Source organism: Bacillus cereus group sp. N31, assembly GCF_016483245.1.
Classification (GTDB): Bacteria; Bacillota; Bacilli; order Bacillales; family Bacillaceae_G; genus Bacillus_A; species Bacillus_A toyonensis.
Genome location: NZ_JAEHCH010000009.1, coordinates 1 through 57,671 on the forward strand (window position 1 = coordinate 1; position 57,671 = coordinate 57,671).

Below are 57,671 nucleotides of genomic sequence, written 5' to 3' on the forward strand. Positions count from 1 at the left end.
GCCCGGTGCAATACCGGACTCATTTGGATCAAGCTGCCTAATGAAATAACCGTGTCTAACTTTTAGGGGTCACTTCACTTCATTCGCTCGTTTTTTTCATCCCATTATTCCGCACTTAATTGGCCTTTTAATTGCTGCACAATCATTGGATTCGCAGGTGCTGCCGGTTTGTAATAACTCTTTTGCTTTGCGTACTCATACATATTACGTTGGCGCATTTCATCTTGATTACGAATTTGAATTAATGTTTGGTGTAACTGTTCATTATCAGACTGAGCAATATAATTTGCATAACTTGTTAAACTTGCATTTAATCCTGCTAAATAATCATTTACCATATCTTTTTCATTCATTTCTCGCTTCCTCCTATCCTAAAAAAGTCATTAATTGTTGCTTCGTATTTCGTGCATCTTGCGCATCCTTTTGTAGCATTTGTTTCAACTCTGGATCTGTACACGTCTGTGCATACTGCTCCAACTTGTTAATAATTGTTGCGTGTCCACCGATTAAATGACGTAAGTTTTCTACTTCAAGCTCTGTTAAATTTTGCATGGAATACTCCTGCCTTTCTTTGTTCATTCGTCATTAGTATTTGGTTCTTTTTGGATTATATACATGCATGAATTAACTTCTCCTACCTATAAACAAAATAAAAGATGCATAGCTAGGCCATCCATCTTTTATGCTAAATATTCGTTCAATTTTATAGAGATACAATCATACTTATACTCACAAGTAAATTCCATACAATGTGTAAAATAATACTAGGTATAATAGATTGCGTCTTTTTGTATAACATCGCAAACACAATCCCCATAATCGTCGCCGTAATTAGAAGACCTCCATGAAGAATTCCAAAAATGAAGGAAGAAATAATGATACCAACTAAAAAATTATATTTCTTTTCTAAAAATCGATATAAAATACCTCGAAATAGAATTTCTTCTTTAACCGGTGTAATTATAGCAACACTTAACACATATATAATACTTTGTAGACTATTTTGAAGTCCTAAGCTCCCTAATTGTTTCTGTTGTTCTGCTGCACTTTCAAAACTAAACACATGTAACATTAAATATTGTGATAACGCAATAACCATAAAACCAATTAATAGATATAAATATGTCTTCCCATTCTTCAAAACGGATAAATCCCAAATATATTTAATAAAATGAAGAACTGGTTTATAAGCTAATAAAACGATAGCAACAACAGCTGCATCTAATAAAAGGAAATAGTACCCTTCTAAATTATCACGCAACGCTTCCTCACCATAAATCCCAAAAGCTAAACCAAGGAATAACCCTCCTAGAAGTAAGAATCCTAAAATGATTGCTATCATTACAAATAGATTTTTATATGTTATATTATCTATTTTCCTTTCCACACTATACGCTTCTAACACCGTTTTACTCATACTATTCCTCCATTTGTTTTCATTACCTTAACAAAAATCCTTTAATATAAATATAAGGATAATATAACAAAAATTTCAAAAAGAATAATATGCAATTTTACATATTATGAACGCTTTGTATTCTATAGTTTTAGGAATTATATTGTTATATAATAATTATAAAATAAAAATTTCTTACTTCCACATCATGATCCCCACTTCATACTAAACCTTATGAATAAAAGGAGAGGTAAACATGAAAACACATGATTTTCTTACTAAGGTGCAAGATAGCTATGACCCTAACCCAAGCCAAGACCCTTTTATATTTATGTTTTTCGGTTTCCTATTAGCGATATACACATACTTAAAACCCACAAAATAATATCATTTAGCAAAAAAGAGCCTCTAAACAATTAAAGGCTCTTTCTAGTTAAATTCCTTTCCGCTTCTTCAATCGCCCGTTGCATTTGCACTAACGGATTTTTAATCATCTTCCCATGCCCTGTCGCTAATATAGACGGCTTATACTCTAGCAATTTCTGAGCGCTTTTTAATGAAACTTCTGCATCCCACGTACCAAACATAGGAAACGGAAAAAGCCACATCAACTGTCCTGCTACCGCCACTCCTCCTCTCGTTTGAAATGCATCTCCAACAATGAGCGCATCATTTCTCGTGTCTAAAAACGCCATTGATCCTGGTGTATGGCCTGGGGCTGCAATTGCTACAAGTGAACCAATTTGATCTCCCTCTTGAAGAAGGATATCTGGAATCGTCTTTATCCTTTTTGACACACTCACTTTTACTTGCGTGCCTGGTTCTCCGAGTTGCAGTGACAAATCCCCTTCAAGTAAACGAGCATCTCTTTCAGAAATATAGACCGAAACATTCGGCAGTTCTTGTTTTATAGCATCAAGCGCTCCTACATGGTCATCATGTGCATGTGTTATAACGATATTCGTAATCGGTTTTCCTAGTTTTCGAGCCGCTTCTAAAATCTTCTTTGCACAAAATGGCAAAGCTGCATCAATTAACGTTAATCCTGTTTCTTCTTCGACAAAGTAACAGTTAATCGGAAATAGACGCGGTAAAAATGCGATTTGATGAACTGTTCCTACTTTTATTAACTTCATCTCCTATCCCTCCATGAAAAAGAGCTGTTTACAAATACATATGTAAAACAACCCTTTTCAAGAATCCATCAATAAAAAAACCAGCAGCCAAACGGCCACTGGTTCCTTTTCATCTATTAAACTGTATAACGCTCATCTTCTAAAATTTTCGCAGCGATTTCACGTTTCTTCGGAATTACGTTAAGTGGCGTGTGGCGAGTTAATTTACGTAATGATGATAACATCATGCGCAGCATGTCGCCGTTTTCAACTGCGATAAGTGTTTCTTTCGCATCTGCTTCGATTTCGTTGAATGCTTCTTGGCAGAATACTTCAGTGTATAACACTTTTTGTTTATTCTTTTCAAGACCAGTTGTTTTAATTGCTTTTTCTGTACGAAGAACAGCTGATTCCATTGCATAAAGGTTGCTTACGATGTCAGCGATATTCACAAGAATTTCTTGCTCTTTATCTAATGCTTTACCGTATTTTTGAGCCGCTAATCCAGCTACCATTAAGCCGATTTTCTTCGCGTTAGTTACTAAATATTTTTGAAGTGCTAATGGCTCATCGCCTACTTCTTCTGGCATCATCATCATTAACTCTTCTTGTAATTTTTGTGCTTTTTGAAGAAGTGGTAATTCACCTTTCATCGCTTTACGTAAGAACGTACCTGGTACGATTAGGCGGTTAATTTCGTTCGTTCCTTCGAAAATACGGTTAATACGAGAATCGCGGTACATTCTTTCAATCTCGTATTCTGCCATAAATCCGTAACCACCGTGAATTTGAACACCTTCATCTACTGTATAGTCTAATACTTCAGAACCGAATACTTTATTTAAAGAGCACTCGATTGCATATTCAGCGATAGAAGCTGCTACTGCTTTACCGTCTTTCACTTCTTCTTCAGATAATGTGCTCATGCGGCTTTCGAATAAACCTACTGTACGATATACAGAGCTTTCAGCTGCATATGTTTTCGCTGCCATATTCGCAAGTTTCTCTTGAATTAATGGGAAGCGAGCGATTGGTTGTTTGAACTGTTGACGTTGGTTTGCATATTGTGCTGAAATTTCTACTGCACGTTTCGCAGATCCAACTGTACCAACACCTAATTTATAACGACCGATATTTAAAATGTTGAACGCGATAATATGACCTTTACCGATTTCACCAAGTAAGTTCTCTTTTGGTACTAATGCATCTTCTAAAATTAACGTACGAGTTGAAGAACATTTAATACCCATTTTCTTTTCTTCTGGGCTTGTAGATACGCCAGCATATTCTTTCTCTACGATAAATGCTGAGAAGTGCTCTCCATCGATTTTTGCATATACGATAAATACGTCAGCGAATGCAGAATTTGTAATCCACTGTTTTTCACCATTTAATACGTAATGTGTACCTTCTGCATTTAAACGTGCAGTTGTTTTTGCACCTAATGCGTCAGATCCTGAACCTGGCTCTGTTAATGCGTATGCAGCTAATTTTTCACCAGTTGCAAGTAATGGTAAATACTTTTTCTTTTGCTCTTCGTTACCGAATAATACGATCGGTAACGATCCAATACCTACGTGAGCACCGTGAGTAATTGCAAAACCACCAGCGCGAGAGAATTTCTCTGCGATTAACGCTGAGCTTACTTTATCAAGACCAATTCCACCGTACTCTTCTGGTACGTCAGCACCTAATAAACCAAGTTCCCCAGCTTCTTTTAAAAGACGAACAGAACGATCAAACTCATGTTGCTCTAAATATTCAAGCTCTGGAAGAACTTCATTTACGATAAAGTCCTCTGTCGTTTTTGCAATCATTTTATGCTCAGATGAAAAATCTTCTGGCGTAAACACTTGATCAATCGTAATCTCATCAACTAAAAAGCTACCGCCTTTAACCGCATTTCCTACTGTTTTTTCCATGAAAATTTCCTCCTTCATATTTTCATGAGCCGCTTCTCTCTTTTTGAAAGAAACTGGCTCTCCCGTTTATTTTTTATAAACCTTTGTTGCTTCCATTCTTTTTTTCATAATCCAGTTCCAGTGGCTAAAACAGTCGGTCGTTTCACCCCTTCCTGTGAGGCAAAAAGCGCCTCTTCGTCAGGGCTTCCAACGCCCTCCTGTTCTGAACAAGTCACTTCCACTTTTTTACAATCCAGTTCCAGTGGCTAAAACAGTCGGTCGTTTCACCCCTTCCTGTGAGGCAAAAAACGCCTCTTCGTCAGGGCTTCCAACGCCCTCCTGTTCTGAGCGAGCCACTTCCACTTTTTTTATAATCCAGTTCCAGCGGCTAGAATATTCGGTGGCTTCGCTTCTTCCTGCGAGGCAAAAAGCGCCTCTACGTCTGAAGCTCCATCCCCCTCACATTCTGAACGAGCCACTTCCACTTTTTATAGTAATTCAAACACTCCCGCTGCTCCCATTCCGCCGCCGATACACATTGTTACGATACCGAATTGTTCGTTGCGGCGTTTCATTTCGTGAATAAGAGATAGTGTTAGTTTTGCTCCTGTACAGCCAAGTGGATGTCCAAGTGCGATTGCACCACCGTTTACGTTTACTTTTTCTTCATCTAAACCAAGTTCACGAATAACTTGGATTGATTGAGAAGCGAATGCTTCATTTAGTTCGAATAGGCCGATATCAGATAGCTCTAAACCAGCTAATTTTAACGCTTTTGGAATTGCAGCGATTGGGCCAATTCCCATTACTTCTGGTGGTACGCCAGCTACTGCAAATGAACGGAATTTCGCAAGTGGCTTCATACCATCGCTCACTGCTTTTTCACGATCCATTAATAGTACAGATGCTGCACCGTCACTCATTTGTGAAGAGTTACCAGCCGTTACAGAACCGCGAACGTTAAATGCTGGACGTAATTTACCTAAAATGTCTAGCGTCGTCTCTGCTCTTACACCTTCGTCTTGTGCGAAAATGATTGTTTCTTCTTGCAGTTTATTGTTTGAGCCAACCGAGCGTAACGTCACATCTACAGATACTGTTTCATCAGCAAAGTTACCAGCAGCTAATGCTTTTGCAGCACGTTGATGACTTCTTACTGCAAATGCATCTTGCTCTTCACGAGAAATTCCATATTTCACAGCAACTTGCTCTGCTGTATGTCCCATGCCCATATAATATTCTGGAGCCGCTTCTACAAGGCGACTATTCGGACGAACGACGTGTCCCATCATCGGAACTAAGCTCATTGATTCCGCTCCGCCTGATAATACAGCTTCAGAGTGTCCAAGCATAATGCGCTCTGCTCCATAAGCAATACTTTGTAAACCTGAAGAACAGTAACGGTTGATTGTAATAGCTGGAACATCGTAAGAAAGCCCTGCTAATCCGCCGATATTACGAGCCATATTTAAACCTTGCTCTGCTTCTGGCATCGCACAACCGAAAATTAAATCATCGATTGGTCCTTCATAATTCGCACGCTTTAACGTTTCCTTTACTACTAACGCCCCTAGATCGTCAGGACGAACTGTTTTTAATGAACCCCTCTTTGCTTTTCCAATTGGTGTTCTTGCTCCCGCAACAATGACAGCTTCTCTCATGAACGATATCTCCCCTCGTTATTAGTTACGTAATGGCTTTCCTTTTACAAGCATGTGCTGCATTCTTGCTTGTGATTTCATCTCACTTACTAAGCTAATAAATGCTTCACGTTCTACATCTAATAAATACTGCTCATCAACTTCTGTTCCGTACGGCACTTTTCCGCCCGCAATGACATATGCAAGTTTCTTCGCAATGTGAAGATCATGTTCAGAAATGTAACCAGATAAATGCATTGCTTCTGCACCAAGTACAAGAGTTGCATATCCTGTTTCGCCAACAACTGGTATCTTTTTACGAATCGGTGCTTTATAGCCAGCTTCATATAAAGCAAGTGCTTTCTGTTTCGCATCATATAGTAAGTGATCACCATTCACACTAATACCGTCTTTATCGCCTAAGAAGTTGTTCGATACAGCTTCTTGTGCTGATGTAGAAACTTTCGCCATCGCTACAGATTCGAACACTTTATTCGCAACTTTTTGCAGATCAAACTCTACACCGTTTGGCATTTTATTTAAGTGTTTAATGTATAGCTCTTTATTACCGCCTCCGCCAGGGATTAAGCCAACACCAACTTCTACTAAGCCCATATACGTTTCACTAGAAGCTTGAATGCTAGCAGCCGGTAAGCAAACTTCTGTACCACCACCAAGTGTCATACCGTATGGAGCTGCTACAACTGGCTTAGAAGAGTACTTAATTTTCGTCATTGCATCTTGGAAGTTTTTCACAACCAACTCAATTTCAAAGTAATTGTCGTCTTGTGCTTCCATTAAAATCATTGCAAGGTTAGCACCAACACAGAAGTTCTTCGATTGGTTCCCGATAACAAGACCTTTATAATTCTTTTCTACTTCATCAACAGCGTAGTTAATCATTTGTGTAATATCCATACCGATTGCATTGCTCTTCGAATGGAATTCTAAGCAAAGGATGCCGTCACCTAAATCAATTAAGCTCGCGCCGCTATTTTTCTTTAATACGCCATTTTTCTCTTTTAATTGTTTAAGAGAAATTGCTTTTTTATTACGCTCGATTAGCTTATATTCACCATTATCGTAATAGTAGCTATCGCCGTTATCATGTTTATAGAAAGTAGTAAAACCTTTCTCTACCATTTCTTTTACCCAAGCTGGTACATTTACGCCGTTTTCTTCCATCTTTTGAATCGATTTTTCAACGCCGATTGCATCCCAAATTTCAAATGGTCCTTGCTCCCAACCGAAGCCCCATTTCATCGCTTGATCAATTGCCACGATATCGTCAGCAATTTCTTTATGAAGCTTTGCAGAGTATAAAAGAGTTGGTGTGATGATATTCCATAACAACTCACCTGCGCGGTCTTTCGCGTATACAAGCGCTTTCAATTTATTCGCTAATCCTTTTTCTTGCTTACTTAACTCTACGGATGCAGCTTTTAATTTTTTGCGCGCTTCGTATTCCATCGTTTCAGGATTTAATTCTAAAATTTCTTTTCCTTGTTTTAAGAAGAAGCCTTGACCAGTTTTACTTCCAAGCCATTTTTTATCAAGCATGTCATGCATGAAAGTTGGTACTTTAAATACATCACGCTCTTCTTCTTGTACGTTTTCATATACGTTATTTGCAACGTGTACGAATGTATCTAAACCAACAACATCTAATGTGCGGAACGTTGCGCTCTTCGGACGGCCAATAAGTGGGCCTGTTACAGAATCAACTTCTCCAATGCTATAGCCACGCTTAATCATTTCTTGAAGCGTTACAAGCAAGCCGTACGTACCAATGCGGTTTCCAATAAAGTTTGGTGTGTCTTTTGCGATAACAACGCCTTTTCCAAGAACATCTTCGCCAAATAGTTTCATGAAGCTTAATACTTGTGGATCTGTTTCTTTCGTCGGTATTACCTCTAGAAGTTTTAAATATCGTGGTGGGTTAAAAAAGTGTGTGCCTAAGAAGTGCTTCTGGAAGTCGTCTGAACGACCTTCTGCCATTTTTTCTACTGAAATGCCTGACGTATTCGAGCTTACAATAGAACCCGGTTTACGAACAGCATCTACTTTTTCAAATAGTTTCTTTTTAATATCTAAGTTTTCAACTACTACTTCAATAATCCAATCTACATCAGCTAGACGCTCAAGATCATCTTCTAAGTTACCTGCTTCAATCAGTGCTAAATTTCCTTTCACTGTCAGAGGAGCTGGTTTTTGCTTTAATAGTTTTTGCACAGCCGTATTACTAAAACGATTTCTCACACTTTTATGTTCTAATGTAAGTCCCTTCGCTTCCTCTTCTTTTGTTAGCGCAGGTGGTACAATATCAAGCAATAATGTCGGAATACCAATATTAGCTAAGTGTGCCGCAATCCCTGAACCCATTACGCCTGAACCTAGAACAGCAGCCTTTTTAATTTGGAACATCCAATTCTCCCCCTATCCTTGAATGAATGCTCATTCAATTTTTCGACATAAGTCGCAATCAATGAGTGAGCCTCTACTAATAAATATATGATACTGTTTAAATTTTCGCAATATATTTATTGATAAAATTTTCTGAAATAAATATTTTTCTTTTATTTGCCCATGCTATATATGTGTATTTTCTTCACTAAAATGCACTTTTCCTTTTTACAATCTGACGAAACTGGAGGAATATATATGGCAAAACTTAAGAAGAACCCCTCAAAAGCTGGAATTAGTGCAGCGAGTGTAACTGGAAATGCAGGTCCACATAATCACGGTGTGGAAAAGGGCCGTCAAGGTAATAACCAACAATATAAGAAGCATAATATGGGCGAAAAATAACGGTATATTTTTGGGCAGAAAACGTGGCATAATGATTAATGGCTGCTTTTTCTGCCCAATTTATTTGTACATATGGAAAACAAAAGAGGGAACGATGATGAAACGAACAATAGTTATGATTGTAATGATTGCTACACTATTTACAGGGATGATTTTCTTCTCTTATGCACAAAGACAACAAACTGTAAGAGTTGATCAGCCTAGTATTACGGGGCAATACGGAATTACAATCGATGCAGACACAGGTGAAATTTTGTATGGCAAACGCGAAGATGAACGCTCTTATCCGGCTAGTATAGCCAAAATGATGACAACCCTTCTCTTACTAGAGAATGTAAAAGAAGATGAAGAAATTACAGTTACAGAAAACGCAATAAAAACAGAAAGTCAAAGTAAAAAAATTAAGCTGCGTGCTGGGGAAAAATTAAAACGGGATGAGGCATTAAAACTTATGCTTATCATTAGTGCAGACCCAATCTCTGAGTCAATTGCAGAACATATCGCGGGATCAAAAAATGAGTTTGTGAAAATGATGAATGCTAGAGCGAAGGAACTTGGTACAAAGCATGCAACTTTCAAAAACGCAAGTGGTGCTGATGCACTTGGAAATAAAGTATCACCATATGACATTGCCATTATTACGAAAGAAGCATTAAAATACCCAATCGTTTTACAATACATGAATTCAGTAAATACAACTCTACATACTTCTGAACGCTCTCCAAAAATCGCAAACTATGGACGAGAGGAACTATATGACGATCCATATGCGATTGGAAGTAAAAGCGGTTTATCTGCACTCGGAAAATATACGGTCGTAACTGTTGATGAGAAAGACGGTAAACGCGTTATTAACGTCGTATTATCTTCTACTCGCGCGCAACTATATCCTGATACGAAGAAAATGGCACATTACGCATTTAAGCAATTAAAATAACCAAGGAGTATGTTCTCCTTGGTTATTTTTTAACCATACCTTTTAATACGAACGCAACGTTCGCTGGACGCTCTGCTAGACGGCGCATGAAATAGCCATACCAGTCGTTTCCATAAGGTACATAAACACGCATCTTGTAGCCTTCTTTTACAAGCTCAAGTTGACGCTCATTACGAATACCATATAACATTTGGAATTCAAATTGGTCTCTTGGAATATTGTGTTCTTCGGCAAGTTTTTTCGTATATTCAATAATTGCTTCGTCATGTGAAGCAATTGCAGTATAATTTCCATTTAATAAGTGCATTTTAATAATTTTTTTATAGTTATCATCTACATCTTTCTTATCCGGGAACGCTACATCTTCAGGTTCTTTATAAGCTCCTTTTACAAGACGTAAATTAGGACTATAAGCATTTAATTCTTCCATATCTTTTTCTGTACGATATAAGTAAGCTTGAATAACTGTACCAATATTATCGTATTCAGATTTTAATTGTTTAAAGATCTCAATTGTTTTCCCGCAGCGCGTATAGTCTTCCATATCAATTGTAATAAACACACCATTTTCTTTTCCAGCTTCTAAAATACGGCGCATATTGTTCATTACGATTTCATCAGAGATATCTAATCCCATAGAAGTCATCTTTAAAGAAAGCTGCGAATTAAGACCTTCTCTTCCAATTGCACGAATCGCTTCAATCGATTCGCTAGCCATTTCATTTGCTTCCGCTTCGTTATCAACAAATTCACCTAAATAATCGATCGTTACACAAAGGCCTTGCTTGTTCAATTGTTTAATAGCTGCTGTCGCTAATTCGATTGTCTCCCCTGCGACAAAACGACCTGCTCCAAAGCGTAAACCGTACTTTTTAGCTAACTTTGTTAGCGCTTTATTTTTTGACAAGAAAAGAAACGAATTTCGCATTAATTGTTCCATGTAATTCACCCCTATGACTGTAATTTATCTGTTTTTTACCCCTCTTCGAAATTATATCATTCTTTAAAATTATTTGATACAAATAATTATTTAGACAATTTATAAAATACTATAAAAACATTTAAAACCTTATATTCTTGCTTACAAATATAAAGGGAATATTTTTCGACATTTAGAAAAAACGGGTTTACTGGGCCTCAAATAGACATGTCGAAAATATTCGACATGTCTATAAAACCCTTTATATTCCATATAAATTATATAAAGATATTAATAAAGTGAAAATTCAATTAGAATAAGGCGGGCCCTCCCCCTCTAATTATTAACCCTCACCAATCGGGCTTTTACGAGATAAAAAAAGCTTAAGGTGACATTCACCTCAAGCTCTCTTATTTTTCATTTCGCTTCTCTTCATTTATCTTTTTTATATCCGAAATTAACTGTACCATTTCTTCTTTCGCATCGGGATACGTCTCATTCCAATGCTTAACTAAAGCCGGCATCGTCTTAGCTATGTAAGAATACAGTGCCCACTTCTGCACCTGTTCTTTTCTTTCTTCATTGCTCTCTCCAAGTAATAGTTCCGTGTATTTCTCTAACAACCCATCAAATTGTTCGTTAAACTTTTCACTCATCTTATCTACCTCCTATATGAAAAAAAGCAGCGAAGATCGCTGCTTTTTCTTATAATTTTGATCGAACAGAGTTTAATTTCTTCTCCATTGTGCTTACTTTATCACGACGATCATCGATACGAATTGTTGTTGCAACGCGTTGTGCACCTTTCGTATAGGGAACTTCATGCATTTGTTGAATTACTTCTAGAATGACAGGAAGATCTCCTTCAATAACTGTATTCATCGGTGTTAATTGATACTTCACGCGATCTGCATTTTTCTCTAGCACCTTTTGTACTTCTGCTACATATTCACTAACACTTGGATTACCTGTTCCTACTGGAATAATCGAAACGTCAACAATTGCCATAGTAGTCTTCCTCCTATACTTGCTTCTTATATATCCATTGTCTATTTTACCGAAATCCTCATCATTTTACTAATTTGTTATTCCTCTATTTTAAATTGCTCAACTAATCTTTCTAAGTCTCTCATGTGCTCCGTCAAGCTTTCCATCGTATGAGCTACCTTTTCTAGATGATTCACTTGAGATTCAGTTGCAGCATTTACCTCTTCAGATACAGCTGCACTTTCTTGACTCGTACTAGCAATTGTATGCATTACCTCTGTAATTTCACCTTGCTCGTGACCTATATTGTTTACTTCTTCTACAATTTTTTCAACTGAGATACTAATCGTATTTACAACCGACATAATTGTACGGAATTCCGCCTCTGCCTCTGTCGTCACTTTATTTTGTATATCAGCAATATCTTTCAATTTACTTACGACCTCTACAACTCGTTTTACTTCTAATTGGACATCGCCAATCATTGTTGCGATTTCTCCTGTTGCCTCTTTTGATTGTTCCGCTAACTTTCGAACTTCTTCAGCCACAACTGCAAATCCCTTACCTTGCTCACCTGCACGTGCTGCTTCAATCGAAGCGTTTAAAGCAAGTAAGTTCGTTTGATCCGAAATACCTTTTATAAGCTCTACAACATTTTGAATCGATCCGACTTTTTGCTCTAACTTACCAGATGCTTCCTCTGTATGAACAACAATCGAAGATGACTCTCCTCTTGTACGAACTAAATTCTGCATCGTATTTAACCCTTGCTTAGATGCCTTTTCCGCTTTACCAGCCACTCCTTCTATTTCACCAACGGAGCTATTCATTTCTTCCACTGACTGCGCCATGTTCTCAAGCTGAGCTGAAACTTCATCTACACTATTGGCAAGAGTAGAAGCTCCCCCGCTCACATCATCCATTGCACCTGACACTTCTCTACTAGCGGCCACCGTTTCATTCGTTAAATAATGGAGATTATTCGTTGATTGCTGCACTGTTGATACACTATTTTTAATTTTACTTACCATTTCATTCATTTGCCCAACCATATGATTAAAATGGTTCGTCAGCTCTCCAACCTCATCTTTACTTGTCACTTTCATTTGCAGTGTTAAATCTCCTTCTGCTACTTTTTGAACGTGATTCGTTAATAATTGCAGTGGTCTTGCTAATCTTCTTGAGAATAAATAAGAAGCTACTATTCCAACTAATAAACTAATACATCCCATTATAATGACTGTATTTCTCATACTACTTAACAATCCATCAATCGTTTGTTTCGGATAAAAAATTCCTATCTTCCATTTCATCGCATCAAATAACTGACTATAGACAACTACATCTTCACCTTTTAATGTAGTTTCAGCATATTTTGTGACATCTTTATTTAAACTCTTCAGCAATGGCTCTTTAGAAATATCTTTCCCTATCTTTTCTGGGTAAACAAGAGCTATATTTTTATCATTTATAATAAACATTTCTCCGTCATTATTGTATTGAATATTATGAAGTAACTTCTGAATTGTTCCGAGCGATACATCCATCGCAACAACGCCTAATACAGATCCATCTTGAGACGTAATAGCTTTAGAAACCCCTACACTTAACTTTCCTGTCGCGATTTCATATGAAGGTTGTCCCCAATGAACCTTTTTCACATCAGCCTCTGAATCTTTATACCACGGTCTTGTCGTTGGATCATATCCTTCCGGCACCTTTCCACCTTCAGCAAGATTGGCACTTAATGTTTTTTTATCTTTCGTACCAATATATAAATCTAAAATACCAGGATGGTTCTTTTTATACTCCAAAAACTCTTTCGTCAAAAACGCTTCCTCTTCTGGAGTAACTCCATCTTGAATCATATTACGAATCATCTCACTGTTCGCATAATACCCCATATCTTCATCAGTTCTTTGAACAAATGTCGTAAGTTGCTCTGTCACAAGATCCATCGTATTTTGAGAATACTGGTCTAAGGAACTTACTTCTTTCTCTTTCTGTAATTGATACATAGCTGTACCCAATACTACGAACATCATAGAAATAAGTACTGAAAATACTACCGCAATTTTTAAACGTAAACTTCTCAACATCTTCCCCCTAGCATCCCCTTATCGTTGTATTATAATCATATTAATCACTATATTAAGTATAATGGATAAAATTAAAAAATTGAAATTAATTCTCACCCCATTCACATAGGAATACTCCTAACACTTGTGTAAAAACAAATAGTTCATTATCCTTAAACTATATAATCTCATTCGTTCGGAGGGAACTATGTTACAAAAATTCGGTTTCTCACAATATGAAAGCCAAGCTTATGAAGTTGTCGTATCAAGCAATGAACCGTTAGATGCTACAACAATTGTGAAGCACTCTGGTGTTCCAAAAGCAAAAATATATGAAGTGCTAGCACGCCTGATAGATAAAGGAATGGTAATGGATTCTGTTTCAGAAAAGAAAAAGTTGTATACAGCATTGCCACTAAAACTAGCAATTGAAAAATTAACGACAGAATTCCAATCAAATATTAAAGACTTAGAAACGAATATATCAAAAAAATCATTTACTGATGACCGTGTGTGGAGCTTAAAGATGCAATCTTCTATTCGAGTTCAAAGTAAAGAGCTCATTGAAAGTGCAAAAGAATCGATTCGTATTTCAGCTTGGAATGATACTCTTTCAGAATACCTTCCTTTACTAGAACAAAAAGCAAAACAAGGCGTCCAAATTGAGTCCCTTATAGTTGGAAAAGTAGAAACAAAGTTAGAAAACATGCATTTTCTAATCCCCGCTGAAGAACCTAACGCATTAGAGCGCTACTTGCTACTCATCGTTGACGACCGCGAAATTTTATTTGCTGGTGTAGAGCAAGAATCATGGCAAGCGATGAAAACAATGTCACAACCTTTCGTGAAGTTCTTTACAGAATTCTTCTATCATGACGTTGCACTTGCGAAAATTACCCAGAAGCACCATGACCTCTTTATGCAAGATGAGGAAATTAAAAGTTTGCTTATGAAGTTAAGGTACTAGTTGAATAATGAAAAGGAGTCTAGTTTTTTACTTAGACTCCTTTTCGTTTTGTTCCTTTATATCCATCAACAGCTCAATGATTTTCTCATTTTGCTCCACCTGTTTCTCTGAATTTTGATAAATGAAACGAACCCATCTAAGAACAAACACGACTACAACTATCGGTAGTAGTGCCAATATAGCTCCAACTAAATCATATGCCATTTTCCATCACCTCGCTATATACATCCTTCTCCGTTCACCTATTAAAACCTTCCATTTTTTACAAATAAAAAAAGAACCTATCAAACGATAGATTCTTCTTTCACAAACTGAGTAGAACGCCCTCTCGTAATCGAGAATATTGCACAAAGCAGTGCTAATATAATAAAGCCACCGCCTACCCAAGCGTTATATATAACAGATGATTTTTCAATAACAACTCCGCCTACTGTTGAACCGAGCGCAATTCCTAAGTGAAGGGCAGAGTTATTTAAACTTTGCTGAATACCAGCTGATTCTGGTGCAATTTCAATTAAGTAATTTTGTTGTGCTGGTGAAATAGCCCAGCTCAGCATACTCCAAAGTCCCATCATAATAATGAAGAGCGGGAATGAAAATGTCATCATTGGCAACATAAAGATTGCACATGCAAATACGATAATGATGGAAATAATACTTTTCTTCGATCCCCATTTATCAGCAAGCAAGCCCCCAAGGCCGCCTCCAAGTACCGCTGCGATTCCGAAAATGAAGTAAAACACACTAATCCAGTTCGCTTCCACATGCATCACATCTTTTAAAAATGGTGTTAAATATGCATACAGTGTTAAATGACCTGTTAAAAATAAAAATGATGTTAACTGTGCACTCACAATTTTTTTATCTTTCAACGTAGCAATTTGATCTCTTATTGATAACACCGATGTCGGCGGTACTTTCGTTAAGAATAATGAAATACAAGCGATTGCCATAACTGTTAATATCGAAATGAATACAAATGGTGCACGCCATCCATATGCATTGCCGAGCACAAGACCAAGTGGTACCCCAAGTACGAGAGAGCCACTAATCCCCATGAAAATGATTCCAATTGCACGCGCACGAAAATGCGGTTCTACAACACTAGAAGCAAGTGTTACAGATAGCGCAATAATTAATGAACCACTCGCCGCACAAATGACCCTTGAGAACATTAACATTTCGTAATTTACACTAAATGCTGAAATAATATTTCCGATTAAGAAAATCAATAATGCCCCAATGTATAATGTTTTTCTTTCAAACTTTCCTGTTACCGCTAATAAAACTGGACCTGATAAAGCAAATACTACTGAAAATATTGTTATAAGCTGACCAGCTGCGCTAATAGATACTCCTAAATCATTGGCAACTAAATCAAGCGTTCCTCCTATAATTAGCTCAACCGTTCCGACTACGAAAGCCGCAATAGCTAAAATATATACACGAAAATTCAAGTCTTTCCCCACGCTTTCTATTTTGGTTACTACGATTATAGTAACCAAAATAGAAACTGTAAGCAAGTACAATTTTTTTACAATAAAAAAGGTAGGCGCATTATACACCTACCCCTCCATCATTCAGTTTCTTTCTTCTTATTTAAATACCAATACACCGGAAGTCCCGTAAAGACAATTCCAATTGATAAGAAACAACTTACCGGATCATTGATAATTGCACTACCAATTACAAAGAACGAACCTAAAATCGCTACGATTGGTACGATTGGGAATAAAGGTACACTATATGCACGCTCTTTATTCTTATTACGTTTTCTTAAAATGAAGACACCAATAAACGTCATTACATAGAAAATATAAATAATGAATACGGAAATCTCAGATAGCTTATTTGGATCACTAATAATCATTAAAATAATTCCTAAAATGATTTCAACAGTAATCGCATTTGCTGGTGTTTTAAATCTTGGACTTTCCTTTGCAATAAACTTAGCAAATGGAAGTTGTCCACGTTCTGCCATCGACATCGGGATACGTGGGAACGTTAAAATCTTTCCATTTAAACAACCGAAAATAGAAACGATAATACCGATACTAATAATTTTTCCGCCATATTCTCCAAGTAGCATGCCTGCAGCTGTCGCTGTTGCATTTTCTCCAAGGTCTACAATTTGTGTTGCTGGTAATACATTCAGTAACGCCAAGTTAATTAATACGTAAGCAGCAGTTACAATTAAAATACCAACTGTCATTGCCTTCGGTAATAACTTTGTTGGATTCTTCATTTCCCCGCCGATGGAAGCGAGTAAAATCCAACCGTCATAAGCAAATAAAGTTGCTAAAATTGCCATACCTATACTTTGATTTTCTGATATCGGCACTACTACGTTAAAAATATCACTATTTCCTTTCCAAAAGCCTAATACAACAATTAAAATGATCGGAATCATCTTCCCTATTGTCGTAACCGTTTGGACGATACCTCCATATTTTGTCCCCATACTATTTACAACGCCTAGGAACACAACGGTACCAATTGCGATTGGTAAATTCCATACTTTATCTAAATAGAAAAAATTGATCATTAAAGAACTAAAATACAACCCTAACGTTCCAATAATAGCTGGGCCATACACAATCGTTTGCATCCAGCCTGATAAATACCCCCAAAAACTTCCGTAAATCTCCTCTAAATACGTATACAACCCACCATTTTTCGGGATTTGCGCTCCAATTTCAGCTACTGTTAAACCACTTGCTAGTGTCAACAGACCACCAATTACCCAAGCAAGAATAGCCATATTAGAACTCCCTGAGTAATCTAATACGCTCCCTGGTTTCATAAACACACCAGATCCAATGATAGTCCCTACTACGATAGAAAGCGCTACTGTTAAACCAATTTTGTTTTTCTCATCATGATGCATGCTGCGTATCCTCCTTCCAATCCTAGTGTGATGCAAAAATGAAATAAAAAAACACTCCTCCCTAAAAAAGGGACGAGTGTTTTAATCGTGGTTCCACCCTTGTTTCAATTCGCAAAGTGACATACTTCACCAATTTCTCAAGTCTAAATAACGGTTTTTGCCGGCAAGCAATTACTAGGTATCCGTTCACTGCTGCAGTTCATAGGTGGTAATCTATTTTCCCGTACTAGGAAGCTCACAGCCAAAGGCTTCCCTCTCTGAGAATCGTAAAAAATTGATCATGTCCTCATCATCACTTCTTGATGTCGAATTTTGTAGTTATTGTTCATTATATTGAATTGTTAGAAAAAATCAATATATTTTTTATATAACATAAGAAATATTTCTCTTCTTATATTATAACAGAAGGTACGACACTTCTCCATTTCCCTAAAAATGGTACAATCCATTTAGGAGGTGCACCAATAATGATTGCTGTCTTTTGTATCATCGCTACGTTTCTCTCTGTTCTATTCGCTATCATGCATCGGCAAAAGTATCCTGGTTATAGCATTTTAGCGGTAGCTATTATGCCAGCTGTTTCCTTCTACGTATTGGGTAAATATCAATATACGGAAGTGTTTATCGGTTTTGCAATCTTCTACTGCATCCTTGGATACATACTAACAATGAAAAGAATTTTATTGAATCATTAAAAGAGACCGATTTCTATAAGTAGAAATCGGTCCTCGCATGTACCTTCCGGTTGCCCACACGAAAGATACATAACTCAATTATTTATCTTCTTTTTTCATAAAAAATTTATGATGCGGAAGATCCACATTTAATTCCTCTAATTGTTTCTTTTCATTTTCTAGAACTGCTTTTGCTTTTGCCTTTGTTGCTTCATCTAATCCCGCGAAGATGTCTTCATGCTTCTCTTTCTCTGGAAGTTTCACGCCTAACTTTGTTAATTCTTCTTTTGCTTGTTCACGTGTTAATTTTCCGGATTTCTCTTGCTCTAAAATTGATTTCGCTTTTTCTTTCGCCTGATCATCTAATCCTGCAAACATATCCTTATGTTTACCCTTCTCTGGCAATTTCACGCCTAGCTTTGTTAATTCTTCTTTTGCTTGTTCACGTGTTAATTTTCCGGATTTCTCTTGCTCTAAAATTGACTTTGCTTTTGCTTTCGCCTGATCATCTAATCCTGCAAACATATCCTTATGTTTACCCTTCTCCGGCAATTTCACACCTAGCTTTGTTAATTCTTCTTTTGCTTGTTCACGTGTTAACTTCCCAGATTTCTCTTGCTCTAAAATTGATTTCACTTTTGCTTTCGCCTGATCATCTAATCCTGCAAACATATCTTTTCGTTTCTCTTTCTCAGGTAGCTTTACACCTAGCTCCTCTAATTGTTTCTTTGTATCGTCCATAATTGTTTTCACTTTTTGTTTTGTAGCGTCATCTAAATCTTTCTTCACCGTTTTTGTAGGCTGATCCGCTGCTGGAGTATTCGTTGCCGCAAATGCTGGTACACCCACTCCTCCTATAATTCCAAATGATAAAGCACCTGCAATTGCTAAATACCCAACTGTTTTCTTCTTCATAGGAAATTTCCTCCTTCATATTTCTAAAGCATGTACACTTTCGTATACAATGCCTATAGTAATATTGGTTTCTTAAAATTCCCTTAACGACTTAACAAAAAAACACCGCTCATCACGAGCGGCGTTGTTCTAAGCTTTTTGTAATTGTAATTCTTCACGTTCCATTATTTTTCTTAATACAATTGTTTGTGTCATTGTAAATAGGTTACCTGTAATCCAATACAGTACAAGACCTGATGGCGCCGCAAATCCCATAAATAGAATCATTGCTGGCATCATAATTTGCTGCATTTTTAGCATTTGTACTTGTTCTCCAGGTGTGATATTAGATTGGAAAACTTTCATCTGAATAAATGTCGTTAACGCTGCAATAATCGGTAATATATGATATGGATCTGCATGTCCTAAGTTCACCCATAAAAATGAAGATGTGCGAATCTCTTCTGTTCGGCTAATCGCATAATACAAAGCAGAGAAAATCGGCATTTGTATAAAAATTGGCCAACAACCAGCAAGTGGATTCCAACCGCCTGATTTCATTAGTTCTGACATTTCTTTTTGATACTGCTTTTGTTTTTCAAGATCTTTGCTTACATCACCGTATTTTTTCTTTAGCTTCTGCAATTCAGGTTGCATTTTTTTCATTTTCGCTTGGCTACGGTATTGTGAAACAGCTAATGGAATCATTGCTGAACGAATAACGAGCGTCATGATAATGATCGCAATCCCGAAGCTAGCTCCAGGTATATGATGAGCAACAAATTGAATCATAAACGAGATTGGATATACAAAGTAATGATCCCAAATCCCAGTACTATGTGCATCAATTGGGGCCGCATTACTGCAACCAGATAAAACAAAAACAAGTAATAATGATAAACTAACGAGCACAGCTCGATATGATTTTAACATGTTCATTCCTCCAATGTTTCGTAATTATTTAGCGAAACATTGGTGTATACGGACCGACCTCGTCATTCTCTTCACTTGATTCTTGTCTGCGAACAGAACGAATCATTCCATATTTATAAAAAATAGAAAATAGCGTTACATTTCCTGCACTATCTTCACATGTATCAACTAACGCAAAAGCTCTTTGTTTACCGCTCGATGCTTGCTGACGCACAAAGCGAGAAACATTGGCAAGGAAGAAAACTTCTAATAAACAAAGCGCCGTTGTTACAAACGATATATATAGAATTGCATCCTGCAATAAAAATTCCATCGCTTCACATCCTTAATAAGCTCATTTTAGCACATCGGGCAAATATTCTCTATTTCCTTTTATTTTCAAAAAAAGTATTTTGCATATTTTCTCAAGAAAACAATAATTAAGAAACATTGTATTCGCTTTCTTTAGTATATTCACGCACATCAATGAATAGGCTTGATTTATTAGAAATTTATAAAATTTTTGCATTATAATAAAACTATTGCCAGTTTTTGAAAAAACCTTTATTCTCTTCTTGTAATCAAAAATGAATATGGAGATGAAACATACTATGGGTCAACTAGGAGACGCCGATTACGTTCCCGACACCGCCTTTTTATCTTTCCCAGCAGCTAAAACATTTCACTTAGAATTTATGATACAGTTGGTTGTTATTTTCATAGCTTCTATTTTGTATGCAATTTCGATGAACATGTTTTTTATCCCGCATAATATGATTAGCGGTGGATTTGCTGGTGTAGGGATGATTATCGGTTATTTAATGCATTACAATATCGGTGCACTTATCTTTTTACTAAACATTCCTCTTCTTATTTTAAGTCACTTTTACTTAGGCAAGAAGACAACCTTTTTAACAGCGTATTTTGTAGCTGTATCATCTTTAGCGATGAACATTATCCCAGTACATCAAGTTTCAGACGATATTTTACTTTCTTCTGTATTCGGTGGTGTAATTTGCGGAGCAGCTTCAGGAATCATATTCCGATTTGCTTCTTCAACAGGTGGTTTTGATGTCGTTGGATTGATTGTAGCAAAACATCGAGATATTTCGATTGGAGCAATCATCTTTGGATTCAACTTGATCTTACTTGTTGCAGCAGGATTTATTTTCGGATGGGATATTACGCTTTATACGTTAATTAGCCGGTTTGTAGTCAGCAAAGTAATTGATGCCGTGCATACAAAACATATTAAATTAACGATAATGACAGTTACAGAAAAAGGTGAGGAAATAAAAAGCGCACTATTACATCACGGCATACGCGGGGTGACAATGGTAGATGCTGTCGGCGGCTATACAAACCATAAGAAAAAAATGATTTACACTGTCGTGACTCGATATGAGTTAGGCGAAATGAAACGTATTATCCGTCAAGTGGATAACAAAGCATTCATGAACATTACTGAAACAGTTGAAATTGTCGGCCGTTTCAAACGCATATAAAAAAGCGCAAGGAACTAACATTCCTTGCGCTTTTTATTTTTTACACTTATTACAAAATCAGATAATTCTATTATTGTGTCCCTAAATGTGTTATAATGAAAACAGACTCACAAAAAAAGAGTATATAGACTTGGAAGTTTCTCATATTTTACAAACAAAAAGAAACGAGAAGTCGGGTATATTTCAGTCACCATACACGTAACGGTTTAAAAACCGATCATCTTAGTTATTCTTCACTAATCTTTTTATAAAAAGATACGTACAACTAAAATTCACTTCAATATACTATACCTACCTTTTTGACTTCCAAATCATCTTATTACATAAGGAGATGAACATATGAATCAATATATACGATATACAATAGCTGTCCTGTTTGCCATTATCGGCGGTGTGATTTGCTTCTGGACAAACACTCAGCTTGGAGAGAATATCATTTTTAATGGAATCGAAACACTTGTAAGCGCTTCAATTTTAGGCGGATACATTTACTTCCTCTTCAATCCAGAAGAAAATGCTCAAAAAACAATGTTATTAACAATGATCGGAATCGTTGGTGGATGTATTTCCTACTCAATGACAAACTATACATTACCACTTCAATTAAGCTCTGCTTTCTTCCACGGTCTATGGACTTGGTTTATCGCATTCTGCCTAGCAGATGTATTCAATCTTTTACAAGACACTGAAGAAGAAAATGGTCGTCAAATTGAAAGTAACTCGTAAGCTGGAAGAATATCTTCCAGCTTTTTTGTTTGCTATTCTTTCCTGTTCATACTCCATCACCAAAATAAAAAGAAGTTACCTCCACGGCAACTTCTTTTCCATATACCCCACTTAGTATTCACTTAAATATATCAACGATTTTTCAAATATATCGATCGTTTCTCCACTTATATCAACGATTTTTTCATTATATCGACGATTCGACACAAGATATCGATTTAACGACAACCTTCGACACTTGAAACACACAACATACCCTATCCCCCAAGCAACTTACTGCCGAACTCTACGATTAAAAAGATAATTAATAGGATCGCGAGTATCTTTAATGCTATATATGCTACTTTAAAAACAACATAAATGAGCAAGACTATCAAAACAATTGATAAAATTTCCATATTTACTTCCTCCAAGCTTTGCTCTTCTTATCTTATTTTACTCGTCCTAGGCTGTTTATGGAACGTTATAAGATGACATATAAAAAAGAGGATACCTCACCCATCGTAAGATACCCTCGCCTGTAGCTGCTCAAACCATTCTCTCTCTACTTGTAAATATCCCATTCCACTCTTCTCAGCGCTCTCCAATTCTTTATCAGCTTTCTTCATATAAATGCGAGAAGCTTCCATATCGTCCTCTAAATATTTAATAATTCCTTGTGTACGGTAATATCCGTTTAAATCCATTTTGGTAATGGCCTTTGCATGTTCCTTTGCCTCTTGCAGAGAAAGGCTATTTATCTGATAAAGAGCTTTATATAAAAGATACCAACTATGAAAACTACTAACGAAAAATTTATTTTCCTTCGTTACAGATAGTTGAACAATTTGTTCTATATACGGTATTGCTCTTTCCATTCCCCTTTGATCAGCTCGGGCATAAAAGACGAGCATAAGTCCGCTCATTATCTCTCTTATACTTTTATCCTCTTTTAATTTTTCCTCACTAAGTTCTACTAATCTCTCATCCCAATCTTTCGGTCTTTTATAACTAAATAACTCACTCGATATTTGAATCGTATATAAATGCTGCTTAGCTTTTTCATCATCTTTAATTAAAATGAGAAATTGCATACCATCACTCAGAAGCGTTCCTTTTATCGGCACGATTGTAACTGCAAAAATCACAAAGTGGAAAACGGAAAAATATAAAAGATATTGATAATAACTCACCATATATATGTAACCTGAAGTAATACCGAATAGTAAACTCATAATTGGCCCACCTAAAGTCATCCACGCCCATTTCTTTGAAAGATTCGGTGTCTCTATAGAAGACGGCGCTAACATCACCACGCCACCAAAGTACGCCCATAATTTATTTTCTCGAATGCGTAATTTCCCTTTTTCCTTTTGAACAGTGATAGGTCCTACTGTCATAAATTTAAAATTCAAACCACCTATCAATCCAAATAGTACGTGCCCTAGCTCATGAATGGCTAACACTAATAATACAATTCCAAATACTGCCCATATATTCAACATTACTTCTAATTTCCCAGTTCGGATTACTCCATATAAAATGGACAAAACTAGCGCCACCGTCATTGAACTAGCTGGCCTTCTTAAAATATCCACTCTTTTCTCTCCTTAATAAATCATTTTCCTCTGCATTTCGTACATGAATTTTCCGAGATGCAATATCCAAATAAATGAGATTAAGCCAATTAATACAAAATCAATATTACTAGCCGCTGTATATATAACGGCAGCCCACCATACATATGCCAATATTGTATTCGTAAATTCATACGCTTTATATCCAGCCTCATGCACAATGTGTTTTAATCCTTCATCTGCGTTTTTCGTCCACATTTCCATAGATTCCATATATGTTACACCTTGTTCAGGATATAGCTTATTATAACGATTTTTTGTTATGAGCCCGATAATCACTACAGTAGTTAAACAGACAATAGAAGCTACTAAATTCCACACCGCAAATGAAACATTTGTATCCTGCACCAGTGCACGTCTACATGTAATAACTGCATATACAAACCATGCCTGCGTAACTATATCACCTACACGTAAATATATACTTATAATACCTAATTTTCTGCCTTGTACGCTCTCTTCTTCATCGCGTGCTTCCGCTAACATACGTGTATTCTTCCAAGTGTAGTACATCATTAAAATTCCAAAAATAGTACATACACCTATAAATAGATTAGATGATAATTTTCTCGGTTCATCCGAGAGTAAATCTAAAGCTATATAAGATGTTAAAAAACCACCCATCATACTTAATGCTATTTTTCCCACAAAATCAAATTGTTTTTTTCGTTTACTCTTCATCGTCCTCTTCCCCCTCCACTAACGTGAATATTTCCTCCACCGGTACATTGAAAATTTTTGCGATTTTTAACGACAATACAATAGATGGTGCATAATCCCCACGCTCAATTAAACTAATCGTTTGCCGTGATGAGCCAATCGCTTTCCCTAAATCCCCTTGTGATAAACGATGCTTTGCTCGCAATTCCCTCACTCGATTTTGAAGCTTCATATCTTCCCTCTTTTTCATTTATTTAATTAAAATTGTAAATAATATCCTTATTTTTGTCAATTATAATTGTCATTACGACTATAATAATTGACAAAAATAAGGATATATTATGATGAAAATAACCTATATAATGAATGTGAAATATTAAACAAAGGAAGTGACATATGAATAAAATATCTACTTTTTCCTATATTCTTACTAAGCTTACAGTGACTTTCTTATTATTATTGCTTATTAGCACGCTTCTCTTAACAACTAGTCAACAAACATTATATAGTTTCTTAGCTGGATTACGAGAACTGCTATATGTTCCCTTCGTTCCTATTCTTGCTGCATATGCATTTTTTTGTTCTATTTGCATCGATAAATTGAAATTAAAAACACATACAAGACTGAAGACATTATTACTTTATATTTTTTGCGGCTATTTATTTTTTCTTCCCTTCCTAACATTTAAAGAAGCTAGTCTAATACAGTTCTTGTTCCTCGGATCAATTGGTGCAGTATGTTCTCTTTCTTTCTATTTATGTACAGTTATAGCAACAAAATTTAAGTGGCTACAATATTTCGTACCAAGCATTATGTTTATTATATTTATCACAATTAACTTAGTAGATTTAGAAAGGTTTGGAACATCAAAAGAACAATGGGTCGAAACAAAAACAGATAACTCTTTCGAAGCATCTTTTCAACATTTTAGTGGTGAACATAAAGTCCCAATTGAACTAAAACGAGGGGACATATTAGAATTCACCATTGAATCACGAGCTGAAAATTCGAATGGCTACATGGGGGACATAAAAATGGCTAGTGAATTTCAAGAGGAAGAAAATTATTTAGCTCCAGCTGGACCTAATACATACCAGTTCGCGGCAATTAAGACAGGAACTTATTACATTATAGTTAGCGGAAATCAGCTAAAAGGAAAGTTAAAAATAGATTGGAACATAAAATGAAACTTTAATCAGTGGGGTTTTGTTCATCCCCCACTGATTATCAGCCCTGACCAATCGGACTTTTACGGGCAGCCCGACAAATAGCGGGATAAAATAAAAAAGGCAGTGCTTTTGCACTGCCTTCCTAAATTTTGACATAGAATGGATTCCATATTAACTTGCGTTTTGTAACAATACTCGTTTTAACTGTTTACGGAAACGAATGCCTAGCGTAATTGCTACGATTACGATAACTCCAAAAATGATTTTACCAATATGACCTTCTAGCACTCCAAAAATATCATGTAAGTTTCCACCTAACCAGTAACCACCGATTAAGAAGAATGATACCCAAAACAGAGCACCTGAATAAATTGTAATCGCAAAACGACGAAATGGTAGATTAATAATTCCTGCAAAGTATCCTGTAAAATGGCGTACACCAGGAATAAAGAAACCGATAAAGATTAGGAAGTACCCATACTTATCGAACCACATTCTTGTTAAGTCGATTTTTCTTTGTGTTAAAAATACGTATTTCCCATATTTTTGAACGAAAGGCATACCTAATTTATTTCCTAAAAAGTATTGAATCGTCATTCCTACACTTGTCCCAATAAAGGATAAGATAATTAAAATTGGTAAACTTAAATCACCCTTCTGTGCTAAAAATCCCGCATATGCTAATGTTGGCTCTCCTGGAAACGGAAGCGCAATATATTCTAACAGCAAGCCGACAAGTACAACATAATACCCGTATTGCTGAAATAATTCATGAACCCATTCCATGTCATCTCTCCTTTCAGTCACGTACAACTTCTTACTATTATTGTATAAAAAAAATGTCGAAATAACTATCACAATAGCTTACATTTTTATTACATTTTTGTAAGGCTCACACTAAAATTTTTTGTTCTCTATTTACTTATATCTATTAGCATTTAAAAATAAGCTAACAACTATATATCACGCGAATGAAATCCATTAATATACATTTTCCATCCAATTTTTAACACTAAAAAACTATCTTATTTTGTTCTCTATAAAAAACCACCACAAACTCATACGAACTTCATATTAGCTTCATATACGTATTGTAAGATTATATCGGAATTTGTTGAAAAATTTAGCTAATATATGACTAAACATTAAATTGAATAAATATAAGTCGCTTTTCGAAATTGAAAAAAGGGTGAATAAGAAATGGAAGCTTATAAAATGCACGATTTTATTAATACGAATGTTGAATCTCATCAAAATGAAACCGTTTTTAATTTACAAATATGTGAAACAAATGAATTTGACGTAAGTTTAACAAAATCTACTACGCTGTCTTTTATCGTTTCAAAAAAGAACATTAAGATTGTCACTAGAAAATGGGTGAATTCAAATCAAGAAAGCATGATTGGCAAAAGCTACATCATTCCAACGAAAGCTTTTCACTATTTCTTACCGATTATTTCTGAAACTGAAGATGAACTAAATATTCAAGTTCAAAGTTTTGGACTACATGGTGAGCTTTTATTAAATGAAAGATTACTTATTGATAAAAACAACAAATGCAATCCAAAGATTACTACCTTCTTTGAAACATTAGATGAAAATGTCAATCAAGCATTACGAGGATTACAAATTCATTGTATGTAAGACTACTACAAGAAGTAAAAGGAGAATATAATGAAAAAACTATTATTAAGTGCGCTATTATCATTAGGATTTTTAACTCTTCCATTCACTACTACAGAAGCAGCTACAACGAAAGATCAACTTATCGTAAACACACAACTAAATAAAATGGATTATTATCAAGATGGAAAATTCATAAAAAGTTTCACTGTCGCTACTGGAAAAGCAGCAACACCAACACCTAAAGGTACTTTTCAAATCGTAAATAAAATTAAAAACCGTCCTTACTATACAGGAAAAATTAAAGGCGGCGATCCACGTAATCCACTTGGGGACCGCTGGCTCGGATTAAATATGGCAGGAACTTACGGAACAACGTATGCGATTCATGGAACTAACAATAATCAAGCAATCGGGAAAGCAACAACACTTGGTTGTATTCGTATGTTTAACAATGATATTCACTGGTTATTTGAGCGCATTCAGCAGCAAGCTACTGTCACTGTAAATTAACCTAAGAACAAGATTTACGTGTAGCCAAGAATTTTATGTCTTGGCTTATTTTATTTATTCATTTACAGTAGCAAAACAACTGTATTTACATATATAATAAAAATAGATTGCGTTCAACATCATCGTAACATTGATAAACATGGATATTAAAATTATACAGTTATAATATTTTATAAATTTTACAATACATACTATAATAGAACTACTGTAATTCTGAAATATTCAGTGACACTAAACAATCCCCCTTGCTACTTTCATTAATATTTTATAGCGGGGGCTTATTATATGTATAAACAATCTGAGTCATCCGAAAAATGATGAATTCGAATATTGCAGTAAAAAGCGTTATTTAGGAGGTGTTACTATGACGCATATACTGGTGATTGAAGACAACCCAGATATACAAGAACTTATTCGTGAATTTCTAATGGCACAAAACTTTACTGTTGATGTAGTTGGTGCTGGTACAGAAGGCATCCTTCTTTTCCAAAAAAATTCATACGATCTTGTCCTCCTCGATGTAATGTTACCAGATATAGATGGCTATAGTATTTGTAAAATTATGCGAGGACAATCTGATGTACCAATCATTATGTTAACAGGCTTACATAATGAAGAAAGTGAAATTAAAGGATTTGAGTTAGGTATTGATGACTATATTACAAAACCGTTCCATTACACCGTATTTATAAAACGTGTAGAAGCTGTATTAAGAAGAGCAGCAACGAAGGAAGCAGAAGCTGCAACTATACTACAATTCCATGAATTGATGTTAAATTCTACAGCATATGCCGCTTATGTTCATGGTAATCAAATTGAATTGACTACAAAAGAATTTGAAATTATATATACTTTACTGCAAAATCGGGGAAAAGTACTATCAAGAAGTGATTTGTTGAATAAGGTATGGGGCTATGAACATTATGGTGATGTGAGAGTAATAGATACACATATTAAAAACTTACGAAAAAAATTAGAAATTCCTTATATTAAAACGGTGAAAGGCATTGGCTACAAAATCGAATCGTAGCAAAGACAACATCACCAAAAATATATTCATCAAAACCTTATTATTTTGTATTTTGTTATCACTTTGTCTTTATCAAATTATTTATTTTCTAGCCTCAAATTACGATAAAGATCGTTTGAAAGCGTCTGAAACGCAAACTGCGGAACAAGCGGAATCAGACAAACAAAACGACCAAAGTAAAACAAAGCAAAATAAAGCTGTGTCAGAGAGTAGCATCTCTAATTTTCAATCTTCTCAAATAGACATGAATACACTCTCTACAGCCATCAATCATCTTTTGCAGCCTAGCCAAACTGCAAAAGCAAAAGAACATGCACAAAATATTCCGGGGAAAAGTAACACAACGTCTTCACTTACAGAAGCGGAAAAGCAAGTTACTAACAATGATGCCTTACATACACAAAATGCAGCAAGTAAAACAAATGATACACATGATAATCCATCGTTAACAGATGTGTTACAGCAATTAGCTCCACATATTGGGGCGACAATGCTTGCATTATCTCTGCTTGGATCTTTAATCTACGCAAAAATAATCGCCAAACCTTTCCAATATATGAGCGATGCTTTAAAAGATATTATGAATCTTGATTTCTCAGATAAAAAGCTACTTAACAAAAATACAGATCAAACAGATTTTAATTTGCAAGTAGCTGCCTCACAAGTACCTACTATTGTGAAAAATTTACATGAAAGCAATCAAGATTTAAGAAATGAAATCAAGAAGGAACAACAATTAGAACAATCTCGTAAAGAATTTATGTCTATGATATCCCATGAATTAAAAACACCAATCGCAGCCGTTATGGGACAACTCGATGGCATGATTCACGGAATTGGCGCTTATAAAGATAGAGATAAATATTTAAAACGTTCATATGAGATGATGCAAGATATTAACATATTAACGGAAAAGGTGTCAGAATTATCCAAAATACAAAACCCTCAATTTAAACCCAATTTAAAAGTTATCTCATTGACTAATATTATTGAGGACGTTATAAAGAAAGTAGATTATTTTGTATCTGTAAAACAATTAAATGTTCAATCTAACATTAAACAAGATGTACAAATTTTAGCTGATCCTAAATTTATGCAAACTGCTATTTTTAACATTATTTCAAACGCAATTCATTATACAATTGACCATCAGCATGTATATATAAAGCTTTATGAAAAGCCAAACGGTTACGCATTAGAAGTATTAAATACAGGTTCTCAAATTGATGAAGATAAACTTGCCCATTTATTTGAGCCATTCTATCGCGCAAATCCTGACAAACATGGCTTAGTACAAGGTAGTGGTCTTGGGTTATATATTGTAAAACAAATATTAGATAAACATCAGTTTCCTTATGGAATACAAAACACACCTCAAGGTGTAAAATGCTCCATTGTATTCCCAAAGGCAATGTAAAACCTATTGTAATTTCATACCCCAAATTCATACTTTGTATGAATGGCGGAATTTTGTAGAGTATGTTACTCTGTTTCGTTCGCCCGTTGTCCTTATTTGGATAGCGGGCGTTTTTTATTTTAAAAGGAGGATTTTTATGGAGAAGTTTAAGTATTCACTACTCGTTTTACTCGGTGCTTGTAGCTACGGCGTGCTTTCAACTATTTTCAAACTCGGATTTATTAACGGATTTTCAGCACATCAACTATTAGGGGGACAATATGTCTTCGGATGGATTGGACTACTTCTGCTCGTTCTTTTCTTTTCACGCCATAAAGTAACAAAAAAGCAATTCTTGTCATTATTAACAGTCGGCACAACAATGAGTATGACTGGTATTTTCTATGCTATTTCTGTAGAAGAACTGCCAGCATCTATCGCTGTCGTTCTACTCTTCCAGTTCACATGGATCGGAGTAGTCATCGAGGCTATTGCAAATCGAACGTTTCCAAGCCGTGAAAAAGTTATATCTATCATCATTTTATTCACTGGTACGTTGTTTGCTGGCGGTGTCTTTGAAGGGCTAGGAGAAGGTTTTTCTACGAAAGGTATTATCTTTGGACTATTAGCTGCTGTCTCTTTTTCATTCTATGTTTTTGCAAGTGGACGCGTTGCTACAGATGTTCCACCTTATACGAAAAGCTTTCTCATGACAACAAGTGCTACCCTTATCGTCTGCCTATTCTTCCCGCCAACCTTTTTAACAGATGGTGCCCTGCAAGCCGGTCTATGGAAATATGCTTTCTTCCTCGGATTATTCGGCGTTGTCGTACCTGTCATTTGTTTTTCAATTGGCGTACCGAAAGTCGGAATAGGACTTGGTACAATATTAGGTGCAGCTGAATTACCAACGGCCATTATCGCTTCTATAACACTTGTACATGAAGTTGTAACGCTTATGCAGTGGATTGGAATTATATTTATATTGTTTGGTATTTTCACTCCTCAGCTCCTTACGTATAGAAAAGAAAACAAACATAATCGTGTGCATAGTGCATAAGAAAAGACCTTTCATTTACTTGAAAGGTCTTTTCTCTCTCGTTCACTTTACCGCTCCATACAGTTTCTCTATCTCATGCTCAATTTTTTTTACATCAATTCGCTCAAATAATGGCTGTACGCTATCAATTTTATTCGGCAACATATTTTGAGGTTCCCAATTTCGTTTAACAATCGACAATGTGTTTCGAACTCTTTCACTTGAAAATGGTAAAAATGGTTCAAGGAGATTTGCAAAATTAGCGATAAGATAAACACAATTATAAATCGTTTCTTCACATGAAACTGGATCATCTTCTCTTTGTTTCCAAGGCTGCTTTTCGTCAAAGTATTTATTTGCAAAACGTACTGCATCAAATATTGTTTCTAGAGCCACTTTAAATTTAGTTTGCTCAATTGATTCTCCTACATTTATATATAATCCTTCTATCTTCTCTTTCAGCTCTACATGAATAGTTCCCTTCGGTACAACGCCATCATAGTACTTTTCAATAAACTTTAATGTCCGATTCACAAAGTTCCCATATGCACCTAACAATTCACTATTATGACTGTAAATAAACTCACGCCACGAAAAATCAGTATCACGATTTTCTGGTGCATTTACTGTTAAAAAGTAACGGATCGAATCTGGATCATAGCTTTCTAATATATCAGGTACCCATACTGCCCAGTTTTTACTTGTCGATAATTTTCTTTTTTCTACCGTTAAATACTCATTTGAAACGATATGACGAGGAATTGCTTCTTCTCCTATTCCAAGTAATACCGCTGGCCAGATGATAGAGTGAAATGGAATATTATCCTTTCCGTGTACATAATACGTTTTCGTTTCTTTATCCCAAAACTCTTGGTCATCTTTCCCTGTTTTTTCAGCCCAATGTTTACTTGCAGAATAATATCCTGTCACTGCTTCAATCCATACGTAAATTTTCTTATCTTCGTATCCTGCCACTGGAATTGGAACCCCGACTGGTAAATCACGCGATACTGCCCTATCTTGCAACCCTTCTTTTACATATCTTTCTGTTAGCTGAATTGCATTGTCACGCCATGTTCCTTTTTGTTTTGCGATTTCTACAGCCTCTTTAATTCGTTGCTGAAATGTATGCAGTGCGAAATAGAAATGCTCTGTTTCCTGTACAGATGGCGTACTACCACATAACTTACATTTCTTTTCTAACAAATCGAGTGGATCTAAAATGGCCGAACAAGCATCACATTGATCTCCTCTTGCTGCTTCATGGCAATGAGGACAAATTCCTTCTACGTAACGATCTGGTAAAAACTGTGTACACGTTTCGCAATATGCTTGTTCCACTGTTTTTTTATAAATATAACCTTCCTCTAATAAACGTAAAAAAACTTTTTGAACTGTTTCATGATGATGCTCGCTATCTGTACGTGTATAGCAATCATAAGTAAAACCAAGGCTACGAAAACATCGCTCAAACTCTTCGTGATACTTATCAGCAATTTCTACCACCGTCACACCTTCTTGTTTTGCTCTAATTGTAATGGGTGTTCCATTACAATCACTTCCTGAAACATACAACACATTCTCACCTTTTGCCCTGTAATAACGTGCTAAAATATCTCCCGGTAACAAACTAGCAATATGCCCAAGATGTAACGAACCATTTGCATACGGCCAAGCGCCTCCAATAAAAATACTCATCCTATATTCCTCCTTTAAAATATAAAAAGCCCCGCCCTTATCTTAAAAAAGATAAGGGCGGGGCTGTATAAACAGTCGCGGTACCACCTTATTTCGCCAATCACTCACATAATTAGCCTTAACAAGTACGGAGCTATATGCTCTTATACTGTGGTTTTGATAACGAGTACCAACTCTCGTCGCCGCCTACTATTATCATTTGATAAGTTCAGGACGAAGCTCAAAGGCCATTGTTCAAATGAATATTCTTGCTTCTTCTCACCTACCGAAGCTCTCTGGAAAGAATGGTTTCATCCTACTTTTCCTTTTCAACGCTTTTACGTATAACACGTATTTTACGATTTAATTATAGAAAAATCAAACTTTATTTAAAAAGAAAAGGAAATCTCCTTCCCCTGCAGAATAACTATACGTTCACAAAAGGAGTGATAACATTGAATCAAAAGCAACTAAGCATGATGAATGAAAAAAGTTGGAATGCAGCTGCTTATGAAGCTTGGACGAATCGCCACGGGGCGCCAGTTGATTATGCGAAAAAAATTATGGAAGAGCCCACACGCGAAGTAGCACATTATTTACCTTACATACAATCTCCAAAAGGAAAACGTATTATTAATTTACTCGGGTCAAAAGGAAACAAAGCCGTCGCTCTTTCCCTATTAGGATCTGACGTAACAGTTGTTGATATTTCAGCGAGTAATGCCAAATATGCAAATGAACTTGCAGAAGCCGCTAGTGTCTCTATCCAATACATCGTCTCTGATGTACTTGATGTAAATCTTTCCGAATCATTTGATGTCGTATTGCTGGAACTTGGTGTACTTCATTACTTTTTAGATTTAAAACCACTCTTTCAAAAGATTGCTAACTTACTTAAACAAGATGGAATGCTTATCCTTCGTGACTATCATCCTGTTTACACTAAATTATTAGGTATAGATCATCCATCATTTCGGGCCAATGGAAATTATTTCGATAAGGAATTGATTGAAGATGATGTTGCTTATAGCATTCTTCTTACAGAATCGCAGAAAGAGGCTTTACCGAAAACAAACATACGCCGCTGGACGTTAGGAGAAATTGTTACAACACTTGCGGAAGAACGTTTTAAAATTGAAAAGCTAGTTGAAGAACACGGATCTCATCAAAGGTGGGTTTTCCCTTCTACTTCACCTGAAGGAATTGAAGAACGTATACCAGGTCTATATACATTAATTGCGACGACATGCAAAAAAGGATCCCTTCACGGATAGGATCCTTTTTGCATGCTTACGCATATAAGTTGAGGTTGGAGATTACCATAATTCTGTAGAATAGGACACAAGATATTTCAACATTTTGTCTCTGACTTACGTCGTCAAAAAGGGGTATGACCAACATAACGAAGAGTAATGTTTTAGTTGATACTGATAATCGTTATCAACTAATTAGAAGTATACATGATGTTATTTCAAATTACAATACCATTTCTAATTTTTATTTATGAATTTTTTGATATACAAATGTATACATTTTAAGAACATTTACTCACATTAATCTGCCATATTCCATTATCTGCTATAATTTTCATGGAACAGATTAATAAATTCTTAATCATGTTTTTATTAATTCCGCTCTAAATATTTATAAATTATAATAAATAGTTTTAAAAGGTAGGGGTAACGATGAAATATGTTAGCATTCGAAAAAAACTACTGTTCACACTCTTAAGCATTTCTTCCTTATTTAGCATTGCTCTTATTGCTATTCTTTCATTTGCGATGCATCAAGCAAGTGAAATCGAAACGTTAAAGAATGATGTATCGAAAAGAGCAACGATTTTAAAAGAACGTGGCGATTGGTTCCAAGCACAGGTCGCTGGTTTACAAGAATATTTACTATCACATGACCAAAAAGGATTGGATAAATTCAACCGAGAAGGAAAAAAACTAGCTGATACTAGGGAGAAAGTAACAAATGATAAAAAACTCCCAGAAGGAATGAAAGAGGCCATTTTAATGGGAGCAAAATGGCGCAGCATCGTAGATAATGAAGTCCTCCCTCTTGCGCGGGAAGGAAAATGGGATGAAGCATCCAAAATTGCTCTTGCTCAAACAGATTATGTAAATGATCTTTTAAGTCGTTTTACTAAATATGCAAATGAAGAAAATGACAAAAGGGACGTATTAATTGCTGACGTAGAGTCTTCTTCATCCCTTATTCAATATATTATTTTCTTCTCACTCATTACATGTACATTAACATCTATTCTATTGGCATGGTGGTTCTCTGGTAAACTCGTTAAACCGATTCGACAAATTGATGCGAAGTTAAAAGAATTAGCTTCTCAAGATGGCGATTTAACCGCTAGATTACACGTAACGAGTAAAGATGAAATTGGTGACATTGCAAATTCCTTTAATCAAATGCTTGCTAACTTACAGCGTATAATAAAGCAAGTTCAACAAACATCAACAAGTGTAAAAGAAGCTTCTGAAAATGTATTTATCGAAACAACTGCTTCTATGGAAAATACCGCAAAAACGAAAGAGACTATGAATGCTCTTGAGCACAATATTCGTTCCCAAGTTTCTAGCATCGAAGAAAGTTCAACCGCGATGGATGATATGGCAACGAGTGTTCAGCGTATTGCAGAAACTGCCTCTTCTGTCGCTAGCCTAGCTGTTACAACTTCTGAAAAAGCAGATGATGGAAATAAAGTCATTGAGAAATCTATTACACAAATGCATACAATTAATGAAGCTGTTAACGCTACATCACAAGTGGTAGAGCGACTCATTACACATACGAATCATATTGATACTGCACTTCAATCTATTTCTAATATTGCCGAGCAGACGAATTTACTCGCTTTAAATGCTTCTATTGAAGCGGCCCGTGCTGGTGAACATGGAAAAGGATTCGCTGTTGTTGCTGATGAAGTACGAAAACTTGCTGAACAATCTCAGCTAGCAGCAACTGATATTAACCATTTACTTCATCAAATTCAAACGGACACAAAAATAGCAAATGACATGATGACACAAGGTCAGTCAGAAGCTTCTGAAGGAATTACAGTCATTCGTACCGCTGGATCTTCATTCTCAGAAATTGTTAATCACATTAACAAAGTATCTACACAAATACAAGAAATGTCTGCAACTGCTGAAGAAATGGCCGCAAGTTCTGAAGAAATGAATGCAGCTTTAAATAATATCGCTTCTATTTCAAATGAAGTTGCTGCCGAAACATCACAAACAGCAACTTCAGCTGGTGACCAAGTAAACAAAATGAGTATCGTTGCTAAAAAATCATCAGAAATGAAAACAATTGTACAAGAACTTGAAGTGCTCGTTTCTCATTTCAAAACAAATGGTTAAAATGAAAATTCCATTTATACTTCTACGAACTCTAAATTGTTAGAAAGAGCGATTTAGAGTCTCTCTTTTTTCACGCTAAAATATCTCTTTCTATCTCCCATTCTGTCTGCTATAATTCCTAAAGGAAAGAGGAAAGCTTTATTCCTACTGGAATAAAGCTTTCTTTCAATTTTTTACATTAATTAATTCTAATACTAAGATTTCACAAAGGAGGCTTTTTATCATATGAATTTTATAGGTATCAGAAAAAAACTAATGTTCATGATGGGAACGATTTGTGCTTTATTCGGCATTGCCTTAGCTTTTATTTTATTCTTTACCATGGATCAGTCTCATAAAGCTGAAACATTACAAAAAGAAATTTCTCCTCTTGCAACAGAATTGAAAGAGCGCGGAGACGCTTATCAAGTACAACTTTCTGCTTTAAGAGGTTATTTACTACAACATGATCAAGTCGAATTAGACAAGTTTAATGAGATGAGTAAACGTCTTGAAGATACAAAAGGGCAACTTCTTTCTAACCCTAACACTTCTCAGTCCGTGAAAAGCACAATGGAATTAGGATCCACTTGGAGAAAGTTCATTGAAGAGAAAGTATTCACTCTTGCAAAAGAACAAAAATGGGAAGAAGCTTTACAAGTAGCTTCTACAGAAAATGGTACTGTTTATAAAGTAATTGGTGATTTCACAAATTACAGTAATGAACAAGCTAAATTACGCGAACAATCTATTGAAAAAATCGATCAATCTTCACTACGAATTGAATATGTTGTCTTCTTATCACTTGTTATTTGTATTGTAACTGCAATTATTCTTGCATGGTGGTTCTCTGGTAAGCTTGTAAAACCAATTCAACAAATTGATATTAAGCTAAAAGAATTAGCCTCTCAAGAAGGCGACTTAACAGCCCGTCTACAAGTAAATAGCAATGATGAAATCGGTGCAATTGCATCATCGTTTAATAAAATGTTAGAAAACCTGCAACATATCATTAATCGTGTTCAAAAAACATCTGTAGAAGTACAAACAGCTTCTGAAAATATGCTAGAAAAGACTAATACATCACGCGAGGCAACAATACGAGTTCAAAGCTCGATGTCCAACTTAAATTCAAGTATTCAATCGCAAACTTCTAGTATGGAAGAAAGCTCAACTGCGATGGATGATATGGCAATAAGCGTTCAACGCATCGCTGAATCTGCTTCATCTGTAGCCGAACTTGCTGTAGCTACATCTGAACATGCTAACGATGGAAGTACTGTTATCCAAAAATCTGTTTCACAAATGACAACGATACATGAAGCTGTAAATGCTACATCAGAAGTAGTCGAACGTCTAATCACCCATACGAAATATATTGATACGGCTGTACAATCTATTTCTAATATCGCTGAGCAAACAAACTTACTTGCTTTAAACGCTTCTATTGAAGCAGCTCGTGCTGGTGAGCAAGGAAAAGGATTTGCTGTCGTAGCTGATGAAGTCCGTAAACTTGCGGAACAATCTAAAACTGCTGCAACAGATATTAACCAATTACTAAATCAAATTCAAAATGATACAGAAACAGCTAGTTCTATGATGTCTAAAGGTCGTTCTGAAGCATTTGAAGGCATTACTGTCGTTCGTGAGGCTGGTACTTCTTTCACAACAATTGTTGAACAAGTAAATAAAGTATCAACTCAAATGCAAGACATATCAGCAACTGCTGAAGAAATGGCTGCAAGCGCTGAAGAAATGAACGCTTCACTTAATAACATCGCTTCTATTTCAAATGAAGTATCTAGTGAAACAGCCGCAACGGCACAATCTGCTGAGCAGAAAGTTATTGTTATGAATGAAATGACAGTAACTGCAAAACAAATGAAACAAACGGTTGAAGAATTAGATCAACTCGTATCTCATTTTAAAACTGAATAGCTCAAAAAAATATTCCTCTTTCAAGAGGAATATTTTTTTGAGCTCATTCCCTGCACATTATACATATATCCGTTATAATGAGAATCGATATCATTAATCTGTAGGGGGTGCTACACATGTCACAACAAGCATTTGAAGAAAAATTATATGCAAACTTAGAAGCTGTTATTGATCCTGAACTAGGTGTTGATATTATCAATCTTGGATTAGTTTATGACGTTACAGCGGATGAAAATAATAATGCTATCATTACAATGACGATGACTTCTATCGGCTGCCCAATGGCTGGTCAAATCGTATCAGACGTTAAAAAAGTACTATCAACGAACGTACCTGAAGTAAACGAAATAGAAGTAAATGTCGTTTGGAATCCACCATGGTCGAAAGAACGTATGTCACGTATGGCGAAAATCGCATTAGGTATTCGCGACTAAATAAAGTGAAACTTTAATCAGCCTACACCAATCCAGCGCTTGCTGGATAAAGAAAGACCTGACATCATAGTCAGGTCTTTTTCTCTTATTATTTAACGCCTACTGCATCATAAGCTTTCGTTACAGCTTGTAACTCTTTAGAGTTTTTACCATATAAATCTTCTGCTGACTGAAGTGCTGCTTGACGCATCATTTTAAAGTCAGAGTTTGCAGTTAAATATTTAGTAAGAGCACGGTAGTAAATTTTTTCTGTCGCTTCACGGCCCACTCCAGTTACTTTCACGCCGTAATGCGTGCCACCGTCAGATACTAAGTACGCAGCTTTATTGTTAATACTACTGTTAATATGAACGCCGCCATTATCAGCTGTTCCAGTATAGCGTTTATTGTAATGATCTGGGTAACCTTCACCTGGTTTTAATGGGTTTGGAATAGATGCTGGATCTTTCAAAGAACGAAGCGCATCACCAGGTTTACCAGGTGTATAAATATCAGCACCTAAATCCCAGCTCTTCTTCTCAACCATGACACCCATAATATCAGATAACGATTCATTTAACGCACCTGATTCATTTTTATAAACAAGATTTGCTGTATGCTCAGTTACAGCATGTGTTAATTCGTGCCCGATAACATCTAGGCCAGCAGATAATGGAATAAATGTCTTGCCATCTCCATCACCATACATCATTTGGATACCGTTCCAAGCTGCGTTATTCCAGCTTTCTCCTACGTGAACAGAGGAAATCAGCTTCGCACCTTTATCATCGAAAGAGTTACGGTTAAATGTCTTTTTGTAGTAATCGTATACTTTCCCTGCATTTACATGCGCATCAACCGCTGCTTTGTCATCAAAGAACTTATTTTTACTTTCTACTTCGACACCTGTATATCCAAACCATTGTGAGAATATGTTAAACCAGTTTTCATCCATATTCTCTGCATCAAACGTATGAACACCTTGTCCACGCTTACCATCAAATAAATGGAATGCTCCTGTCTTCTCATTTTGAGCAATTTCAAATGATTGTCTAGCACCTAATACTCCGTAACCAAATCCTGTAATGTTATCTACAGCATTATATTTCTCAATCACATTTCCATTTGTTGCATCAACAAAGTAATGCCAATAGCCTGGAGCTGGTTTTGAAATCGATGCCTTAACTAAGTATGCAAGATAGTAGTTTCCATCTTTTTCATACACAAATAAATCTTTTTTCACACCATCATAATTCTTTACTTTACCAACTTCTTTTTCAATATCTGCCTTTGCAATTGTTTCTGCTTGTTCTGCACTAATACTTGCAAAGGTAGGAATATTTTTATCCTCTAAATTCGGAATAACTTGTCCGAAGAATGCTTTTACATTATTCTCTTTATCTAGTGTAACAGTTTGGTCTGAACCATACACAGGAATGTTATTATGTTTCTCAACTAACTTCACATGTGTCGTACCAGATTCAGCATCTTTTTCTTCCCCAACGACATTGAAATGTTTATCAATGTTTCCTGCTAATTTAAACATATCTTTCTTACTTTCTAAATATTGAAAGACCGTCTCTTTTTTATCTAGTCCTTCCGGTGCTTTCCATTCTTCACCTATGTATGCAGGTGTTTTAAATTCTTGATGATATTGAATTTTTTGTTCTTCCGCTTTCGTTGTCGTTGCTCCAAACGTTCCAAATCCCCCGGCGATAACAGTTAACGCTAGTGCTGATGAAATGACTTGCTTTTTCACTATAACATTCCCCATTCCCATAAAGATTTTTGACACTTTTATAAAATTCTGAATCTTCACTCTGATACCTCTTTCAAAAATTTGAGAAACATTTTTCAGATAATTCCACGCAAAAAGAGGACACCCTATCAGGTGTCCTCTTTTTTATAAACATTTTGTTATTTTTTTAGCTCAATTGCTAAATAGTGTGATTGCTCTTTCGCTTGAATATGAATATCTTCTTCTACTGCTTCTGCCGCATCGCGCATAACAAGTATCTCACCATTTATCACACTACTTCCTTCAATTTGTACAAGGTACAATTGACGACCTTCTTTCACAGGAAAATGAATTTCTTTTCCAGCCTCTAACGATAAAGAATATAAATTCGCATCTTGGTGAATTTGAATTGGCGCATCACTTTCCACTGGGGAAACCATATGGAACCACTCATTTTCACGTTTACTCCAATCAAATTTAAACTCACCGTAGTTTGGTTTATGATCAGCACGGTCTGGTAAAATCCAAATTTGTAATAAACGCAATGTTTCATTCCCTAAATTATGTTCACTATGAAATACACCAGTACCAGCACTCATATATTGAACATGTCCACGCTCAATTGTTCCTCTATTCCCCATGCTATCTTCATGTGTTAAGGCACCATCTACAACGTAAGAAATGATTTCCATATCGCGGTGCGGATGCATATCAAACCCAGTTTGTGCCGCTACTAAATCATCGTTAATAACACGTAACGCTCCAAAACTCATATTATTTGGATTGTAATAATTAGCAAAGGAAAAATGAAAATGTGTATTTAACCAACCGTGATTTGCTCTACCCATATTTTTATGATCAACTTTTCTAAACATATCCTTCACCTCATATTATCTCGAATTCAAGATTTACTTTAAAATTGTTTCTTACTGTAATTTTTTTAGTAATTTTAATAATTGATTTTGTTCTTCTATATTTAATTTATGAAACTGCTCCGCTTGGAACGTTTCCTGGGGCGGGACGATCTCCTCATATAAAGCTCTTCCCGTTTCTGTTAAAGAAATATATTTCGTAGTACCTTCTTGTTCACGCCCAATCCAGTCCAGCTGCTCCATTTTATTTAAAAGCTGCGTGACATTTCCTTTCGTAACAAATAGCTTCTTCCCAAGCTCTTGCTGCGTTAAACGATTATGTCCTCCAACTTGAGCTAGTACATCAAACTGAGCGGCAGATACATTCCATTTTTTCAAATGCTGATTCGTCTCACGAATACTCTTGTTATAAAAACGTGATAAACGAAACCATAATAGTAGTCCTAATCTATCTTCTGTTTTCATTTCATCACCTCGCTCGTTTCATACTATTAGTTTAGAACTAAACTTTATAGAAGTCAATTACTTATTTTTAGTAAGTAACAAAGAAAGCATAGCGCTATTTCTCCACTATGCTTACATCAATTTTCTATTTTTATATTCATCTAATTTCCTCTCCGCGAACTTCCTCGCATCTTTCTCAATCCATCTCTCTTCATACGATTCACTTCCAACATACAATACTTCTCTCTTATGCTGCATCGCATGGCGAAATTCATGCAGTAGTGTTTTAAGTACTTGCTCATACTCATCCCACATACAAACGAAAATTAATTGTTTTTCTTTATGATAAAAACCACCTACGGGGAATAAAAACTCCTCTTCCTCTTCCCCTAATGATAGAAGTACATGATTTGCATCACACGTATCACAAAAAATAACTGGCGTTTTACATACTTCAATAAGAGAAAATAAATCCTCTCTAATCCTTTTGACATCCCAAGGAAGCTCCGAATCCAACACATACCAATTCTCCACCTGTTGATATACATTTTGAAACTGGAGTTCCATTTCTTTTTATTCCCCTTTCCAAGCTCTCTTTTTCTATATGTATGCCACAATATGGTAAATATTAAACATACTCTTTCCCCCTTTGAAAAATGACAATAAAAAGAACCTATATTAGTATAGGTTCTTTTCCATAATTACTTTTTTTTCATAATTTTTTTTAGTACAAAATAACCAATTGCGCAAACAATAGCAGCAAGTGCAAAATATTTCACATATGGCCCAGCTACTTTATTAATACTTTCCCACTCTGTTCCTAATTTAAAACCTAAATATACAAACACAATTGACCACGGAATAACAGCTAATGTAGTTAGCGTAATAAACTTAGCATGTGACATTTTCGCAATACCCGCTGGTATCGAAATCGCATGACGCACAACAGGAATAAAACGTGCCGTAAAGATAACGCCAGTTCCGTAACGATTAAACCAATCTTCTGCATAATCAATATGCTTCTTCTGAATTAAAATATATTTTCCATATCGCTCAAGAACAGGTCTTCCTCCGTATCGACCAATCCAATAAATAAATAGTTGTGCGATTACACCGCCAATTGTCCCGAACGCAACAGCTCCCCAAAATGTAATGCTTCCTGTTGATACTAAATAGCCTGCATAAGACAATACGATTTCACTCGGAATAACTTCTAACATCAATCCAAGCATAATTCCCCAATAACCAAGTCCTTCTAGAAAAACTAAAACTGAATGAATCAACTCTCCTAACATCATTTACCTCTCTTTACTGTTTTCGTTACCAAAAATAAAAGTACAAGCAGTAAGTATCTTGTACTTTTACTATTTAAAATTTAGTTAGTCTTCGTGTCCCACTTAAAGATTTTATTTAAAAATTTATATACATTCTTTGACTCTTTTGTCAGAAGTGGACCTAAGATGGATAGTATAAGCACGTATAGTGCTGAGAATGGTTTTAACACTGACATTAAACCACCAGCGATACCGATATTAGCCATAATGATGGAGAATTCTCCTCTTGAAACGATTGTTAATCCAATATTTGTAGAAGCTTTATGAGATAATCCAGCTTGTCTTCCTGCAATCATCCCTGCTACAAAGTTACCGATTATCGTAAGAAGTACCGCACCTAGCGTTAACCATATTGCTCCGCCTAACGAGAACGGATCGATACTTAACCCGAAGCTGAAAAAGAAAATTGCTCCGAAAAAGTCTCTAAATGGAACAACAAGATGTTCAATTCGATCACTATGCTCTGTCTCAGAGAAAACTAATCCTAAAAGAAGTGCTCCGATTGCTTCTGCAACGTGAATTGTTTCTGAAAAACCAGCGATGAAGAATAACGAAGCAAATACTACAATAATAAAGATTTCATCTGAACTAATATTGAGCAATTTATTTAATAACGGCGTTGCTTTTCTAGCCACAATAAAGAATAGAAGCATATATCCTAAAGCAATTCCAATTGAAGTAAGAGCACCTAAGAAGGAAGCATGATCCCCAAGTACTAAACCAGAAACGACTGATAAATATACAGCAAGGAATATATCTTCAAACATAATAATTCCTAAAATTAGTTCGGTTTCATTATTACCAGTTCTTCTTAAATCCACTAAGACTTTCGCAACGATGGCACTAGAAGAAATCGTAATAATACCCGCAATAATTAAGATTTCTAGTAATGGGAATCCCATGATAAACCCGTATAATAATCCAAGTGAAAAGTTAATTAGAATATAGATTGTTCCGCCAATCGCAATAGAACGTCCGGATTTAATTAGTTTCTTCATCGAAAATTCTAGCCCTAAATAGAAGAGAAGGAACAGAACACCGATTCTTCCAAGGAAGGATATTACACTTGCACTTTCAATAAATTTGAGATCGATAACACCTATTGTCGGTGCGTGCGGCCCTACTAACATGCCAAGAACAATTAGAAAAGGAATTACTGAGAACTTAAACTTTCCAGCGATTACTGCCGCAATTGCCACTAGAACTAAAGCTGTACCAACTTCAAAAATTAAAGTATCCATCTAGTCAGTCCCCCTATTCGAAAGTAACTCATTAATAATTTTTTTAATTTCTTCTCTCTCACCTGAAACTACAAGCATATCGCCTTCTTCAATTACTGTTTCTGGTCCTGGATTAAATAGCTTTTTCATATTCTTTTTCATAACTGCAATTATCGTTACACTATACGTTTTTCTTATTTCAAGATCACCAATTGTTTTTCCGATTGCTGGAGCTGCATTCTCCACTTTAAACCACTCAATCGCTAAACCTTCAAAGACCATCTCAACATTTTCTAATGCCCTAGGCTTATATACCATCCCACCTAATATTGCTGCAACTTGTCTTGCTTCTGAGTCACGTAATGAAATACTAGAAATACTTTCTTCATGGTCTGAATCAAAATGATACATTTCTCTACGTCCGTCATCATGAATCACAATCACCATTTTTTCGTTACCTTTCGTAACGATTTGAAATTTATACCCAATACCTGGAAGTTCACTTTCTCTAATATTCATATTTAGCTCCTCCTCAACAATTTTATTTTAATATTCTGTTTTTCAGTCTTTTGTTCATCCAACCAATTTTAGAAATTCTAACCACTCCGGATACTTATGATTTGGAAATCTTTTATTGTAATAATAAGTGGCCCCTAGAAAAATACTTGAAGATGTAACGATAAAAAATACATTGCTTCTCATTTTTAAACTCTCAAGGCTTACTTTCAATAAAGTTTCTTCTTTCAAATTATCCCCACTTTCTCGCTTTACATTTAGTTTTTTAAAATGTAAATAATTCTAAAAATATTACGATGTAACATAATCATAACATAAAATACATTTAAGTAACATCATTTTTTAGAAAAATTGATTCTAGTATATTTTTTGCATATAATTTTCTTATTACGGAAAAAAGGAAGTGTATTATATGGTTGATATCTTTAGCAGGTTCCTTGAGGTAACGAATAATATTTTATGGTCATATATTCTTATTGCAATGCTAATCGGCTTCGGTCTTTATTTCTCTTTCAAATTAAAATTTGTCCAAATTACTCATTTCAGTGAGATGGTCAGTTTAATTAGTAAAGGGTTTAATCGAAAAGAAAAAAAGAAAGATAGCATCTCTCCATTCCAAGCATTTTGCTTAAGTGCAGCCGCTCGCATTGGTATCGGGAACTTAGCTGGTGTAGCATTAGCAATTTCAATGGGAGGACCTGGTGCAATATTTTGGATGTGGTTTATCGCGATTCTCGGAGCAGCTACTAGTTTTGTAGAATGTACGCTCGCGCAAATTTATAAAGTAAAAGATGGAAGCAGGTTCCGTGGTGGCCCAGCATATTACATGGAAAAAGGGTTAAACAAACGCTGGATGGGTGTCTGGTTTTCACTTCTTATTACAGTTGCGTACGGATTAATTTTCAATTCAGTACAAGCAAATACAGTAACAATAGCGTTTGAAAATGCTTTCGGATTAGAGCGAACGATCGTAGGAGCCCTACTAGCTTTATTAGTTGCAGTTATTATTTTTGGCGGTATTAAGAGCATTTCACGCATTACAGAAATGATTGTTCCCCCAATGGCAATTGTTTATATTGGTGTGGCTATTTTTGTCGTGATTAACAACTTCAATATGTTACCAAGCATTTTCATGGAAATCTTTAACGGTGCATTCGGTTTAGACCAAGCCATCGCTGGTGGTATTGGAGCAGCTATCAAGTTCGGAATCCAACGCGGTTTATTCGCGACAGAAGCAGGTATGGGGAGCTCTCCTAATGCAGCAGCAACATCTGATGTATCTCATCCTGTAAAACAAGGACTTGTTCAAGCATTAGGTGTTTTCGTAGATACATTCTTAGTATGTACATCAACAGCGTTTATCGTATTATGTTCTGGACTTTACAAAGGATCAAATTTAGAAGGTATTGAATTAACACAGCAAGCATTAAGTTCACAAATTGGACCGTGGGCAAGCACTTTCTTAGCGATTATTATTTTCCTATTCGCTTTCAGTTCTTTACTAGGAAACTACTATTATGGCGAAACAAACATCGCATTCATTAAAGAAAGCAAAACATGGTTACTGATTTATCGTGTTGCAGTTGTCGGAATGGTGTTCTTCGGATCTATCGCTGCCCTTCAAACTGTTTGGAGTTTAGCTGATTTCTTTATGGGACTAATGGTATTCACAAACTTAATTGCCATCTCATTCCTTAGCAAATTTGCCTATGCAGCATTAGTAGACTACATTAAGCAAAAGAAACAAGGTAAAGATCCTGTCTTCCTTGCAAGTTCTATCCCTGGCTTAAAGAATACAGAGTGTTGGGATGGGCAGGATGTAGAAGAAAACCAAAAGGCTGTTTAACAAACAAAGGCCCTATTACTTCACCGTAATAGGGCCTTTTATTTACAACCGTTCATAATTTGTTCAAATTAATTCCAGCAAAAGGGTTGATTTATACAAATTACTAGATTATAATAATTATAAATTAGTAATTTATATAACATAACAACTCAAAAGGAGATTGATCATAATGAACAAACAAGTAATCGAAGTATTAAACAAACAAGTAGCAGACTGGAGCGTTTTATTTACAAAATTACACAACTTCCATTGGTACGTAAAAGGACCTCAATTCTTCACATTACACGAGAAATTCGAAGAACTTTACACAGAATCAGCTACTCACATCGATGAAATTGCAGAACGCATTTTAGCAATTGGCGGCAAACCAGTAGCAACAATGAAAGAATACTTAGAACTATCTTCTATTCAAGAAGCAGCTTACGGAGAAACTGCAGAAGGGATGGTCGAGGCAATCATGAAAGACTACGAAATGATGCTAGTCGAACTGAAAAAAGGCATGGAAATCGCTCAAGACTCTGACGATGAAATGACATCTGACTTACTACTAGGCATCTACACAGAACTAGAAAAACACGCTTGGATGCTACGCGCATTCTTGAATCAATAATAGATTTTAAAGCGGAGGTAGCTTGCTCAGAATGTGAGGGGGATGGAGCTTTTGACGTAGAGGCGCTCTTTGCCTCGCAGGAAAAAGCGAAGCCACCGAACATTCTAGCTACCGGAGCTGGATATTATGTAAAAGCGGAAGCGGCTCGTTCAGAGTCGCTTTTTTCTATTTAATGGCCGCCCATGGCAGTACATGAAATTATATCAGCGATTTTTCAATTATATCGGCGATTCCATCAAATATATCGGCGGTTTTTTCATTATATCGACCGTTTCATCAAATATATCAGCGATTTTTCAATTATATCGACTTACCGACAAAATACGACAATATTAACACACCTCTCCCCCACTGATTAAAGTTTCACTTTATGTTAAAATATAGGAAACACCTTTTAGTAAAATAGATCCAAAAAGCTTTTCCAAATTCATCATTTACTACTTAAATGGCGGGAGTGGTTCAGTTGAAAGACTACTTAATTAGAGCATTTTTTGCGTTAATAACAGTTGGAATCGTCTTACTTATAGCCAATATTTTCAATATACGTGTCGAGGTGAAAGACTATGCTTTCCTCGTTGTTGTAGCAATTGGTGGCGGCTGGGGTGGCTGGTACCTGTATAAAAAACAAAGTAATCAAAATGATAAAGGCATTCCAAAGTAATATGGAATGCCTTCTTTTATTTCCGTCTATAATAAATAACAAAATTCAAACCACTGATACAACCAATCGCAATAAACATACAAAACGATTGTCCATCTCCACCTAGACTATACTCATCAACGATAAATCCAGACATGAACAATGTTATCGCTGAAACACCAACACACAATATCGAAATAAACCAAAGCGAAAACTCATTAATCAGCTCTTTCTTCTGTCTTAAAACAATTAGCATAACAAGAATAGACGCTGCTAAAATACTTTTAAAAACAGGACGTAAATACACAAACTTCTCCATCTATTTCTCCTTTCCGAAAAACTATATATTCTAACATTAAAATATTTAACTAAATTAAAAACACATGTCTTTTTAAGATAAAAAAGACATGTGTTTCTATAAATCGCTATAAAAACGTACTATGATAATTGCTTCCACTTCGTCCCCAAGACAGGACGCTCGTAATTTTGGATTTCATGAATTAGTTTATCTGCCGTCTCAGCGGAAACAATTAACTCTTTATTCGATGGATTCATAAAGCCTTCTTCTGCTGCCCGTTCAACCATTTGCAAAATTGGTCCGTAAAAGTCTTTTATGTTCAATAAACCAACCGGCTTATTATGTATACCAATTTGTGACCAACATACTACTTCAAAGAGCTCTTCAAACGTTCCATATCCGCCTGGTAATGCAATGAAAGCATCCGCAAGCTCTGCCATTTTCGCCTTGCGCTCATGCATCGTTTCTACTTCAATTAATTCTGTTAATCCTGTATGTACGATTTCTCCTCGAAATAGACCACGCGGCATAACACCTGTTACACGTCCGCCTAAACGAAGAACTTCGTTTGCTACTTCTCCCATTAATCCAACGCATGAACCACCGTATACGAGCTCATAGTCGTTCTCAACAAACATTTTCCCTAACTGGATTGCCTGCTCTTTAAACTCTGGTCTCTCCCCTAAATTGGAACCTGCAAACACACAAATCTTTCTCATTCCTACACCCCGAAACTATATATTGTTATGATACAATTGACATTGTACAACATATTGAGGAGATGAGAAAGAAATGGATATCGTTGCATTTCAAAGATGGGTTGAGGAATTTTACGAAAAACGAAGCTGGTCACAGTATAATGCCTTTATTCGCTTAAATTTCTTAACTGAAGAAGTTGGAGAAGTTTCACGAGTTGTTCGCGCTATTGAAATCGGCCGCGATCGTCCTGATGAAGATGCGAAAACAGAAGAAGAGCTAAAACAAGAACTAAAAGAAGAACTTGGTGATGTACTATCTAACCTTATTATTCTTTCGCAAAAATATGATTTGGATTTACAAGACATTATGGACGCACACGTCACAAAGCTTTCGAAAAGGTTCGAAGCACTCAAATGAGAATATTATCAATTATGGTATAATATTCTTGTCACAATACTAAGGGGGATTTTATGTTATCTAAAAAATTGCATGACGCATTAAATGAACAAATGAACTTTGAATTTTACTCTGCCCACGCCTATATGGCAATGGCTGCTTACTGTACAGCTGAGAGCTATGATGGATTCGCTAACTTTTTCCTTGTACAAGCTGAAGAAGAGCGTTTCCACGCAATGAAGCTTTACAACTATATTAACGACCGCGGTGAGCGCGCTATTATTACTGGATTCGATAATCCAAATAACGAATACGAATCTGTATTGAACGCTTTTGAAGTCGCACTTGAGCACGAGCGTGAAGTAACGAAACGTATTTATCACTTATCTGATATTGCTTGGGATGAGCGTGAGCATGCAACAATTACATTCTTAAAATGGTTCGTTGATGAGCAAGTAGAAGAAGAAGCTTCATTCGATAGCATCATTCAAAAATTAAAGCGTATTACAAGCGATTCAAACGCACTATTTATGCTAGATGCTGAATTAGAGAAACGTACATTTATGCCTCCAGCTGAGTAGTATTTTAATCACCTTAATGCATGTATTAAGGTGATTTTTTTATTTGCTTTCTATCTTAAAATCACCTTAAATTTCCTAGCATTTGACATAGAACCAGTTAAGGAATGGTATTATCTTCAATATAAAGTTCAACTAATCGGGCCTTTACGGGCAGTTGATCTCCCACCTAACCTCTTTGCCCCGCCAAATTTTGAGGTGGGAGTCTTACTGCTGGTTAATGCGGGATAAAACAATATGTGAGGAGAGAAAAAATGAATCAACGTGTAGAAGCTGTTGATGCAATTCGTGGTTTCGCTTTATTTGGCATTTTACTTGTTAATATAACATTAATTCAATTCGGGTTATTCGCTAATGAAAAACCCACTTATATTTTTGGAAAACTCGATGAAAGTGCTAATTGGTTTATTCAATTTTTCGGCACACAAAATTTCATTTCCCTATTCTCTTTTTTATTTGGGCTTAGCATTATTTTGTTACAAAAAAGTATTATCGCAAAAGGAAAAAAGTTTTTCCCCACATATATAAGACGTATTAGCATTCTTTTACTACTAGGTTTCATTCACGGTACCTTTATTTGGTCCGGAGATATTTTATTTGCATACGGACTTATCGGGATTTTCTTAATGATGTTTATAAATAGAAAACCAAAAACATTATTGATTTGGGCAACTATTCTACTCGCACTCATTACACTTATGTCTTATCAAACTGATCCAAATACAAATATTAATGATTTTGCTCCTTATATTGAAAAAGAGCATAAAGTTCATGAAACTGGAAGCTATATGGATCATGTCAACTTTAGGTTAACTGAAAGTCCTTTCGATTATATTGGGATTAACGGTTTCTTCGGACTAGTTTTCATATCAATTTTCACAATAATTTTTATGTCCCCACTTTTCTTACTCGGAATGTATGTAGGAAAAAAAGGCTGGCTATTTGAGATTGATAAACACATACCTTCTATCAAAAAGATTTGGCTTATCACTGGTATTTTCTCTTTTACAATTAAAATCTTAGCCATGTTCGTAAAGCATCCAATTTTAATTATGTTACAAGATGGCCTTACATCAGTAACCATGACATTCTTTTACGGAAGCACCATTATTTTATTATTCCATTACAAAAAAGCATTGCGCTTACTAACATATATGGCGAATATGGGGAAAATGTCGGTTAGTAATTACTTAGCTCAATCCATTATCACAACAACAATTTTTTACGCATACGGCTTTGGCTTATTCGGTAAAATCGGATATTTCTTCGGTATTCTTTTGACCATTGGAATTTATACAATTCAATTATTCGTTAGCACCTATTGGCTACAAAAATACCGAATGGGCCCTATAGAATATGTATGGAGAATGGGAACTTATTTAGAGAGACCACGATTTAAAAAAGACTTGGATAAAGCAAGTTAAACAAAAAAAGCAATGAGCCTACGCTCATTGCTTTTCTTAATTTATTAAAGCATAACCCCAACGATAATCGCTGATAATATACTTACTAACGTTGCACCGTATACAAGTTTTAGTCCGAATGATGATACAACATTTGCTTGTTTGCCATCGATACTCTTTGTTGCACCTGCGATAATTCCGATAGATGAGAAGTTCGCAAATGATACAAGGAAGATAGATAAAATACCTACTGTACGAGTTGATAAATCACCAGCTACTTTTCCAAGGTCAAGCATTGCAACGAATTCGTTCGTTACTAATTTTGTTGCCATAATTTGTCCCGCTGCTAGCATCTCTGATGTTGGAATACCCATTACGAATGCTAATGGTGAGAAGATATATCCTAAAATACTTTGGAATGTGATTCCGAAAATTGAATCGAATACACCGTTAATTGCTGTAATTAATGCTACGAAACCGATTAACATCGCCGCTACTGTTACAGCGATAGAGAAACCAAGCATAATATATTCGCCTAACATTTCAAAGAATGTTTGTTTCTTATCTTCTTGTAATTCTAAAATATCGTCTTCTTCTTTCACTTCATATGGATTGATAATATGAACGATAATGAATCCACTAAATAAGTTTAATACAAGTGCTGTTACTACATATTTTGGATCAATCATTTTCATATAAGAACCGACGATTGACATTGATACTGTTGACATTGAAGATGCACAAAGTGTGTATAAACGATTTTTCGGTAATTTGCTTAATTGATCTTTTACTGTAATAAATACTTCACCTTGACCAACAATTGCAGCTGCTACCGCATTATATGATTCTAGTTTTCCTAAACCGTTAATTTTACTTAGTACGAAACCGACTGCACGAATGATAATCGGTAAAACTTTAATATGTTGCAAGATCCCGATTAATACCGCTAAGAAAATAATCGGTAATAATACTGTTAAGAAGAATGGTGCTTGTCCATCGTTCGCTAAACCACCAAATACGAAATTAACCCCAGCTTCCGCAAATTTTAAAATAGCCCCAAATCCATCTGCAATACCTTTTACTAATACAAATCCGACCTTTGTATTTAATAAGAAATACGCAAGTACCAATTGAATGACAAGCATAAGTGCAATTGGCTTATATTTAATTTTCTTACGATCTGAACTTATAAGGAAACCTAGTACAAACACGACAAGTAAACCAACTAGAAACATTACTATTTTCATATGTGAATCCTCCACTTCTCCCACGAGTTATTGGTCGTATAACGTATAACGAATGACGTCTGACCATTGATGTTAAAAAAATTTAAAACCCCTAAATACTATTCAACTGTTATCTAAAATCAGTAAGCGTTTACATAAATTGCAATTTATAAAAGGTAGCCTCTTCTCTCCTACCGTATTAAAAGTCTGAAATTGATACCACCTACAAATCAAATTGTAAGCGTTATCTAGAAGAAATGCAATATAAATTTTAAAAGATTTTCATATGTTAATATATTCCTAATTAATTGGTTTTTTTATGTAAATTAACCATAAAAAACGGCCCTAGCTATGAGCTAGAACCATCCTTTTTTATAGCATAACACCAACGATAATCGCTGATAATATACTTACTAATGTCGCACCATACACAAGACGTAAACCGAATGATGATACAACATTTGATTGGTTTTCATCGATACCTTTCGTTGCACCTGCGATAATTCCAATTGATGAGAAGTTCGCAAATGATACAAGGAATACAGAAAGAATACCTACTGTACGAGCTGATAAATCACCAGCTACTTTGCCAAGATCAAGCATCGCAACAAACTCGTTTGATACTAATTTTGTTGCCATAATTTGTCCCGCTGTTACCATCTCTGCTTGCGGGATACCCATTACGAATGCTAATGGTGAGAAAATATATCCTAAAATAGCTTGGAATGTAATACCGAACACTGAATCAAACAAGCTATTGATTGCTGTAATTAATGCTACGAAACCAAGTAACATTGCCGCTACCGTAATTGCAATCGTGAAACCAAGCATAATATATTCGCTTAACATTTCAAAGAATGATTGCTTTTTCTTATTTTCTAACTTCAGTGTATCTTCTTCTTCCGTAATATCGTACGGGTTAATAATATGAATAATAATGAAACCACTAAATAAATTTAATACAAGTGCTGTTACTACATATTTTGGCTCGATCATTTTCATATAAGAACCAACGATTGACATCGATACTGTTGACATTGAAGATGCACATAATGTATATAAACGATGTTTTGGGATTTTACTTAATTGATCTTTTACTGTAATAAATACTTCCGCTTGTCCAACAATTGCAGCTGCTACTGCATTATATGATTCTAATTTCCCTAAACCATTTACTTTACTTAACAAAGTACCAATAGCACGAATAAATATCGGTAAAATCTTAAAGTGTTGTAGAATTCCGATTAATACTGCGAAGAATACGATTGGTAATAATGCAGTTAAGAAGAATGAAACTTCTCCTTTATTAACAAGGCCACCAAATACGAAAACGATTCCAGCTTCCGCATACCCAAGAAGTGCGCCAAATCCATCTGAAATTCCTTTTACTAAAATATAACCCACTTGCGTATTTAATAAGAAATACGATAATGCTAACTGAATTACAAGCATGAGTGCGATTGGTTTATACTTAATCTTCTTTCGATCGGCACTTATAAGAAAACCTAGTACGAATACAACGAGTAATCCTACAAGAAACATAACAAACTTCATTAATAAAATCCTCCATTTAACTCTTCATTAACGTTGAACGTCTGACCATTCAAAACAAGAAATAATCCGAACTTTCCATTTCTCCACCAAAACACTTTACTGGATATAAAAAATCATAAAACCTCTTGTCTCAAAGGCATTTTCCATTCTATCATAAATCCCAACTCATATCCGCACTTTTCTAAAAAAAATTACATTTTATTATAAAACCCTCATTAATGTTCGTCTTTTGCCCCTTTTTCCTATTTTATAACTACACAAAAAACGAGCATCAAATTTCACTGATGCTCGTTCCATCTTTTATCCGCTATTTGCCGGGCAGTAAAACTCCCACTGATTAAAGTTTCACTTTATTATACAGCTTTTTCTTTCTCTGCTACTTCCGGCTTATCCCAACACTCTGTATTGTTCAACCCTGGAATAGACTCCGCATAAAAGACTGGATCTTTTCCTTGTTTCTTTTGCTTTACGTAATCTGATAACGCTGCGAAAGCGTACTTTGAAAGGAATACAATTGCCACTAAGTTAATAACAGCCATAATCCCCATAAATAAATCTGCTAAGTCCCAAACGATTTGAATTGTTGCTACAGACCCTAACATAACCATACCAAGTACAGCAATGCGGTATGCCGTTAATAACACTTTACTTCCATTTAAGAACTCAATATTTGTTTCACCATAGTAGTAGTTACCTACTAATGAGCTGAATGCAAACAAGAAGATTGCAACCGCTACAAATACAGATGCCCACGGTCCGATATGTTGGCTTAACGCTTGTTGCGTCAATTGAATTCCATTTAGATCAGCTGCACCAGGTACATCAGATAATAAAATGATGAACGCTGTACAACTACAAATTAATAATGTATCTGTAAATACCCCTAAAGTTTGAATGAAACCTTGTTTAACTGGGTGCGTTACGTTCGCAGTCGCTGCTGCGTTCGGTGCACTACCCATACCAGCTTCATTTGAGAATAATCCACGTTTTACTCCTAGTAAAATCGCAGCTCCTACCCCCCCACCAACTACTTCTTTAATTCCGAATGCATGTAAGAAGATTTCTTTAAATACATACGGAATTGCCGTAATGTTTGTTACAACAACGAATAATGCAACTGCTACATATATAATTGCCATTACCGGAACAATCATTTCAACTGCACGTGCAATTCGCTTAACCCCACCGAAAATAATAATTGCAAGTAAACCAGCCATAAACAGACCTACAAGCCTACTATCCATTTTAAATGCGCCATCAAAAGCTGCCGCTACTGTGTTTGACTGTACTGCATTAAAAATCAATCCGAAACTCACTGTTATTAGAACAGAGAAAACAACACCTAACCAGCGTTTCTTTAAACCCTTTTCCATATAATACGCTGGGCCCCCACGGAATGCGTTCCCATCTTTTACTTTATAAATTTGCGCTAATGTGCTCTCTACAAACGCAGAAGCACCCCCAATTACCGCAATTAACCACATCCAAAATACAGCACCTGGACCACCTGCTGAGATTGCAATAGCTACACCAGCTAAGTTACCAGTACCTACACGAGAAGCTGTACTCATACAAAATGCTTGGAATGATGATACACCGCTTTTTTCTTTTTGCGCTTTTCTTGTCTTTGAACTCGCCCCGTCCCCAAGTAGGCGAATCATTTCTCCGAAGTAGCGAATTTGGACGAATTTCACACGAAATGAAAAATAGAGTCCTAATCCAATTAACATCGCAATAATGATATATGACCAAAGGACATTATTTACATCCCCAATTACTTTAGCTAAAAAATCCATAATCGAATTGCCCCTCTTCCTAACAATAAGAAAATTATATTCTAAAAACTTTTAGTAATCAAGAACTTTGTGTTAGGTTTTATGACATGGATAAGTTATATTCCTTAACATGTATATGTTTTTCACTTAAAACTATAACCAATACGTGTATTTATCCACTACTCAATCACTCATCCTATTCGACCAATCATACTTTTAAGACAGTACGTTACCTACAAATAACGAGAGAAATGAACAAACAAAAATTATATTAATAATTACCTTTCACCCTTCTCATCATTTACTGCAACAAAAAAGGCGAGCATCGAATCCCTCTCGATGCTCGCCTTTTCTTATACCGCTTTTTCTTTATCCGTTACCGTTGGCTTATCCCAACACTCTGTGTTCGTTAAACCCGGAATAGAATCTGCACTGAAGACTGGATCTTTCCCTTGTTTCTTTTGCTTTACATAGTCTGCCAACGCAGCATACGCAAATCGTCCAAGAAGTGTAATCGCAATTAAGTTTGTAATTACCATTAGACCCATAAATAAATCTGCCATGTTCCATACGACTTTAAGCGTCGCAACAGAACCGAATAATACCATTGCAACTACCGCAATACGGTAAATTGTTAACCAAGCTTTACTTTGTTTAATGAATTCAATATTTGTTTCACCATAATAGTAGTTTCCTAGAAGTGAACTAAATGCAAATAAGAAAATAATAATCGCCAAGAAGCTACTTGCCCATGGGCCGATTTGTGAGCTTAATGCGTTTTGTGTTAATTCAATGCCTTCCAAATTTGTTGCTTTATATGCACCAGAACATAATACGATAAACGCTGTTGATGTACATACTAAAAATGTATCTACTAAAACCCCGATTGTTTGAATAAAACCTTGTTTCGCTGGATGCGTTACATCAGCTGTTGCTGCCGCATTCGGCGCACTACCCATACCTGCTTCGTTCGCAAATAATCCGCGCTGAATACCAAATTTCATTGCAGCACCGATACCGCCACCTACAGCTGAATCTAAACCGAATGCACCTTTAAAGATTTCTGTAAATACATCTGGTATTAAATAGAAGTTTTTAATAACAACGAAAATAGCTACTGCAATATAAATAAGTGCCATTGGCGGAACAATCATTTCTGACATACGCGCAATACTTTTCACACCACCAAAAATAATAACTGCAACTAATACCGCTAATACAATCCCAACAACATAACGCTCTAAACCGAATGCATTCTCAAATGCTAACGTAACTGTATTCGCTTGTACTGAGTTGAAAATTAAACCGTAACTAATTGTGATTAGAATAGAGAACCAAATTCCCATCCAACGTTTATTTAAACCTTTTTCCATATAATAAGCAGGACCACCACGGAAGCCACTGCCATCTTTTATTTTATAAATTTGCGCAAGCGTACTTTCCACGAAACTTGAAGACGCCCCGATAATCGCAATAACCCACATCCAAAATACAGCTCCGGGTCCTCCCATAGAAATAGCTAACGCTACACCAGCTAAGTTTCCGATACCAATACGAGCTGCTGAACTCATACAGAACGCTTGGAAAGAAGATACACTACCCTTTTTACGTGTCTTACCAGTTAGTCCATCACTCATTAATCGAACCATTTCTCCTAAATGAGTAATTTGTACGAATTTTAATTTAATAGAAAAATAAAGCCCTAAACCAATTAGCATTGCAATAAGAACATATGACCAAAG

59 protein-coding genes and 2 other annotated features (1 of these 61 running past the window's edge) are annotated in these 57,671 nt (G+C 35.8%); of the genes, 23 read left to right on the forward strand and 36 right to left on the reverse strand.

Features of this window, described 5'->3' with window-relative positions:
- Nucleotides 1-104 precede the first annotated feature (104 nt).
- The 7 genes from JDS81_RS13185 to JDS81_RS13215 form a co-directional block, all read right to left on the reverse strand.
- Nucleotides 105-353 carry a spore coat protein gene (locus tag JDS81_RS13185; protein ID WP_001002985.1) on the reverse strand — a complete coding sequence of 83 codons (249 nt, stop codon included), beginning with the start codon at nucleotides 351-353 and terminating at the stop codon, nucleotides 105-107.
- Between the two features lie 13 nt (nucleotides 354-366).
- A complete protein-coding gene (locus tag JDS81_RS13190) occupies nucleotides 367-552 on the reverse strand; it encodes a hypothetical protein (protein WP_001180553.1) in 186 nt (61 codons plus the stop codon).
- 151 nt (nucleotides 553-703) lie between these two features.
- Entirely contained in the window at nucleotides 704-1,417 is a 714-nt protein-coding gene (locus JDS81_RS13195; RefSeq protein WP_000048028.1) for a CPBP family intramembrane glutamic endopeptidase, read from the reverse strand.
- A 395-nt stretch (nucleotides 1,418-1,812) separates the two neighbouring features.
- Nucleotides 1,813-2,532 (reverse strand): MBL fold metallo-hydrolase, encoded by a 720-nt coding sequence (locus JDS81_RS13200; protein ID WP_000767046.1) that lies wholly within the window; start codon nucleotides 2,530-2,532, stop codon nucleotides 1,813-1,815.
- 116 nt (nucleotides 2,533-2,648) lie between these two features.
- Nucleotides 2,649-4,433, reverse strand: a complete 1,785-nt coding sequence (locus JDS81_RS13205) for an acyl-CoA dehydrogenase family protein (RefSeq protein ID WP_000416287.1) — start codon at nucleotides 4,431-4,433, stop codon at nucleotides 2,649-2,651.
- Nucleotides 4,434-4,900: 467 nt separating this feature from the next.
- Complete coding sequence (locus JDS81_RS13210; RefSeq protein WP_001206331.1) at nucleotides 4,901-6,073, reverse strand: acetyl-CoA C-acetyltransferase; 1,173 nt, start codon at nucleotides 6,071-6,073, stop codon at nucleotides 4,901-4,903.
- Between the two features lie 21 nt (nucleotides 6,074-6,094).
- Nucleotides 6,095-8,476, reverse strand: coding sequence for a 3-hydroxyacyl-CoA dehydrogenase/enoyl-CoA hydratase family protein (locus JDS81_RS13215; RefSeq protein ID WP_097954422.1), 2,382 nt, complete (start codon nucleotides 8,474-8,476; stop codon nucleotides 6,095-6,097).
- Between the two features lie 237 nt (nucleotides 8,477-8,713).
- On the opposite strand from JDS81_RS13215, the gene JDS81_RS13220 reads away from it, so the two are divergent.
- Nucleotides 8,714-8,860, forward strand: coding sequence for a YuzL family protein (locus JDS81_RS13220; RefSeq protein ID WP_001096344.1), 147 nt, complete (start codon nucleotides 8,714-8,716; stop codon nucleotides 8,858-8,860).
- A 97-nt stretch (nucleotides 8,861-8,957) separates the two neighbouring features.
- Nucleotides 8,958-9,797, forward strand: coding sequence for a D-alanyl-D-alanine carboxypeptidase family protein (locus JDS81_RS13225; protein ID WP_097954421.1), 840 nt, complete (start codon nucleotides 8,958-8,960; stop codon nucleotides 9,795-9,797).
- Between the two features lie 22 nt (nucleotides 9,798-9,819).
- Here JDS81_RS13225 and JDS81_RS13230 read toward each other — a convergent pair whose 3' ends face one another.
- From JDS81_RS13230 to JDS81_RS13245, 4 genes are all read right to left on the reverse strand, one after another.
- Nucleotides 9,820-10,737, reverse strand: a complete 918-nt coding sequence (locus JDS81_RS13230) for a proline dehydrogenase family protein (protein ID WP_000436777.1) — start codon at nucleotides 10,735-10,737, stop codon at nucleotides 9,820-9,822.
- A gap of 389 nt (nucleotides 10,738-11,126) precedes the next feature.
- A complete protein-coding gene (locus JDS81_RS13235; RefSeq protein ID WP_001290590.1) occupies nucleotides 11,127-11,372 on the reverse strand; it encodes a YusU family protein in 246 nt (81 codons plus the stop codon).
- A 49-nt stretch (nucleotides 11,373-11,421) separates the two neighbouring features.
- A complete protein-coding gene (locus JDS81_RS13240; RefSeq protein WP_001018862.1) occupies nucleotides 11,422-11,724 on the reverse strand; it encodes an MTH1187 family thiamine-binding protein in 303 nt (100 codons plus the stop codon).
- Nucleotides 11,725-11,801: 77 nt separating this feature from the next.
- A complete protein-coding gene (locus tag JDS81_RS13245) occupies nucleotides 11,802-13,802 on the reverse strand; it encodes a methyl-accepting chemotaxis protein (protein WP_097954420.1) in 2,001 nt (666 codons plus the stop codon).
- A gap of 187 nt (nucleotides 13,803-13,989) precedes the next feature.
- On the opposite strand from JDS81_RS13245, the gene JDS81_RS13250 reads away from it, so the two are divergent.
- Complete coding sequence (locus JDS81_RS13250; protein WP_097954419.1) at nucleotides 13,990-14,748, forward strand: TrmB family transcriptional regulator; 759 nt, start codon at nucleotides 13,990-13,992, stop codon at nucleotides 14,746-14,748.
- Between the two features lie 27 nt (nucleotides 14,749-14,775).
- Here the strand turns inward: JDS81_RS13250 and JDS81_RS13255 are convergent, their stop codons facing one another.
- The 3 genes from JDS81_RS13255 to JDS81_RS13265 form a co-directional block, all read right to left on the reverse strand.
- A complete protein-coding gene (locus JDS81_RS13255; RefSeq protein WP_097954418.1) occupies nucleotides 14,776-14,952 on the reverse strand; it encodes a hypothetical protein in 177 nt (58 codons plus the stop codon).
- An 80-nt stretch (nucleotides 14,953-15,032) separates the two neighbouring features.
- Entirely contained in the window at nucleotides 15,033-16,217 is a 1,185-nt protein-coding gene (locus JDS81_RS13260; protein ID WP_142316339.1) for an MFS transporter, read from the reverse strand.
- A 107-nt stretch (nucleotides 16,218-16,324) separates the two neighbouring features.
- Entirely contained in the window at nucleotides 16,325-17,635 is a 1,311-nt protein-coding gene (locus JDS81_RS13265) for an APC family permease (protein WP_000546326.1), read from the reverse strand.
- 65 nt (nucleotides 17,636-17,700) lie between these two features.
- Nucleotides 17,701-17,937, reverse strand: a binding site (T-box leader).
- 165 nt (nucleotides 17,938-18,102) lie between these two features.
- On the opposite strand from JDS81_RS13265, the gene JDS81_RS13270 reads away from it, so the two are divergent.
- Entirely contained in the window at nucleotides 18,103-18,330 is a 228-nt protein-coding gene (locus JDS81_RS13270) for a hypothetical protein (protein WP_097954417.1), read from the forward strand.
- Nucleotides 18,331-18,408: 78 nt separating this feature from the next.
- Here the strand turns inward: JDS81_RS13270 and JDS81_RS13275 are convergent, their stop codons facing one another.
- From JDS81_RS13275 to JDS81_RS13285, 3 genes are all read right to left on the reverse strand, one after another.
- Nucleotides 18,409-19,224 (reverse strand): hypothetical protein, encoded by an 816-nt coding sequence (locus tag JDS81_RS13275; RefSeq protein WP_097954416.1) that lies wholly within the window; start codon nucleotides 19,222-19,224, stop codon nucleotides 18,409-18,411.
- Nucleotides 19,225-19,353: 129 nt separating this feature from the next.
- A complete protein-coding gene (gene yidC, locus JDS81_RS13280; protein ID WP_000920530.1) occupies nucleotides 19,354-20,136 on the reverse strand; it encodes a membrane protein insertase YidC in 783 nt (260 codons plus the stop codon).
- Between the two features lie 28 nt (nucleotides 20,137-20,164).
- Nucleotides 20,165-20,449 (reverse strand): hypothetical protein, encoded by a 285-nt coding sequence (locus JDS81_RS13285; RefSeq protein WP_000394928.1) that lies wholly within the window; start codon nucleotides 20,447-20,449, stop codon nucleotides 20,165-20,167.
- A 277-nt stretch (nucleotides 20,450-20,726) separates the two neighbouring features.
- On the opposite strand from JDS81_RS13285, the gene JDS81_RS13290 reads away from it, so the two are divergent.
- Complete coding sequence (locus JDS81_RS13290; protein ID WP_000530041.1) at nucleotides 20,727-21,620, forward strand: YitT family protein; 894 nt, start codon at nucleotides 20,727-20,729, stop codon at nucleotides 21,618-21,620.
- A 339-nt stretch (nucleotides 21,621-21,959) separates the two neighbouring features.
- Nucleotides 21,960-22,346 (forward strand): DUF3938 domain-containing protein, encoded by a 387-nt coding sequence (locus JDS81_RS13295; RefSeq protein WP_001077779.1) that lies wholly within the window; start codon nucleotides 21,960-21,962, stop codon nucleotides 22,344-22,346.
- A gap of 257 nt (nucleotides 22,347-22,603) precedes the next feature.
- On the opposite strand, the gene JDS81_RS13300 is transcribed toward JDS81_RS13295, so the two are convergent.
- The 4 genes from JDS81_RS13300 to JDS81_RS13315 all read right to left on the reverse strand — a co-directional run bounded on the left by JDS81_RS13300 (nucleotide 22,604) and on the right by JDS81_RS13315 (nucleotide 24,854).
- Nucleotides 22,604-22,744, reverse strand: coding sequence for a DUF3985 family protein (locus tag JDS81_RS13300; RefSeq protein WP_097954415.1), 141 nt, complete (start codon nucleotides 22,742-22,744; stop codon nucleotides 22,604-22,606).
- A gap of 96 nt (nucleotides 22,745-22,840) precedes the next feature.
- Nucleotides 22,841-23,893: a site-2 protease family protein gene (locus tag JDS81_RS13305; RefSeq protein WP_141499353.1), complete on the reverse strand. Its 1,053-nt coding sequence runs from the start codon at nucleotides 23,891-23,893 to the stop codon at nucleotides 22,841-22,843.
- Nucleotides 23,894-23,935: 42 nt separating this feature from the next.
- Nucleotides 23,936-24,643, reverse strand: coding sequence for a DUF3169 family protein (locus JDS81_RS13310; RefSeq protein WP_097954413.1), 708 nt, complete (start codon nucleotides 24,641-24,643; stop codon nucleotides 23,936-23,938).
- A complete protein-coding gene (locus JDS81_RS13315) occupies nucleotides 24,633-24,854 on the reverse strand; it encodes a helix-turn-helix transcriptional regulator (RefSeq protein WP_000776158.1) in 222 nt (73 codons plus the stop codon). Before JDS81_RS13315 ends, JDS81_RS13310 begins: the two co-directional genes overlap by 11 nt.
- Nucleotides 24,855-25,018: 164 nt before the next feature.
- Here JDS81_RS13315 and JDS81_RS13320 point away from each other — a divergent pair, with 164 nt between their 5' ends.
- Nucleotides 25,019-25,810 (forward strand): hypothetical protein, encoded by a 792-nt coding sequence (locus JDS81_RS13320; RefSeq protein WP_097954412.1) that lies wholly within the window; start codon nucleotides 25,019-25,021, stop codon nucleotides 25,808-25,810.
- A gap of 153 nt (nucleotides 25,811-25,963) precedes the next feature.
- Here the strand turns inward: JDS81_RS13320 and JDS81_RS13325 are convergent, their stop codons facing one another.
- Nucleotides 25,964-26,578: a DedA family protein gene (locus JDS81_RS13325; RefSeq protein WP_000455364.1), complete on the reverse strand. Its 615-nt coding sequence runs from the start codon at nucleotides 26,576-26,578 to the stop codon at nucleotides 25,964-25,966.
- A gap of 414 nt (nucleotides 26,579-26,992) precedes the next feature.
- Here JDS81_RS13325 and JDS81_RS13330 point away from each other — a divergent pair, with 414 nt between their 5' ends.
- From JDS81_RS13330 to JDS81_RS13350, 5 genes are all read left to right on the forward strand, one after another.
- The gene (locus JDS81_RS13330; protein ID WP_000388766.1) at nucleotides 26,993-27,436 is read left to right on the forward strand and encodes a DUF3978 family protein; all 444 of its coding nucleotides are present in this window, start codon (nucleotides 26,993-26,995) and stop codon (nucleotides 27,434-27,436) included.
- 30 nt (nucleotides 27,437-27,466) lie between these two features.
- On the forward strand, nucleotides 27,467-27,928 hold the full coding sequence (locus tag JDS81_RS13335; RefSeq protein ID WP_097954411.1) for a L,D-transpeptidase: 462 nt from the start codon (nucleotides 27,467-27,469) through the stop codon (nucleotides 27,926-27,928).
- Between the two features lie 364 nt (nucleotides 27,929-28,292).
- Entirely contained in the window at nucleotides 28,293-28,958 is a 666-nt protein-coding gene (locus JDS81_RS13340) for a response regulator transcription factor (RefSeq protein ID WP_000148832.1), read from the forward strand.
- Complete coding sequence (locus tag JDS81_RS13345; RefSeq protein WP_000201945.1) at nucleotides 28,936-30,375, forward strand: sensor histidine kinase; 1,440 nt, start codon at nucleotides 28,936-28,938, stop codon at nucleotides 30,373-30,375. The genes JDS81_RS13340 and JDS81_RS13345 overlap by 23 nt, the downstream gene beginning before the upstream one ends.
- Nucleotides 30,376-30,511: 136 nt before the next feature.
- Entirely contained in the window at nucleotides 30,512-31,414 is a 903-nt protein-coding gene (locus JDS81_RS13350; protein WP_097954410.1) for an EamA family transporter, read from the forward strand.
- A 42-nt stretch (nucleotides 31,415-31,456) separates the two neighbouring features.
- On the opposite strand, the gene metG is transcribed toward JDS81_RS13350, so the two are convergent.
- The gene (gene metG / locus JDS81_RS13355) at nucleotides 31,457-33,091 is read right to left on the reverse strand and encodes a methionine--tRNA ligase (protein WP_097954409.1); all 1,635 of its coding nucleotides are present in this window, start codon (nucleotides 33,089-33,091) and stop codon (nucleotides 31,457-31,459) included.
- A 50-nt stretch (nucleotides 33,092-33,141) separates the two neighbouring features.
- Nucleotides 33,142-33,412: a binding site (T-box leader), on the reverse strand.
- Here metG and JDS81_RS13360 point away from each other — a divergent pair.
- The 4 genes from JDS81_RS13360 to JDS81_RS13375 all read left to right on the forward strand — a co-directional run bounded on the left by JDS81_RS13360 (nucleotide 33,376) and on the right by JDS81_RS13375 (nucleotide 38,801).
- Nucleotides 33,376-34,344 (forward strand): class I SAM-dependent methyltransferase, encoded by a 969-nt coding sequence (locus JDS81_RS13360; protein WP_142311361.1) that lies wholly within the window; start codon nucleotides 33,376-33,378, stop codon nucleotides 34,342-34,344. It overlaps the preceding feature by 37 nt.
- 411 nt (nucleotides 34,345-34,755) lie before the next feature.
- Nucleotides 34,756-36,450, forward strand: coding sequence for a methyl-accepting chemotaxis protein (locus JDS81_RS13365; RefSeq protein ID WP_097954407.1), 1,695 nt, complete (start codon nucleotides 34,756-34,758; stop codon nucleotides 36,448-36,450).
- A 225-nt stretch (nucleotides 36,451-36,675) separates the two neighbouring features.
- Nucleotides 36,676-38,367, forward strand: coding sequence for a methyl-accepting chemotaxis protein (locus JDS81_RS13370; RefSeq protein ID WP_001009246.1), 1,692 nt, complete (start codon nucleotides 36,676-36,678; stop codon nucleotides 38,365-38,367).
- A 116-nt stretch (nucleotides 38,368-38,483) separates the two neighbouring features.
- Entirely contained in the window at nucleotides 38,484-38,801 is a 318-nt protein-coding gene (locus JDS81_RS13375; RefSeq protein WP_000082520.1) for a metal-sulfur cluster assembly factor, read from the forward strand.
- A gap of 88 nt (nucleotides 38,802-38,889) precedes the next feature.
- On the opposite strand, the gene nprB is transcribed toward JDS81_RS13375, so the two are convergent.
- From nprB to JDS81_RS13410, 7 genes are all read right to left on the reverse strand, one after another.
- Nucleotides 38,890-40,539 carry a neutral protease NprB gene (gene nprB, locus JDS81_RS13380; protein WP_000745149.1) on the reverse strand — a complete coding sequence of 550 codons (1,650 nt, stop codon included), beginning with the start codon at nucleotides 40,537-40,539 and terminating at the stop codon, nucleotides 38,890-38,892.
- A gap of 158 nt (nucleotides 40,540-40,697) precedes the next feature.
- Nucleotides 40,698-41,393 carry a pirin family protein gene (locus tag JDS81_RS13385; RefSeq protein WP_097954406.1) on the reverse strand — a complete coding sequence of 232 codons (696 nt, stop codon included), beginning with the start codon at nucleotides 41,391-41,393 and terminating at the stop codon, nucleotides 40,698-40,700.
- 51 nt (nucleotides 41,394-41,444) lie between these two features.
- Nucleotides 41,445-41,855, reverse strand: coding sequence for a MarR family winged helix-turn-helix transcriptional regulator (locus JDS81_RS13390; RefSeq protein ID WP_000845485.1), 411 nt, complete (start codon nucleotides 41,853-41,855; stop codon nucleotides 41,445-41,447).
- A 111-nt stretch (nucleotides 41,856-41,966) separates the two neighbouring features.
- On the reverse strand, nucleotides 41,967-42,401 hold the full coding sequence (locus tag JDS81_RS13395) for a DUF3920 family protein (protein ID WP_000422812.1): 435 nt from the start codon (nucleotides 42,399-42,401) through the stop codon (nucleotides 41,967-41,969).
- Nucleotides 42,402-42,535: 134 nt separating this feature from the next.
- The gene (gene uptA, locus JDS81_RS13400) at nucleotides 42,536-43,129 is read right to left on the reverse strand and encodes an undecaprenyl phosphate transporter UptA (RefSeq protein WP_097954405.1); all 594 of its coding nucleotides are present in this window, start codon (nucleotides 43,127-43,129) and stop codon (nucleotides 42,536-42,538) included.
- Between the two features lie 80 nt (nucleotides 43,130-43,209).
- The gene (locus JDS81_RS13405; RefSeq protein ID WP_000380223.1) at nucleotides 43,210-44,409 is read right to left on the reverse strand and encodes a cation:proton antiporter; all 1,200 of its coding nucleotides are present in this window, start codon (nucleotides 44,407-44,409) and stop codon (nucleotides 43,210-43,212) included.
- Complete coding sequence (locus JDS81_RS13410; RefSeq protein WP_001026079.1) at nucleotides 44,410-44,907, reverse strand: cation:proton antiporter regulatory subunit; 498 nt, start codon at nucleotides 44,905-44,907, stop codon at nucleotides 44,410-44,412.
- Between the two features lie 409 nt (nucleotides 44,908-45,316).
- Between JDS81_RS13410 and JDS81_RS13415 the strand changes: the two genes are divergently transcribed.
- From JDS81_RS13415 to JDS81_RS13430, 4 genes are all read left to right on the forward strand, one after another.
- Nucleotides 45,317-46,750 (forward strand): alanine/glycine:cation symporter family protein, encoded by a 1,434-nt coding sequence (locus JDS81_RS13415; protein WP_097954404.1) that lies wholly within the window; start codon nucleotides 45,317-45,319, stop codon nucleotides 46,748-46,750.
- A 169-nt stretch (nucleotides 46,751-46,919) separates the two neighbouring features.
- Nucleotides 46,920-47,360 carry a Dps family protein gene (locus JDS81_RS13420; RefSeq protein WP_001041895.1) on the forward strand — a complete coding sequence of 147 codons (441 nt, stop codon included), beginning with the start codon at nucleotides 46,920-46,922 and terminating at the stop codon, nucleotides 47,358-47,360.
- Nucleotides 47,330-47,533, forward strand: a complete 204-nt coding sequence (locus JDS81_RS13425) for a hypothetical protein (RefSeq protein ID WP_097954403.1) — start codon at nucleotides 47,330-47,332, stop codon at nucleotides 47,531-47,533. Before JDS81_RS13420 ends, JDS81_RS13425 begins: the two co-directional genes overlap by 31 nt.
- A gap of 290 nt (nucleotides 47,534-47,823) precedes the next feature.
- Nucleotides 47,824-48,021 carry a hypothetical protein gene (locus tag JDS81_RS13430; RefSeq protein ID WP_000656329.1) on the forward strand — a complete coding sequence of 66 codons (198 nt, stop codon included), beginning with the start codon at nucleotides 47,824-47,826 and terminating at the stop codon, nucleotides 48,019-48,021.
- A 16-nt stretch (nucleotides 48,022-48,037) separates the two neighbouring features.
- Here the strand turns inward: JDS81_RS13430 and JDS81_RS13435 are convergent, their stop codons facing one another.
- Nucleotides 48,038-48,319, reverse strand: coding sequence for a hypothetical protein (locus tag JDS81_RS13435; RefSeq protein ID WP_098648547.1), 282 nt, complete (start codon nucleotides 48,317-48,319; stop codon nucleotides 48,038-48,040).
- A 119-nt stretch (nucleotides 48,320-48,438) separates the two neighbouring features.
- Nucleotides 48,439-49,017 (reverse strand): LOG family protein, encoded by a 579-nt coding sequence (locus tag JDS81_RS13440; RefSeq protein WP_001225748.1) that lies wholly within the window; start codon nucleotides 49,015-49,017, stop codon nucleotides 48,439-48,441.
- Between the two features lie 73 nt (nucleotides 49,018-49,090).
- On the opposite strand from JDS81_RS13440, the gene JDS81_RS13445 reads away from it, so the two are divergent.
- The 3 genes from JDS81_RS13445 to JDS81_RS13455 all read left to right on the forward strand — a co-directional run bounded on the left by JDS81_RS13445 (nucleotide 49,091) and on the right by JDS81_RS13455 (nucleotide 51,395).
- On the forward strand, nucleotides 49,091-49,414 hold the full coding sequence (locus JDS81_RS13445) for a MazG nucleotide pyrophosphohydrolase domain-containing protein (RefSeq protein ID WP_000355745.1): 324 nt from the start codon (nucleotides 49,091-49,093) through the stop codon (nucleotides 49,412-49,414).
- 53 nt (nucleotides 49,415-49,467) lie between these two features.
- The gene (locus JDS81_RS13450) at nucleotides 49,468-49,974 is read left to right on the forward strand and encodes a ferritin (RefSeq protein ID WP_087949243.1); all 507 of its coding nucleotides are present in this window, start codon (nucleotides 49,468-49,470) and stop codon (nucleotides 49,972-49,974) included.
- Between the two features lie 251 nt (nucleotides 49,975-50,225).
- On the forward strand, nucleotides 50,226-51,395 hold the full coding sequence (locus JDS81_RS13455) for a DUF418 domain-containing protein (protein WP_097954401.1): 1,170 nt from the start codon (nucleotides 50,226-50,228) through the stop codon (nucleotides 51,393-51,395).
- Nucleotides 51,396-51,439: 44 nt separating this feature from the next.
- On the opposite strand, the gene JDS81_RS13460 is transcribed toward JDS81_RS13455, so the two are convergent.
- From JDS81_RS13460 to JDS81_RS13475, 4 genes are all read right to left on the reverse strand, one after another.
- Nucleotides 51,440-52,621 carry a NupC/NupG family nucleoside CNT transporter gene (locus tag JDS81_RS13460; RefSeq protein WP_000706852.1) on the reverse strand — a complete coding sequence of 394 codons (1,182 nt, stop codon included), beginning with the start codon at nucleotides 52,619-52,621 and terminating at the stop codon, nucleotides 51,440-51,442.
- Nucleotides 52,622-52,972: 351 nt separating this feature from the next.
- Nucleotides 52,973-54,154, reverse strand: coding sequence for a NupC/NupG family nucleoside CNT transporter (locus JDS81_RS13465; protein ID WP_000673857.1), 1,182 nt, complete (start codon nucleotides 54,152-54,154; stop codon nucleotides 52,973-52,975).
- Between the two features lie 353 nt (nucleotides 54,155-54,507).
- A complete protein-coding gene (locus JDS81_RS13470) occupies nucleotides 54,508-55,950 on the reverse strand; it encodes an alanine/glycine:cation symporter family protein (protein ID WP_097954400.1) in 1,443 nt (480 codons plus the stop codon).
- Between the two features lie 332 nt (nucleotides 55,951-56,282).
- Nucleotides 56,283-57,671: the 3' portion of an alanine/glycine:cation symporter family protein gene (locus JDS81_RS13475; protein WP_001022883.1), read on the reverse strand. It continues 42 nt past the right edge of the window; the window shows 1,389 of its 1,431 coding nt (coding positions 43-1,431); its start codon lies off the right edge, out of view; the stop codon is at nucleotides 56,283-56,285.

Coding starts and splice junctions, on each gene's coding strand:
- JDS81_RS13185 (WP_001002985.1), bottom strand. CDS start 353: ATGAATGAAAAAGATATGGTAAATGATTATTTAGCAGGATTAAATGCA.
- JDS81_RS13190 (WP_001180553.1), bottom strand. CDS start 552: ATGCAAAATTTAACAGAGCTTGAAGTAGAAAACTTACGTCATTTAATC.
- JDS81_RS13195 (WP_000048028.1), bottom strand. CDS start 1,417: ATGAGTAAAACGGTGTTAGAAGCGTATAGTGTGGAAAGGAAAATAGAT.
- JDS81_RS13200 (WP_000767046.1), bottom strand. CDS start 2,532: ATGAAGTTAATAAAAGTAGGAACAGTTCATCAAATCGCATTTTTACCG.
- JDS81_RS13205 (WP_000416287.1), bottom strand. CDS start 4,433: ATGGAAAAAACAGTAGGAAATGCGGTTAAAGGCGGTAGCTTTTTAGTT.
- JDS81_RS13210 (WP_001206331.1), bottom strand. CDS start 6,073: ATGAGAGAAGCTGTCATTGTTGCGGGAGCAAGAACACCAATTGGAAAA.
- JDS81_RS13215 (WP_097954422.1), bottom strand. CDS start 8,476: ATGTTCCAAATTAAAAAGGCTGCTGTTCTAGGTTCAGGCGTAATGGGT.
- JDS81_RS13220 (WP_001096344.1), top strand. CDS start 8,714: ATGGCAAAACTTAAGAAGAACCCCTCAAAAGCTGGAATTAGTGCAGCG.
- JDS81_RS13225 (WP_097954421.1), top strand. CDS start 8,958: ATGAAACGAACAATAGTTATGATTGTAATGATTGCTACACTATTTACA.
- JDS81_RS13230 (WP_000436777.1), bottom strand. CDS start 10,737: ATGGAACAATTAATGCGAAATTCGTTTCTTTTCTTGTCAAAAAATAAA.
- JDS81_RS13235 (WP_001290590.1), bottom strand. CDS start 11,372: ATGAGTGAAAAGTTTAACGAACAATTTGATGGGTTGTTAGAGAAATAC.
- JDS81_RS13240 (WP_001018862.1), bottom strand. CDS start 11,724: ATGGCAATTGTTGACGTTTCGATTATTCCAGTAGGAACAGGTAATCCA.
- JDS81_RS13245 (WP_097954420.1), bottom strand. CDS start 13,802: ATGTTGAGAAGTTTACGTTTAAAAATTGCGGTAGTATTTTCAGTACTT.
- JDS81_RS13250 (WP_097954419.1), top strand. CDS start 13,990: ATGTTACAAAAATTCGGTTTCTCACAATATGAAAGCCAAGCTTATGAA.
- JDS81_RS13255 (WP_097954418.1), bottom strand. CDS start 14,952: ATGGCATATGATTTAGTTGGAGCTATATTGGCACTACTACCGATAGTT.
- JDS81_RS13265 (WP_000546326.1), bottom strand. CDS start 17,635: ATGCATCATGATGAGAAAAACAAAATTGGTTTAACAGTAGCGCTTTCT.
- JDS81_RS13270 (WP_097954417.1), top strand. CDS start 18,103: ATGATTGCTGTCTTTTGTATCATCGCTACGTTTCTCTCTGTTCTATTC.
- JDS81_RS13275 (WP_097954416.1), bottom strand. CDS start 19,224: ATGAAGAAGAAAACAGTTGGGTATTTAGCAATTGCAGGTGCTTTATCA.
- yidC (WP_000920530.1), bottom strand. CDS start 20,136: ATGTTAAAATCATATCGAGCTGTGCTCGTTAGTTTATCATTATTACTT.
- JDS81_RS13285 (WP_000394928.1), bottom strand. CDS start 20,449: ATGGAATTTTTATTGCAGGATGCAATTCTATATATATCGTTTGTAACA.
- JDS81_RS13290 (WP_000530041.1), top strand. CDS start 20,727: ATGGGTCAACTAGGAGACGCCGATTACGTTCCCGACACCGCCTTTTTA.
- JDS81_RS13295 (WP_001077779.1), top strand. CDS start 21,960: ATGAATCAATATATACGATATACAATAGCTGTCCTGTTTGCCATTATC.
- JDS81_RS13300 (WP_097954415.1), bottom strand. CDS start 22,744: ATGGAAATTTTATCAATTGTTTTGATAGTCTTGCTCATTTATGTTGTT.
- JDS81_RS13305 (WP_141499353.1), bottom strand. CDS start 23,893: ATGACGGTGGCGCTAGTTTTGTCCATTTTATATGGAGTAATCCGAACT.
- JDS81_RS13310 (WP_097954413.1), bottom strand. CDS start 24,643: ATGAAGAGTAAACGAAAAAAACAATTTGATTTTGTGGGAAAAATAGCA.
- JDS81_RS13315 (WP_000776158.1), bottom strand. CDS start 24,854: ATGAAGCTTCAAAATCGAGTGAGGGAATTGCGAGCAAAGCATCGTTTA.
- JDS81_RS13320 (WP_097954412.1), top strand. CDS start 25,019: ATGAATAAAATATCTACTTTTTCCTATATTCTTACTAAGCTTACAGTG.
- JDS81_RS13325 (WP_000455364.1), bottom strand. CDS start 26,578: ATGGAATGGGTTCATGAATTATTTCAGCAATACGGGTATTATGTTGTA.
- JDS81_RS13330 (WP_000388766.1), top strand. CDS start 26,993: ATGGAAGCTTATAAAATGCACGATTTTATTAATACGAATGTTGAATCT.
- JDS81_RS13335 (WP_097954411.1), top strand. CDS start 27,467: ATGAAAAAACTATTATTAAGTGCGCTATTATCATTAGGATTTTTAACT.
- JDS81_RS13340 (WP_000148832.1), top strand. CDS start 28,293: ATGACGCATATACTGGTGATTGAAGACAACCCAGATATACAAGAACTT.
- JDS81_RS13350 (WP_097954410.1), top strand. CDS start 30,512: ATGGAGAAGTTTAAGTATTCACTACTCGTTTTACTCGGTGCTTGTAGC.
- metG (WP_097954409.1), bottom strand. CDS start 33,091: ATGAGTATTTTTATTGGAGGCGCTTGGCCGTATGCAAATGGTTCGTTA.
- JDS81_RS13360 (WP_142311361.1), top strand. CDS start 33,376: ATGGTTTCATCCTACTTTTCCTTTTCAACGCTTTTACGTATAACACGT.
- JDS81_RS13365 (WP_097954407.1), top strand. CDS start 34,756: ATGAAATATGTTAGCATTCGAAAAAAACTACTGTTCACACTCTTAAGC.
- JDS81_RS13370 (WP_001009246.1), top strand. CDS start 36,676: ATGAATTTTATAGGTATCAGAAAAAAACTAATGTTCATGATGGGAACG.
- JDS81_RS13375 (WP_000082520.1), top strand. CDS start 38,484: ATGTCACAACAAGCATTTGAAGAAAAATTATATGCAAACTTAGAAGCT.
- JDS81_RS13385 (WP_097954406.1), bottom strand. CDS start 41,393: ATGTTTAGAAAAGTTGATCATAAAAATATGGGTAGAGCAAATCACGGT.
- JDS81_RS13390 (WP_000845485.1), bottom strand. CDS start 41,855: ATGAAAACAGAAGATAGATTAGGACTACTATTATGGTTTCGTTTATCA.
- JDS81_RS13395 (WP_000422812.1), bottom strand. CDS start 42,401: ATGGAACTCCAGTTTCAAAATGTATATCAACAGGTGGAGAATTGGTAT.
- uptA (WP_097954405.1), bottom strand. CDS start 43,129: ATGTTAGGAGAGTTGATTCATTCAGTTTTAGTTTTTCTAGAAGGACTT.
- JDS81_RS13405 (WP_000380223.1), bottom strand. CDS start 44,409: ATGGATACTTTAATTTTTGAAGTTGGTACAGCTTTAGTTCTAGTGGCA.
- JDS81_RS13410 (WP_001026079.1), bottom strand. CDS start 44,907: ATGAATATTAGAGAAAGTGAACTTCCAGGTATTGGGTATAAATTTCAA.
- JDS81_RS13415 (WP_097954404.1), top strand. CDS start 45,317: ATGGTTGATATCTTTAGCAGGTTCCTTGAGGTAACGAATAATATTTTA.
- JDS81_RS13420 (WP_001041895.1), top strand. CDS start 46,920: ATGAACAAACAAGTAATCGAAGTATTAAACAAACAAGTAGCAGACTGG.
- JDS81_RS13435 (WP_098648547.1), bottom strand. CDS start 48,319: ATGGAGAAGTTTGTGTATTTACGTCCTGTTTTTAAAAGTATTTTAGCA.
- JDS81_RS13440 (WP_001225748.1), bottom strand. CDS start 49,017: ATGAGAAAGATTTGTGTGTTTGCAGGTTCCAATTTAGGGGAGAGACCA.
- JDS81_RS13445 (WP_000355745.1), top strand. CDS start 49,091: ATGGATATCGTTGCATTTCAAAGATGGGTTGAGGAATTTTACGAAAAA.
- JDS81_RS13450 (WP_087949243.1), top strand. CDS start 49,468: ATGTTATCTAAAAAATTGCATGACGCATTAAATGAACAAATGAACTTT.
- JDS81_RS13455 (WP_097954401.1), top strand. CDS start 50,226: ATGAATCAACGTGTAGAAGCTGTTGATGCAATTCGTGGTTTCGCTTTA.
- JDS81_RS13460 (WP_000706852.1), bottom strand. CDS start 52,621: ATGAAAATAGTAATGTTTCTAGTTGGTTTACTTGTCGTGTTTGTACTA.
- JDS81_RS13465 (WP_000673857.1), bottom strand. CDS start 54,154: ATGAAGTTTGTTATGTTTCTTGTAGGATTACTCGTTGTATTCGTACTA.
- JDS81_RS13470 (WP_097954400.1), bottom strand. CDS start 55,950: ATGGATTTTTTAGCTAAAGTAATTGGGGATGTAAATAATGTCCTTTGG.